The organism is Winogradskyella litorisediminis (assembly GCF_042675765.1).
In the GTDB taxonomy this organism is placed as follows: Bacteria; Bacteroidota; Bacteroidia; order Flavobacteriales; family Flavobacteriaceae; genus Winogradskyella; species Winogradskyella litorisediminis.
Map to the genome: position 1 here is coordinate 2,907 of NZ_JBHTJL010000003.1, position 57,671 is coordinate 60,577.

Sequence of the window (57,671 nt, forward strand, 5' to 3'; positions counted from 1 at the left end):
TGTAGCAGTAGCTGTAGTTTGTACCGGAGATGTATTCCAAGAATAAGTATATCCAGCAGTACCACCAGTAGCTGATACGGTAGCCGAACCAGTAGCCTCACCAAAACAATTTACATCTTGCGAAGCAGAAATAGAAGCTGCGAGAGCCGCTGTTGGTTGGTTAATTGTAAAAGATTCATTAAGTATACACCCATTTGCATCTGTCACAGTAAGTAAATAAGTTCCAGCAGATAATCCAGAGATATCTTCTGTATTTTCGCCATTGGACCAAGAGAATGAATATGGAGCTGTACCGCCTTCAACTTCAATATCAATAGCACCTGTAGATTCCCCAAAACATTTAATATTTGTAAAACTAGAAACGGTTTTTGAGAGTTCAGCTGTCGGTGAATTAATTATTATTTCCATTCCATTTGCAAACGTAAATGAGCAACCAGCAGAATCTTGAATTGTAACATTATAGATACCTGATGAAATATTATTTAAATCTTGAGTAGTTTCCGGTATTGGATTTCCGTCCTTTGTCCAAGAATATGTATATGGAGGAAATCCACCTATTACATTGAGGTCTATAGCACCGTTTGTATTACCAAAACAATCTATGTCTGTGGTAGAATTAACCTCCGCCTCTAAAGTTGCAAGTGTAATCTGTGTTATACTTGGAGTATTTTCACATCCAGTTGCAATATTTCTAATGCCAAATACGTAAGTGCCTGGACCTAAATTATTAAATATAGGAGAAGACTGATAAGCTCCGCCATTTACAATATCAACATTATACTCGAAAAAGTCTCCAATAGGTCCAACTATTTCTAAATTATATGTACCATCGGCATTACAAGACACATCTAGAACTGGATTTTCAGGATTGTCATTAAATGTTAGTGTCACCGTATTTGTGTCACAAACGTTACCAAATGATGGAGGAAGACAAACTTCATAATCAAAAGTAACTGTTCCAACAAATCCTGGAGGAGGCATATACGTATAAGAACCATCAGGTTCACTAAAATTTAGTGTACCTGTGCCAAGGTTTGAAGGTGTTGTTTGTAAAGTATTAGCTACTAAAGAATAGGTAGAACCATCAGGGACAGAAGTACTATTATCAATTTGTCCATTATAAATTCCATCAATACAAGCTAGTCCAACTTGTGGTTGTGCATACCTTTGTAATATAAAAAGTTTTCCGTCTCCATCGTCTCTAGAAGCTGCAACAAATTGAATTCTGGAAATTTTTGAGCCTTTCGGCGCTAAATTATCTAATTCAAACAGAGCAATTGCTATCGATTGTGTGTTATTTACTTCTCTATCAGACTCCCAATAATCCGAACCATCAGCAGGTGGCGTTGGACCGTCACCATCTCTTAAGTCACCAGATGTTCTTACAAAAGTATCACCAAGAACAGTTTCAGTTGTTTCTCCTAGTCGAGTACCAAAAACTCTAATGTAATAACAGTTGTTACCACCACGCTCAGTAACTGCTAAAATACCACCTTCATTAGATGGAATAGAAGGATTGTAAAACAAGGTTTGTATTTGGGCATGTGTTTCTGTCTGACCGTTAGTTCCGTTTGCCTTATCAAAATTTCCACATATGTCATCTCCATTTCCATTAGATGTAAAATAAAAATTAAGATTTTTAGATTTAAACGCAGTTAGAGCTGCGTTATCCCAATCGCTTGTAGTATCTGTAGGGTCAAATGTTGCAGTTTCACTAGTACCAATAATTTCACCAGTAAAAGGACCTGTAGTGTATGGCGGTAAAGGATTTTGATCGTTTAAAACAATACCATTACGGTTATGCCGTGCAGTAACAGAACCATTACCGCCACCTAACCTTGTTAGTTGGTAACCTGTTGGTACAGCAAAAGCATCAAAAACAACACCATTTATGGTTATAGATTGTATAGTTGCCGCCCGATTATTTTCATTGGGATCTATGTCTCCATCATTATTTATATCTTGTTCATCTGACCATTGAAACGTTACGCCAGTTCTAATTGAAGGTGACTGAGTTCCAACTTGGGCGTATAGGTTATTAGAAACGTAAAATAATAAAACCAAAAGTGTGATTTTAATTACTCTAAAAGTTGAAATACAATTGTAGTTGTTTTTCATAATGCGTTGGTATATTTGTTTGATTGATATGTGTGGTCTATCAACTTTATTTTTTGTTATTAATTTTGGTACAAGTATCAATTTTTAAATCTTATTTAGATTTATTTGAAAAAATTTAATGTTTTGACAAACATGTGGTAATATTTTTTCATTTCATTTTCTATAAGATTTATCATATCAAATATGCGTATAAGAACTCTCTGCTCTTACGCATTTCTCTAATTTTATGTTTTATGAGGGATATTTAACGTTTAAACGTCAGTGAATCAATAGGATTTGGGTTTAAATTTAATAGCTACACAAAAGAAACAACAAACGTTAACTTAAGCAAACAAATAGATTTAACTACTTAAATAATCGTTAATAAGCATTGATATGCAGATTGTCGGATATTTTTACATTTTATCTAGTTCTGTTTAAGCCTGTTAGCAACCTTATTCTACATAAATCTTCATGTTTATTTATAATTTTATTTGTTTTTTATTACTAATTTGTGGGCAATTTATGACAATAATCTGATAAAACAAACCTTTTATCGAAAAAAAATGCATTTTAACGATGAAAAATTTTAAGCTTATTCTTGTGCGGCATGCAAAATCTTCATGGGAGCATAATGTGTCAGATGTTAAACGACCTTTAAAAAAAAGAGGAGTCAATGACGCTTTATTAGTATCTAATCAGTTAAAGACCAAATTGTATGTAATTGATAAGGTATTTACTAGTCATGCCAATAGGGCACATTCAACATGTAAAATTTTTCAAGAAACACTTAATTGGCCAAACGAATTGATTTCAGTAAAAGAAGAGCTGTATGATTTTTCTGGTGAATCTGTAATTGATTTTATTTCCAATATAAATGATAATTTAAAAACTGTTGTAATATTTGGTCATAACCATGCATTTACGTCGATAGCAAATATATATGGAGACCGTATTATAGATAATTTACCAACTGCAGGTGCTGTAGTTCTAAGTTTTAATGCAGATTCTTGGAAGTATGTTAAATACGGAACAACAGAATTAATGATGTTTCCTAGAGATTTCAAATAATTTTTCTGTCAATATTTAGTACTTAATTTTGCTAAGGATTATATTTGATAAAACTTTAAGTACATGACTAAATCTAAGAATAGTTACATAAATAGAGAGTTAAGTTGGTTGCAATTTAATGCTCGTGTTCTCCAAGAGGCTGCTGATAAGGATGTTCCGCTTATAGAACGTCTTCGTTTTATTGGTATATTTTCTAACAACTTAGATGAATTTTTTAAGGTGCGTTATGCTACTATAAAACGTATTGATCAAGCTGGTAAAGGCGGAAAAAGTCAATTAGGAGGTATCAAAGCTAGCGAACTATTAACACAGATTACAGAAACGGTTATTGAGCATCAAACTACAAGTCTTGGTATTTTAAAAGATATTCATAAGCAACTGTCCAAGCAGAAAATTCATATCATTAATGAAACTCAAATTTTAGAAGATCACCATGAGTTTATTAAAAACTATTTTTTTCAGGAAGTCAGTCCAGGATTAGTAACTATTATACTCAATGATAATGTAGAATTGCCACTTCTTAAAGATTCTGCAGCATACTTGGCCATAAATATGGTTTTAAACTCCGGAAAAAAACAATACGCTTTATTAGAAATTTCTAAATCAATGGACCGTTTTGTCGTTTTACCCGAAATAAATGGCGAAAAATACATTATTATGGTCGATGATTTGCTGCGTTATTGCTTACACGATATATTTAATATTTTTGATTATAAATCTATTAGAGCGCACATGATTAAAATCACCAGAGATGGTGAATTAGATTTTGATAGTGACCTTTCTAAAAGTTTTATGGCTAAAATATCCGATAGTGTTAAAGACCGACAGATTGGTGAACCTGTTCGGTTTGTGTATGATAAAACTTTAGATGAAAAAACGTTAGAGTACTTGATGGAAAAAATGGGTATCGACTCTAAAGATAGTGTCATACCTGGCGGAAGATACCATAATAGAAGAGATTACATGGGTTTTCCAAGTTTAGGAAGAAATGATTTGCTTTACGCTAAAATAGAGCCTTTACCTGTAAAAGGACTAACGTTTAATGATAGCATTTTTAAAAATATTTCTGAGCAAGATTTTTTACTGCATGCACCGTATAATACATTTTCATATGTAGTAAAATTTCTCAGAGAATCAGCTCTAGACCCCAACGTAAAAACGATAAAGATTACAATATACCGTTTAGCACAAATTTCACACGTCGCTAGTTCATTAATAAATGCTGCAAAAAACGGAAAAAGAGTTACGGTTTCCATAGAGTTACGAGCGCGTTTTGATGAAGAAGCAAATATTGAATATGCAGAGCAAATGCAAAGTGCCGGTGTAAAGATGTTGTTTGGCGTAACTGGACTTAAAGTACACAGTAAAATGTGTGTTATTGAGCGCCGTGAAAATAATAAAACAAAACGCTACGGATTTGTGAGTACAGGTAATTTCAATGAATCTACTGCACGATTTTATACCGATTTTACATTACTTACGGCAGACCAAAAACTGTTAAAAGATATCAATAAAGTGTTTGACTTTTTAGAAGTCAATTACAAAATCAATAGGTACAAACACATTATAACTTCACCACACTATACAAAATCTAAAATTTTTGCATTAATTGATCAAGAAATTGAAAATGCTAAGCAAAATAAGCCTGCTTTTATGAAAATTAAGATGAACAGTATAAGCAGTTACAAAATGATAGATAAGCTATATGAGGCAAGTAATGCAGGTGTAAAAATCAAGATGATAGTTCGTGGTATTTGCTGTTTAATCCCAGGAGTAAAAGGAATGAGTGAAAATATCGAAGTTATAAGTGTTGTCGATAAGTTTTTAGAGCATACGAGACTTTATATTTTTGGAAATAACAACGACCCTAAAATTTACATTTCATCAGCAGATTGGATGACCAGAAATATTGAAAATAGAGTAGAAGTCAGTTGTCCAATATACCAGCAAAATATCAAGGAAGAATTACAAGATATTTTTGAAATATATTGGAGCGACAATGTAAAGGCACGTGTCATTAGCTCTGAGCAGGATAATGCATACCGAAAAGCAAAAAATAAAAACAAAGTTCGAGCTCAATTTGCTGTTTACGATTATTATCAAAACCGATTAAAAAAATAGTATGCTTAAAATTTCAAAATATGGCGCTATAGATATCGGTTCAAATGCCGTAAGGTTGTTAATTACTAGCGTTATTGAACAGGATGGAAAGCTTGTAAAATTTAAAAAAAATGCTTTGGTACGTGTGCCAATTCGTTTGGGTGCAGATGTGTTTGTAAATGGGGAAATTTCAGAATATAACATTGGAAGAATGAAGGATACTATGAAAGCCTTTTCATTGTTAATGAAATCTCATGAAATTGTAAAATATAAAGCCTGTGCTACTTCTGCCATGCGAGAAGCATCAAACGGGCCAAAAGTTTGTAATTTAATAAAGACAACAAGCGACATTGATATTGACATGATTGATGGTGAAGAAGAAGCAACAATCATAGCAGCTACAGACTTACACACATTTATTAATCCTGAAAAAACGTATTTGTATGTTGATGTTGGTGGCGGAAGTACCGAATTTTCTGTAATTCATCGCGGTAATAAAGTAGAATCTAAATCATTTAGAATAGGTACTGTAAGATTACTTAACGATAGTGTTAAAAACGAAACTTGGAAAGCGCTAGAAGATTGGATTAAACAAAACACATCATCATACGATAAAGTAGAGCTTATTGGGTCTGGAGGAAATATCAATAAAATTTTTAAAATTTCAGGAAAGGATATTGGTAAGCCTTTATCATACTTCTATTTAACGAGCTATTATAATAATCTACAAAATTACACCTACGAGGAGCGTATTACAGAACTTGATTTAAATCAAGATAGAGCAGACGTAATATTACCTGCGCTTCGTATCTATCTTTCTGCAATGAAATGGAGTAAAGCAAAGGATATTTTAGTACCAAAAATTGGTCTTTCTGACGGAATAATTAAGAGTATGTACTATGGGACAATTAGCAGTACGACATTATAATTTTGCATTTTGTCTTATTTTTCCTTTCAGAAGCCTAATAATTAACTTATATAAAAATATATATAATATATTTGTTTATAAATTAATCGACTTCTAATGAAAAAAGTTTTACTTACATCTCTATTATTCTTATTCATAACTTTAAGTTTCTCACAAGGTTATCAATCAACTAAATACGGTGTTAGAGCTGGTGTTAATATATCTAATTTAGATTTTGACCCTGCTCCAATAGACAGAAATTTACACAGAAATGGTTTCTATTTTGGAGGATTTGCAGAGTTTTCCATATCAGAGTCTTTATGGTTAAATACAGAATTACAATGGTCTGCTGAAGGTGCAAAAGATGAACAATGGAAAGCTAATTACCTTAAGCTTCCAGTACAATTGAAATTTGTTGTTGGTCAAAATCTGTCGATTGGTATTGGTCCAGAGATTGGATTAAAAACTTGGCAAAGTTCAGATAACTTTGACAATTTTATTTATTCTGGTGTTGGCGGTATTCAATACACATTATTCGAAGATTATTTTATAGAAGCTAGAGCTGTATATGGTTTTAACGATATGTTAGATTCTAACATCGTCGGTCCGGGATTAGAAGCTCAACAATTTACAATACAAGTTGGAGTTGGAATTAAGATTTAATTTCTATTATATTAATAATAAAAGCCTATTCGAATTTGAATAGGCTTTTTTTTATCCATGTATGGTTTCCTTTGTACCGAGATTTTTCATGATTTCAGCTTCATAAACAAGAAGTGATTCCCATTTTTCATCAACTTCTTTTTTATCTCCGTATTTACGTGCATATTTTAAAAACATGGTGTAATGGCCAGCTTCACTAATCATTAGCTTCCTGTAAAATTTCGCGAGCTTTTTGTCTTCAAGTTGTTCGGACAATAATCTAAAACGTTCGCAACTTCGAGCTTCAATTAAAGCGGCGTAAAGTAATCGGTGTACCAATTGTGTTGTTCGACTTCCGCCTTTTGGAAAAAACTTTATAAGTTGTAAAACATAGTCATCTTTTCGGTCTCGGCCTAAAACCCAACCTTTTTCTAAAATAAGGTCATGTACCATTTTAAAGTGACTCATCTCTTCATTGACAAGTTCTATCATTTCTTGTACAAGCTCTGTGTATTCTGGGAAACTTACAATTAATGACACTGCAGTGCTTGCTGCTTTTTGCTCACAATAAGCATGGTCAATTAAAATGTCTTTAATGTTTTTTTCTACTATGTTTACCCATCTTGGGTCTGTTGGTAACTTTAATCCTAGCATGTTTTATAGAATGGTTTCTCCTCTTTTTATTAATTCAAATTTTCCGTTTTGGTTGACTTTTAAAACAAAAGATTTGTAGTTATCCGTTTCCGGAATGCGGTAATCTAAATTTAGAATAACTTTATTTTCAAAAGTGGTTAGATATTCATCTATCCAAATACTATCTAAATTTGCCATTATCAAGTATTCAGACTCATTTTTGAGAATATTCTCTATAAATGTATTATCGACCGTTTCTTTGAAGATAGTGTTATTATTAAATTTAATATCAATTTCACTTTTTATGCGTCTATAATTGTTTGTATGTGTTTGACTGTTATTTTTTAAAGTTTTAGAGATGACCGACGCCATATCTGTAAATAAATTTACTTTTATTTTAAATCCATTAGAAAACGTGGTGTCAATATCAATTTTTCTATAGTTTTCAGGTAAAAATGTTACAGTTTTAAAAGAATTATTTTTTTTAAAATCTTCAACGCTTTCTGTCAATGCTTTATTGACTGTCTTTCTACCTTCGCAACTCGAAACAGCGACTAAAATTATTAAAAGAATAAATAGCGAATATTTCATAACAAATTAAATATCTAACCCAAATGTTTTTTTTAGCAATTCTAAATTAGGATTCTTTTCTTTTAGTTTTTCAAATTTTTCTTGAGGCGTAAAGGCATATTTTTTAGCTATTTCCTCGTTTACAGTAATTTCTAAATCTAAATCAAAATTATTACAAGCTTTTCTTAAATGCGCAAGCAGAGGAAATTTGGCGCGCTCCATTTCAATTTTATTTGTGGTGTTAGAATACGTTAGGCAAATAGATGTGCCTTTCAGTTTTGGCACCTCCATTTCCATTATAGAAGCCATAATCTTTTCGCCTTTTCGGTGCAATGCATTGATATAACTATTCCAGGCTTCAAAAAAAGTCTCTTCTGTAAATGGTTCTCGTGGTAAATTATCCTCATCAATAACTACATCCATTTGTTTAATTTGATGCATCTTCTTTTCCCTAATACTTTTTAGAGAAAGTCCTGAGGTTTGCTTACCTGGTTTATCTATTGAAATTTTAGGTATTTCGGTATGTGGCTTAGGTTCTGCAACTATAGATGGCGTCTCAACAGTTTTAGAAATTGATTGTGCCTTTTCAATCGGTTTTTCTTTGTTAATTGGTTTAGTAACAGGAACTGGTTGTATACCTTTTGCCTTAAAATAGGAAGGCGGAATTATGTAATGTCTGCTATTTTTTTTTTCTCCATCAAAAGTGATAGAGGCTAATTGCATAAGTGCTAATTCAACGAGCAGTCGCTGATTTTTACTGTTCTTGTATTTAAGGTCACAGTCATTTGCAATGTCTATACCTTTTATTAAAAAGGACTGAGGAGACTTTTTGCATTGGTCAATGTATTTAATTTTGGTATCATCACCAACCTCTAAAAGCTCGATAGTTTCAGGATTTTGGCAGACCAACAAATCTCTAAAATGTGAGGCTAAACCTGCTATATAATGATGACCATCAAATCCTTTTGATAAAACATCATTAAAATGAATGAGAAGTTCTGGAATTTTATTTTCAAGAATTAAATCTGTACTTGTAAAATAAGTTTCATAATCGAGAACATTTAAATTTTCTGTAACGGCCTGTCGTGTTAAATTTTTACCAGAAAAACTAACAACACGATCAAATATAGATAAGGCGTCTCGCATAGCGCCATCAGCTTTTTGAGCTATAATATGAAGGGCATCATCTTCGGCTTCAATGCCTTGTTCTTTGGCAATATACTTTAGATACTCTTTAGCATCTTTTACCGTAATTCTTTTAAAATCGAATATCTGGCAACGCGATAAAATTGTAGGAATAATTTTATGCTTTTCTGTAGTTGCCAAAATAAAAATACAATGTTTAGGTGGCTCTTCTAAAGTTTTTAAAAACGCATTAAAAGCAGCTTGAGATAGCATGTGTACCTCATCAATAATATATACTTTGTATTTGCCAACTTGAGGTGGTATACGAACTTGGTCTGTTAAGCTTCTGATATCATCAACCGAATTGTTGGATGCTGCATCAAGCTCAAATATGTTAAATGCAAAATCTTCATCTTTAGTTGTGTTGGCATCACTGTTTATCATTTTAGCTAAAATACGTGCACATGAAGTTTTACCGACACCACGTGGACCTGTAAATAATAAGGCCTGTGCTAAATGATTGTTTTCTATAGCATTTAGTAAAGTATTTGTAATAGCTTGCTGCCCAACAACATCTTTAAATGTTTGTGGTCTGTACTTACGAGCTGATACTACAAAATGTTCCAACGATTACTTTATTTAATTGGCGTTACGACAATGCTAAATTCAAGATATTTTTCTTGAATAACAAAGTTACAAATAACCAGTAAATAGTCTTTTTCTGGGGTCTAAATTTAATAGGAGTTATTAACAATTTGCTTACTTTTGCCATGAGTATTTCACCTTATCGCACAGACAATTATGTCTGTGAGGAAAGTCCGAACACCATAGTGCAATCATAGTGGTTAACAGCCACCAACCGTGAGGTTAGGAAAAGTGCAACAGAAAGTATGTACAGGTAATGCTGTAGTGAAACCAGGTAAACTCTATGTGGTGCAATGTCATGTATATTAACGTTTGAGCGTACACGCGCGATGTTAAAGGGTAGACAGCTAAAGTTTGCTAGTAATAGTAAATGTAGATAAATGATAAGGTTACAGGCTTTGTTTATTAATGTCTGTAAACAGAATTCGGCTTATAGAAATACTCAATTATACAAGCCTTTTGCTTTTGCAAAAGGCTTTGTTATTCTTCCTCATCACTGAGTTTGCTGAAAAAAACTAAACATATTTCCGCCATAACTTTTGGAATGCGAATAATTTTCGAGTTCACTTAAATCTGTATGTTTCGAATGTTCAACGATTAACAAGCCTTCATTTTCTAATAAGTTATTCTGAAAAACAAGTGTAGGGATTTTTGCAAATTGGTCGATTTCAAAATCATATGGTGGATCAGCAAAAATAATATCGTGTTTTTGTTTTGATTTTTCTAAGAACGAAAACACATCACTTTTTACTGTTCTTATTGGCATTTCAAAACTTTCTGAAGTTTGATTGATAAATTTTACACAACCAAAATCCGAATCCACAGCTAAAATATTTTGTGTACCTCGAGAAGCAAACTCATAACTGATGTTTCCTGTGCCTGAAAACAAATCTAAAACTGAAATCTCATCAAAATAATACTTATTATTTAAAATATTAAACAGCGCTTCTTTTGCCATATCTGTCGTAGGACGGACAGGTAATTGTTTTGGTGCTGTGATTCGTCTGCCTTTAAATTCTCCAGAAATGATTCGCATTAAAATGTATTTTTTATTAAAAAATGCTGACTGTTTTCAAGAATTTCAACATGTCTAATGTATTTGTAAGCGATGTTATAAATATCATCGTCTTTCTCCACAGAACCAGTTAAAGTCAATTTTAATTCATCAGGATTTAGCTGTTTTTGTTCGCAAGTAAAAAGTAGATAATAGATGAAATCTTCAGGCGAAGAAAACTCAAAATGATTATAAAATTCAATTTTATTATTCTGAAAAAAGGCGACTTGCATCGCATTCTTTTCAACATTAACAAATATGGATTTCTCTTCGGTTTTAAAACTGTCAATCGCATCTAAAAAAACAGTTGACGCGTGTTTGTATTTGAATGAACCAAAAGTATCAAACAAGTAATTATTTATGTTTACATACGGTACGTAAACCGAAATCGCTTCTTGATGTTTCAATTCGTCTGAGGCTATAAAATCGGTTTTTAAAATTTTGGAATTAAATTTTAGATACTCTGCATTATGTGCTTCATCGTATAAAGCTTTTGGGACTAGTGTTGCAAGTTCATTAAAGTGAATAACACTTACGTTTTTAAAATTTTCTGAAAAAGCGGTGTTTGATGCTAATTCTTCCTTTAATCTATTAAGTGTTTCAAATGGTGTTAGCTTTTCTTTAAAATCTAAATGATGAATAAAATTATCTTCTTTAGAAACAGTATTATTTATAGAAAAAGAAAGTCCATTCAAATTAACTTGAATGGACAATTCCTTTATATTTTTTTGTGTCAAACCTATTGGTTTTTAGCAAAGTTTTTTGGCCAGTTTCCTGCACTTGAAACTTCATTCATAGAACCTACAGCAATTTTAGGTCCGTTAACGCCATCAACAGAAAACGTTTCTTTTTCGTTTGCTACTAGATTAGGGTCTTGATCGTGTAAAACAACAGCTTTATCAACACTAGCTTCAAAAACTGGAATATCATCTAAAGTACCAGCTTTAAGTTCAAAAGTAGCACCTTCTTTGCCAACACCAACATTCATCATTTTGGTGTGGTCTACATTTCTAAATAATGAATCTTTAACTGAATAATAGTCTAAAGTATCTACTACTATAAGTGTTTTAAAATATTCAATTCCGTTAAACTGCTTTGTTTTTTCTACATCTAAAACTGTAGAATCGCGACGCTCAGTAATTGGCACCTTCGCAGTTTCAATAAATTTTATAAGTGAATCGTATTTATCGGTGTATTTTCCTTTAACATCTTTGTAAGCAATTTGAGCTTTTTGTATATCTATTAATCGGTCAACAACAACTTGATAACGCTCGTCTTTAATTTTTTCAAATCGTAACTCTCCAGCTATTGATTCGTAAGTAATGTATCCAAGAAAAATAATAATTCCCCAAAGAACTAGAGTTATAATAGGCTTAGCTTTTCTAGGTACAAATTTATCAATCAACCAAACAATGGCTACGGTTAAAAGGATAATAGCAACAATAGCAAAGATTACTTTCATAGTATGTTTATTTTATTAACGTCTTTCGCAAATCTACAATTTTTTTTTGTTCACAAAAACATTATAAATAAAAATATAAAAAAATGAATTTGTCTGTGACCCATTCAACCCATTATCTCAACTTATAATGGTATCTTGCTACTTATTTTAGGACTTGCAAATGATTGAAAAACCTTCTGATTTTCATAGATTAATTGTATCAAAATTTCCATTTAGACCCACTTTAAAACAAGATATTGTTTTAATGCAACTGTCTGAATTTGTTTACAGTAATCAACCAAATTCTCTTTATTTACTTAAAGGATTTGCTGGTACTGGTAAAACAAGCATTATTGGCACTTTGGTTTCAAATTTATGGCAAGCTAAGGTCAGTGCAGTTTTATTAGCACCAACAGGACGTGCGGCAAAGGTGATTTCAAATTATTCAAAAAAAGAAGCATTTACAATTCATAAGAAAATTTATTTTCCTAAAAAGGAAAAAGGTGGTGGCGTTAAATTTGTACTTCAACCTAATAAACATCGCAACACTATTTTCATTGTTGATGAAGCATCCATGATACCAGATACACCAGCAGAATCTAAGTTTATGGATAATGGCTCTTTGTTAGATGACTTAATTCAATACGTATATTCTGGTCATAAATGCAAATTATTATTAATTGGTGACACAGCACAGTTACCACCAGTAAAATCGGATTTAAGTCCGGCTTTAGACGCAGATAAACTCGATTTAAACTATAATAAAAACGTACAAACCGTAGAGCTTGATGAAGTTGTTAGGCAAGAACAAGATTCTGGTATTTTAGAAAATGCTACCGAATTGCGCTCGGTTTTAGAAACCACTATTTACGACAGTTTTAAATTTAATGTTAAGCCATTTGCAGACATCGTCCGTCTTATTGATGGTTACGAAATCATGGATGCTATTAATGATGCTTACAGTACTTTAGGCTATGAAGAAACCGCTATAATTGTGCGTAGTAATAAGCGTGCTAACATGTATAATCAACAAATTAGGAGTCGTATTCTTTTTAATGAGAGCGAATTGTCGGCAGGCGATTACCTCATGGTAGTCAAGAACAATTATTTTTGGATTAAACCTACAACAGAAGCTGGTTTTATTGCTAATGGTGATATTATTGAAGTTTTGGAAATATTCAGCATAAAAGAATTGTACGGTTTTAAGTTTGCAGAAGTCAAAGTGCAAATGGTCGATTATCCTAAAATGAAACCGTTTGAAACGGTATTACTTTTAGACACCATTACTGCAGAAAGTGCCTCTTTAACTTATGAAGAGTCCAACAGATTATACCAAGAAGTAATGAAGGATTATGCACATGAAACTTCTAATTATAAAAAATTTATGGGCGTAAAAAAAAATAATTTTTTTAATGCCTTACAGGTTAAATTTTCATACGCCATTACTTGCCATAAATCTCAAGGTGGACAATGGAATACCATCTTTGTAGAGCAACCCTATTTACCGGACGGACCAAATAGAGACTACATACGTTGGCTATACACTGCGGTGACAAGAGCTCAAGAAAAATTATACCTTATTGGTTTTAAAGACGATATGTTTGTAGAATAGTAATTGTCATTTCAAACTCCTATTTTTGAATTATAAATTCAATCTTACATGAAGATTATAGCCATGATTCCCGCACGTTACGCGGCTTCTCGTTTTCCTGCCAAACTTATGCAAGATTTAGGTGGCAAAACAGTCATTACAAGAACTTACGAAGCTACTGTTGCCACGCAATTATTTTCTGAAGTATATGTAGTGACTGACAGCAATATCATTTTTGATGAAATTACTTCTATTGGTGGAAAAGTTATTATGAGCCAAAAGGAACACGAATCTGGTAGTGATAGAATTGCTGAAGCTGTTGCCAATGTAGATTGCGATATCGTAGTTAATGTACAAGGTGATGAGCCTTTTACAGAGCGTGAAAGTTTAGAAAAAGTGCTTAGTGTTTTTAAAGATGACATTGATAAAGAAATTGACTTAGCATCTTTAATGGTGCAGATTGAAGATTGGGACGAGATAAATAATCCAAACACTGTAAAGGTCATTGTTGACCAAAAGAGTTTTGCATTGTATTTTTCTCGAAGCCCAATTCCTTTTCCTAGAGATAAAGCTGTAGCTTCAAAATATTATAAACACAAAGGAATTTACGCTTTTAGAAAACAAGCATTGTTGGATTTTACAACATTACCAATGCAGTTTTTGGAAGCTACAGAGAAGATTGAATGTATTCGTTATTTAGAATACGGCAAAAAAATAAAAATGGTCGAAACCAACGTGCAAGGAGTAGAAATTGACACACCAGAAGACTTAGAACGTGCAAAAAAGCTATGGAAATAAATGGCGGTTGATTTCAAAAACATAAAAGTCATAGGTTTTGATGCCGATGATACACTTTGGGTTAACGAAACCTATTTTAGAGATGCCGAGCAAGAATTTGCAAAGCTGGTTTCTCAGTTTGAAACACCCAATAAAATTGACCAAGAATTGTATAAAATGGAAATTAATAATTTGCCATTATACGGTTACGGCGTAAAAGGTTTCATGTTATCTATGGTAGAAATGGCTTTAAAAATTTCAAATTATAGCATTTCTAACCGTACCATAGAAAAGGTTTTAAACATAGGAAAAGAAATGCTTAACAAACCTGTTGAGTTGTTAGAATGTGTTGAAGAAACTTTAAAGGTTTTATCAAATGATTACAGATTAATAGTTGCTACTAAAGGCGATTTGTTAGATCAAGAGCGTAAACTCGAAAAATCGGGTTTGTTAAACTATTTTCATCATATTGAAGTTTTAAGCGAAAAAGAAGCATCGAATTATTCAAGATTGTTGAAACATTTAGACATCAATCCTGCCGAATTTTTAATGGTTGGTAACTCTTTAAAGTCCGATATTTTACCGTTGTTAGAGATTGGTGCAAAGGCCGTTCATATTCCGTTTCATACCACGTGGCAGCATGAAACGGTTAAAAATAACGAGCTAAATGATGTTGATTATTTGACTTTAGAGCATATTAACGAGTTAATAACATATTTGAAATAGTAAAGTTTTAAGAAATTTTCAATATTATTAAAAACAGTAGGACAAAACGTTCAACTATTTATATTTTTGTTTTAGAATTATAGTAAATGAGTTTTAAGAATTTTCCAATGGTTTCTCGCGTTATATTCGGACGTGGTAGTTTTAATCAGTTAGATGAAATTATCGCTCCAAAACGTAATGGAAGAGAAGCACCATTTATTTTTTATGTAGATGATGTTTTCAAGGGAAAATCTTGGCTAACTTCTAGAATTCCATTAGCTTATAAAGATAAAATTGTCTATGTTTCTACTGAGGAAGAACCAAAAACATCTCAAATCGATGAGCTTGTAGAATCTCTTATTTTAGAATTCAGTGAACGTCCTTCTGGAATCATTGGTATTGGTGGCGGTATTGTTATGGATATTGCCAAGGCGGTTTCCATAATGCTAACAAACGAAGGAGAAACTAAAGACTATCAAGGTTGGGATTTGGTGAAAAATCCTGCTATATATCATGTTGGCATACCAACCATTTCAGGAACAGGAGCCGAGGTTTCTAGGACTACAATACTTACTGGTCCAGAACGTAAACTTGGTATTAATAGCGATTTTACGCCTTTTGACCAAGTTATTTTAGACCCAGAACTAACCAAAGACGTTCCAAAAAGCCAATGGTTTTATACTGGTATGGATTGTTTTGTGCATTGTATAGAATCTTTAAATGGTAGTTTTTTAAATGCGTTTAGCCAATCTTATGGCGAGAAAGCATTCGAAATTTGTAAAGAAGTTTTTTTAGACGATAAATTATCTGAAAAAGAATCTCAAGAAAAATTAATGATGGCATCTTGGCACGGCGGTATGAGTATAGCATATTCGCAAGTTGGTGTAGCACATGCCATGAGTTACGGTTTAGGTTTTTTATTGGGTGTTAAGCACGGTATAGGAAACTGCATTGTTTTTGACCATTTGGAAGAATTTTATCCTGATGGTGTTGCGCTTTTTAAACAAATGAAGACCAAACATAATATTGAATTACCACAAGGGATTTGCAAGGATTTAGATGATGAAGAGTTAGATATTATGATTAATGTAGCTTTAAGTTTAGAGCCACTTTGGGAAAATGCTATAGGTAAAAACTGGAAAGATAAAATTACACCTAAAAAGCTCAAGCAACTCTACTTAAAAATGTAGTATGAAGGCTTTAGCTAAACTCATATACTTTAAAATTTTAGGTTGGAAAATCGTTGGGAATAAAAACTTTTCTCAAGACACGGTAAAAAAAGCAGTTATAATTGCTGCGCCACACACCAGTTATCACGATTTTTTCATTGGCTTATACCTAAGAAAAATCACAGGTACAAAAACAAATTTCATAGGAAAAAAAGAATTATTTACATGGCCATTTGGTTATTATTTTAGAGCTGTTGGTGGTCGACCAGTTGATAGAACGCCAGGACAAAATAAGGTAGAAGCTATTGCAAAATTATTTGAAGGCGAAGAAGAATTCCGACTAACACTTGCTCCTGAGGGCACACGGAAAAAAGTCGATGAGTGGAAAACCGGGTTCTACTACATTGCTAAAACTGCAAACGTGCCAATAATCATGTTTACGCTAGATTTTAAAAATAAACAGAACAAAATCTCTGAACCTTATTACTTAACGGATGATAAAGATGCCGATTTTAAGATTTTAAAGTCTTTTTTTGAAGGTGTTGAGGGCAAAATACCTCCGAATTCTTAAGTTTTTCGTGTTTTAAGCACTTCTATTTTTGGCTTATCTTCAATTTCTTTTTTACTTCTTGGAAAATCAATGAGGTACTTGCGTAAATGGTTGCAAAATTGATATTTCCATAATATACTTGACTTGTCGCATCTCTAACGTGCGCTTCATACAATTCTTTTAAAGGATGAATAAAAGTTAACCGATGCAAACCTTCAAAAATTAAATATTGAATATGAAATAATTGAAAAAAGCAAAGCTTATAATATTCTTCAAAGTAAACACTGAATTATATCATAGTTGTCGAATAATATATTAAGAGTTAATAAAAACTTGGCACAAGCTTTGTAATTAAAAAATAGAGTAATGAAACATAAAATAAACCTAAGCGTCACTAGAAAGAAACACGACTCATTTAAAAAGACTATCATACAAAGCGATAGTCTTTTTTAATTCTAATTAATTTTTTTTGAGTTAATCAATTAACTTTTTTAGCAATTTTAATACCAAACGCCATATTAAGTTTGGCATAGCTAATTACGGATATAAAAACGAAAAGTGGTTTTGTTAAAACAACGTTAATTATAAAATAATAATAAAACCATCCTACTTGTAAATTCGTAAATACTATATAAACCTATTTATAAACCATGAAAATTATGAAAACAAAAGAATTTTTTAAAATTGCCTTATTATCAATTATGTCATTTGGACTTGTAACTTCTTGTGAAGATGATGATAATAACTCAGATAGTAATAATCAAAGTATTAAGTTGTTTGCATCAAACAATGCTAATGGTAATATTACTGTTTACGACTTAGCCCAAGCACCGATTACAACCTCAACATTATTGACAACATCAACCGCTGCAGATGGTGTATTTTTTGATAGTGCAACTAATACAATTGTACAAGCATCTCGCTCAAGCAATGGATTAGAAGGATTTAACGTCTCAACAGATTTTATAAATAATACGGTATTAAGTTTAGATATCGACGGTTCTGACGATATGGATAGCCCACGAGAGTTGGCAGTAAACGGTAATTTTTATGTAGTTGCTGACAATGCTGATGTAGATGGAAATACAGCAACGCCAGATGGAAGGTTATTTGTTTATCAAAGAAATGCTTCAACTTTTACACTAAGAAACGTTATTACTACAGATTTTAAACTATGGGGAATTACATTTATTGGTAATGATTTGTATGCAGTTGTTGATGCAGATAATGAATTAGCTGTTTTTACTAACTTTTTATCTAATACAACAAATGCAACTTTATCTGCTTCTAAAAGAATTGTAGTTGAAGGTATTGTAAGAACGCACGGATTAACTTATGACGCTGCAACTGATGTCATGGTAATGACAGATATTGGATTGGCTTCAAACGGTCAAGACGATGGAGGATTTCATGTAATTACTAATTTTATTCCAAAATTTACGGCTGTAGCAGATGGTGGAACACTGGCAGTGACACAACAAACCAGAGTTTCTGGAGCAGCAACGTTATTAGGAAACCCTGTTGATGTTGCTTATGATGGAGTAACAGGAACTGTTTTTATCGCTGAGGCTGGAAACGGAGGTGGAAGAATATTAGCTTTTAGCAATATTGGTAACGGTGGAAATTTAACGCCAGTTGTAAATAACAGTTTAGCATCTGCTTCATCTGTTTATCTTTCTAGACAATAATTTGTAAACTAACAGTTTACAGTCCTTTTTAAAGCTATGAAAAAGGAGAATAGGTCATCAAGAAATTGATGACCTTTTTATTTTAAATATTTTTTGATTCAAAAATGTCAAGTATTTTGTTGGTTTGCTTTTGAAGTTTATTTTCAAAAAAAGACGTATTACCAATCAACCAGCCTTTAAATCCAAAAGCTTGTTTTGCCCAATTATGTAAATCAAAGCTATCAGTATGCTTAATAATAAGGCCATCTTTAAACTGAAACTCAGACGAAATAGAATTTATAACTCTTCTACCAGTTTTGCTAAATAGGTATTCGGCTTGCCAATTTGCATAGCCTTTTTCATTATTTGTTTTTATGTTAGAATATGATACTTTAAAATCTTTTCCTTTTTGAGTGTTGCATAGCATACGCCACATGTTTTTGGCACGTTCAGCTTTTAAAACTCCAAATGCTGGATCTTTAAAAAGTATGTCATCATGATAACATTCAATCATAGTATCGGCGTCTAAGTTTTTAAAAGCCAAATAAAATTTGTGTAATAGTGCATCCATAATTGAAAGCTACAAAAAAAGACCTTCAAAATATGAAGGTCTTAAATATTATTAAATGTATTTGAATTTTACTCATCCGCAGATTCTTCCATAGTATGATAAACGTTTTGTACATCATCATCCTCTTCAAGCTTTTCTAATAATTTTTCAACGTCTGCCGCTTGTTCTTCAGTAAGTTTTTTTGTGACTTGCGGAATACGTTCAAAACCAGATGAAATTATTTCGATATTATTCTCTTCTAGATAGGCTTGAATTTTACCGAAGCTTTCAAATGGTGCATAAATCATAACACTTTCAATAGTGTTTCCATCTTCATCTTCGTCGGTATCTTCAAAAATTTCTTCAACACCAAAATCAATAAGTTCTAATTCTAATTCTTCCAAATCCAAATCATCACCTTTAATTTTAAAATTGCACGTATGGTCAAACATAAAAACCACTGAGCCAGATGTGCCTAGACTACCGTCAGTTTTATTAAAATAACTACGTACGTTGGCAACGGTACGTGTATTGTTATCTGTTGCGGTTTCTACAAGTACGGCAATACCATGTTGCGCATAACCTTCAAAAATCACCTCTTTAAAATCACCTTGACTTTTATCAGATGCACGTTTTATAGCGCGCTCAATATTGTCTTTTGGCATATTTATAGACTTGGCGTTTTGTATAACAGCCCTAAGTCTACTATTACTATCTGGGTCTGGTCCGCCTTCTTTTACTGCCATTACAATATCTTTTCCGATACGTGTAAAGGCTTTACTCATTGCTGACCAACGCTTCATTTTACGTGCTTTTCTAAATTCGAAAGCTCTTCCCATAATCTTTTGTTATAAATTAAAAAGTGTGTTTTTCTTCAATAGTTTGATGTCGAACAAATTTAAAAAAATTAGTGTGGTATTAAAATAGATGTTTTTGATAATGTTTGAAATTTTGAAAGTCAACATTTTAAATTTAGAATACAAATAGGTTTCGACTGCGCTCAACCAGACAAAATTTTTAGTTTTTAAATTTTAATCTTCTGGCTCAACGATATGCTCAATAGCCCGTGCCAAATCAAAATCTTTTTCAGTAACACCATTAGCATCGTGAGTTGATAACGATATTTTAAGCACATTGTAAACGTTAGACCAATCTGGATGATGGTCTAAAGCTTCGCACTCAAAAGCAATACGGCTCATGGCACTAAAGCAATCTTTAAAATTTTCAAATTCAAATTCGGCATGGATGGCATTGTCAAAATAATCCCATTCTGGCAGTTGTAATAACTTTTTTTCTATTGTGGTTTCGTCTAGTTTTTTCATATTCTAAAGTTAAATATTAAAGCGAAGAACCACAACTATTTCTTTAGTTCTTCTAATACTTTATCGCTCGTAATCTGAAGGTGTTTAGGTAACACATTATACTTAGGTAAAACAGCTAAATAACGGTCGTCATTTGTAGTATAGACATTTTTGAAGGCTGCTTTTGTGGGTAAAACATTAGCTGCCAATTCTTGTATAAACTCATCGTGATGTACTAAATCTGTACTTCCTAAATGGAAAACACCCGATTTTTTACGGTTGATGATATAATGAATTTGCTGTGTTACTTTTTTATCGAGCGTCACATTCATTATCAAATTAGGGAATAACTCCAATGCTTCTTTTTCTGATGTTAATTGCTTCATTTCAAGAATACGTGGGCAATTGTTTCCAAACACCATTGGCAATCGCAAAATTACATATTGACGCTTTGGCATTCGCATGAGCATATTCTCAATTTTTATTTTGAAATGCCCGTATATGCTATGACTTAAGGTTTTATCGGTTTCGTAGCTAGGGTATTTACTATAGGCATCAAATGCGTTGGCTGATGAGAGGAATATAATTTTACTACCATATTCTAATGCATATTCTGTAATGTGTGCATGTGCTATGGTTTGCGCATGAAAATCACCACGTAAGGCCGAAATTATAATATCTGGTTTTGTAGCTTCAAGAATTTCATAAATATCATCTTCTTCAACATGGTAATGAAAAAAATGCTTGTTATTTTCAAACTCTTTCCTTGGTGAAAAATATGTGCCATAGGTATTGTAATACGTACACAATTCTTTATAAATGGAATTGCCCAAATAACCACTAGCGCCAAGGACAAGAATTCTATATTTCTTTTCAATCTTCTTCATTAATCTAACAACGCTACGAAACGAAATTTAGCCTTTATAGAATGGTAATTTTACCACAGTCGCTGGAATTTGGTTTTTTCGTACTCGAATAAAAATTTTGCTTTCAACAGCAGAAAACACGCGTGGTACATAACCTAATCCAATACCAACACCTAAACTAGGACTCATTGTTCCTGAAGTAACTCGCCCAATTTTATTTTCAAATTCATCTTCGATATCGTAACCTTGACGCGGAATACCACGCTCATCCATTTTAAATGCAACTAATTTGTTGACTGGTTTGTTTTCTTTTTCGGCTTGTAATGCGGCACTATTTGTAAACTCTTTATTGAATTTACAAACCCAACCTAAACCTGCTTCAATTGGCGATGTTGTATCATCAATATCATTACCATAAAGGCAATAACCCATTTCTAAACGTAAAGTGTCTCTCGCCGCCAAACCGATGGGCTTGATGCCGAATTCTGCACCAGCTTCGAGAACTTTATCCCAAATTTGTTTTACCTCTTCATTTTTGCAATAAATCTCAAATCCGCCACTACCAGTATAACCAGTTGCCGAGATTATTACATGCTCGATACCTGCAAAATCGCCAACTACAAAGTTGTAAAAGGGAATAGAAGACAAATCGTGACTACTCAAGGATTGCATCGCCTCAACCGCTTTTGGTCCTTGAATAGCGAGTAGAGAATAGGTTGCGCTTAAATCTCGCATATCTGCACCAACATCGTTTTTTGACTGAATCCAAGCCCAATCTTTTTCAATATTGCTGGCATTTACGACTAATAAATAGGTTTCTTCTTTAATTTTGTAGATGATTAAATCGTCTACAATTCCGCCAGTATCGTTTGGCAAACAGCTGTATTGTGCTTTTCCTATTTCTAATTTTGAAGCATCGTTACTCGATACTTTTTGTATTAAATCTAAAGCATTTGGTCCTTCGATTAAAAACTCGCCCATATGCGATACATCAAACACACCAACGGCTTTTCTAACCGTTTCGTGTTCTATGTTTACGCCTTCGTATTGTACTGGCATATTATAGCCAGCAAAGGGCACCATTTTAGCACCAAGTGCTTCGTGAGTTAAGGATAATGCTGTATTTTTCATGATTTACGTTTCAGAATTTGAAACGCTAAATTAAGGATTTTTTGGACGAATGTATGGCCTGTCAAATAGATTTATTTTTTGTAAATCCTGCTAATTTTTAATCTAAAAAGAATAACGTCTAAGATTCAAATTTTATATTTATTGTTTTATTTTTTCCCAATAATTATAAAGACTTATTTTATGAATCTTATATGCCTCTGGCATAGTTTTGGTCGGTGAAAGTGTAAATGAAATATCACTATCAAAATACCAGAAATTTTCTTTTAAATTTCCTTTTTCCGTGCTAATATTCCAAGAGTCAATATTAATAAGTGCGTACTCATAGCTATCGGATACATAATCAATAGCATAGTCTTCGAGTTGTTTTTGATGATTATACTTTAATTGAATTTTAGCATTAAGTTGATTATTATTTTTATTGCTTATTAATTCAATAGTTTTAAATTCATAATCTTTAAACTCATCACGCCAAGATGGCACTTCATCTTTTGGACGACCAATTTCAAGTAATTGATTATAAATATTAATACTGTCTTCAGCACTTCGACTTAAGGCGAATAAGTTCTCCTGTGTAATTGAAATTATGCGTTGCTTTGTGTCAATATTTACGGTTGTAGTTTCTGAAAAAATAGTGCTATTTTCTATTCCAAAAAATGTACCTATTGCAAAAAATATAATTTTTATTTCTCTCATTTTTTTAACCCTAGTTAATTCGTAATTGATTTAATGATATTTGATAATCATACTGCAAATCTTCATGAAATGTCGAAATCTTTTTCTCAACAGCGCTGATTTGCCGTTGGTACAAATTATCAAGGGTTCGGTTACGATGAATGTTAGGTTTTAACCGATTAAGACGTTCGCAAAAGTAGAGTAGAAGTTCAACTTCCGTCGTTTTGGTAAGGCTGTAACGACTAAAGGTTTTTATCTCGCGCAGAATTTTTCGGATGGTTTTTTTCATGTAGAAATAACTGTTCGTATTCATACTTTCAAATTGCGCGTCTAGGGTTTCTTTAATACTCTCTATATAACGGTCTTCATCGTGAGCCTGAAAGAGTAAATAGGTAAGCAGTTCCTTGTTTTCTTTCTTAAATCGTCCTAGTCGTAAGCATAATTGTAATAATTCTTCTTTAGGAAGATGTTGTAATTCTTTTTTTATGGTAACAATAGACTCAGCCTTCATATTACAAATCTAAGGCTTTTAAAACTTTTGATTTGTAGGTTTGTCCTATAGGAATTTTATGTCCAGAAATCTGAATTTGATTTCCCGATAGTTGCTCCATTTTATTCAAATTAATACTAAACGATTTGTGAACTCTTATAAAATGAGTTGGTAATTGCTCAATAAAACCAGAAAATGTACTGTGCGTTACTATCGTTTTGTCTGCCAAATGCACTTTTACATAATCGCCAAAGGCTTCAATAACAGCAATGTCTGAAAAGAAGACTTTGTGCAGTGCTTTATTTTCTTTAAGAATCAAGAAATCTTGTTTAGGCTGAAGTGCTTTTTCATTCAGAACTTTATTAATCGCCGTTAAAAATCGTTCGTAAGCAATTGGTTTTAAAAGATAGTCGGTAGCATTGACCTCAAAACCCTCTACAGCATATTGCGGATAAGCGGTTGTGAAAATTACAGCTGGCGGATGTTGCAGACTTTTATAAAAATCCAATCCGGTTTGTTTTGGCATATTAATATCTAAAAATAACAAGTCCACTGCCGAATTGAGTTGTAGATATTTAAAGGCTTCCGCAGTATTACTACAGGTTTGTTTAAGCTCTAAAACTTCGGTTTCCGAAACAAAATGCTGCAACACTTTTTGAGACGATAATTCGTCATCAACAATAATACAGGTTATGCGATTTTGGTTATTCATTCTTTAGGTTCAGAGTGACTATAAAGGTTTGCGCTGTGTTTTCAATATTGAGTTTATGCCTATTTGGATAGACCAAATTTAGATTATTCTTCAAATTTTCTAAGCCTACGCCAGAATAGTTGTGGTCTATGCTTTGTTGATTAGTTCCATTTGAATTTTCGATTCTAAACATAAAATCATTACTTTTTTGAATAAACTCTATCTTAATTTTGTCTAAGGTATTATCTTCAGAAAATCCGTATTTATACGCGTTTTCTAAAAGTGGTAACAAAAGCATAGGATATATTTTGAAGTTCTCGTCTTCGATATCTACAATGACATCAACCGTATTTTCTGAGTGTCCACGATATTTTTGAAACGAAATATAGTTGTGCAGTAATTCTAATTCGTCTTTAAGAGAAACACGCTCTGTGTCCGAATCGTAAATAATGTAACGTAGAATGTCCGAAAGTTCTACAATGGCAGTTTTTATATTCTCCTTTTTTTCTAATGCCATGGCGTAAATCACATTTAGCGAATTGAATAAAAAATGCGGATTTATCTGAGCTCGTAAGGCAGATAATTGTGTTTGTATTTGCTGATTTTGAAGTTTTAATAGCTTGTTTTCATTGGTATTGTAATACAACCAGTCTTCAGCCAATTTAAGTAGCGTTGTTGCAATTAAAATAATGCCATAGGTTAAGTAAATATTGGTTTTAGACAAATAGGAGATAAAGAAATATTTCGAAAATAAAATATCTAGAATTGAATTAAAAAACTGTGCGTTTAGAAATGAAAACACACCAAAATTCAGAATAAAAAGCAGGATATATATAGCATAGCGTTCTTGTTTTAAAAACTTGGGTATTAGTATGTAAAAGTTGATGGAAACAGGAACTATTACCACGACTAAAAAGCCTAATGTGTATATATAATCTGCAGTAATTGGTATTTTACCTTTTGAAAAAATAAAGAGTAAAATAAGAAATGCCAAAAACCACAGAATGCCATTAAATAATAGCGGTCTGTGGTAATTGCTGCGTTGTAATATGGTTTTAATATTAAGGCTTTGCATTGTTTGGCTTTAATCTTCTAATATCATCATTATCCCATTTATCTTCAAAATCTGAGACCATAAATTTCTTAAGAAAATTATGCAGTTCCTCACTTGTGGCAGTTAAGACCAAATCTTCGTCGATACCAGTTCTTTCGTGCTTAATGCGTAATCGTTTTTCAGTTATCAGTTTATTGACTGCCTTTTCTGATAGCCATTTAAAAGTAAAGCCTTCGTTGGTGATATCTACAAAAGCGGTAGAATGGGTTTTTAACAGATGCTGCGCAACTAATTTATTTAAATCATCACTATCGTATTCAAAAGGCGTAAGGTCTATAAAAAGGTGTTCATCTACCATAAAGGGCATGGCGATAAACGAGGCTTCTGTATCTTTCTTTTTATACTTAATGTAATACCCATCTTTAAAGCGCTCAAAAGCCTCTTTCGATTCCTTAGATAACGTTGTATTTGGGTCAGTTTCTTTTTCCCATTCGTCTTTAAACGAGCGAATATCCCATTGTCCGTTTTTATTATCTGTCCAATTGCCTACAAGCTTTCCAGAATAATTTATGCTTGATTTTGTATAAAACGGCTGAATAGATTTTACAATACAAGAGCTAAATAGCAAAACACATAAACTCACTAATACTAATCTCGTTTTCATAATTTTTGATTTTAAAAGTTTCAGCTAAACTCTTATAAAAGACAATGAGTTGCAACGTTTTTCGACAAACACGTTGCAACTCATGTCAAACACTTTGAAATTATAAGTTCTAGCGTCCCTTTCTTCCGTCTACAGAGAATTTTCCTGGACCAGCCAAAAAGATAACCACAAAAGCAATTAAATATAATAATGCCATTTCTTTACGTGCTAATGGGTCGCTACCGTGAACAATAAATGCTGCGACAGCCATTGTAATAGCCGCTGGAATTGCAGCAAACTTAGTTTTTATACCAAAAATAATTAGTACTGGTGCTAATACTTCGCCAACAAGACAAAGGATTAACGATGCCGTTGCACCAATACCTAGTGGGTCTGCAAATTCAATGGGTCCGTTTAGTTTATCAAGTTTTGGGATACCATGGTTTATTAGCATTAGTGCTGAGAATCCAACTCTATGGATTAATAACGCTAGGTCGTTGTAGTTTGTTTTCAAAATAGTGGGTTTTATTAATTAGTTATCGTCTAAATATAGACAGAAATATTAAACCTTCAAATTTTGAAGTTTTGAAAATATGTGTCCTACAATTAATTTCTATTGGAATAGATTTACGACTTTACCTTCGTCTTCTGGCGTAATAATCACTAATAGTTTTTTAAAGCCCAATGCGTTTTGTTTGTAAATTTTTGTGCCTACCGACCATTTTTCTTTGCGTTTGGAGTTGGGCATCATTGGAAAACCATAACCAAAATAGCTACCGTCTGCTTTTGGTCCTTTAACTATAAATTGATTTCTGTTAGACGAATTGTTTTTTATTTTAAAAGATATCCACTTTATATCTTCTTTTTTCATCTTGTAATTTGAAGACGATTCTACCATGCCGCCAGACTTCGTTTTTATTTTATTGTCTTTTGGAAGTTGTGTATAAAGTAATTTTCCATCGTTTGAAACATCTGCCCATAAATATTTGGTTGGGTTAACTTTTATAGTCCCAGAATCCCAAAGATTTACAAAAACCTTTTCAGCTTCTATATTTGATGCGTCTATGTGACCTATTTCTGTGCCCAAGCGCAGCTCTTTAGTTTTCCCTTCTATGATTACCTTGCCAATATTGGCATTAACTCTTAAAATAGCATTGTTAACATTAGTAATTATAGTTTTGTCATGCGTATCGTGCACAACACGTTTTAGATTAGGCGCACCAATTTTTATACTAATTTTTTGAGTAGGTGCAATCCATTTTAGCTGACTAAAGTGAATGGTGCCATCTACAATTTCTGTATCAATGTATTTAAACAGGTTAGAGTCTGCCGTGATTTCCAAGCTTGCGATCGCAGAATTATCAATTGTAATATTGGCGTATAAATCTATTTTTATGGTTTCAACATTTTCAAATGGAAATGTTCGAGTTTCTACATTATTGTTTCCTTTTATTTGTGCTAGACCTGCAAATCCTACAAGCATTAGCAATAAGCTTAACTTTTTCATATTACGAATTATTTTTTTGTGGTTTTTGCTTCAGGAGTATTGAAAGTTGCTTCATAAGTGAAGTTTTCAGGCTCATATTCAAATTTTATTGAACGGTTTGGCTGATTTTGCAATTCGTATTCGTCATTATTTACAAATTTGAATTTGATATCGTATTGCGCCGCTTGAAATTCAACTTTTGCTTCATAAATACTGTCATTGTTTTCATCTGTAAGCGGAACTAACGCTTTCCAAGCTGGACTTGTAAACTGGCCTCTTACACCTGGATTAGTAATATTATCTAAACCTCTCATATCTACTTTAAATGTGATGGTTTTGAGATGTGTTTCTTGCACGCAACTTGTTATAATTAAGATTGCGATTAGAACTAAAAGTGATTTATAATTTTTCATGAGTTCTTTATTTTAAAGTTTAGTGTAACTGTATGTATTTCTTACAAATTTTTCATCACTATCTAAATATGAAACTTCTTTCGTCACAGTATATGTTGAATTCGTTAAAGTATGCGTGATAAACATATTGGCCTTTTTACCATTATCTCTACTTTGGTAAGTGGTCACCAGAGTTTTTGTTCCGTTTTCTTCAGTAAAACTTAGCACCTTCTCATTGCCAAAATAGGTGCCCTTTTTTTTGATTTTCACTGAACCTTTATGGTTTTTGCTCGGCTCGTAAGTGTATTGTACGTTGGAGATTAACTTGTCACCTTCAATCTTAAACTGCATAGTAGCATCTATGGTTTCTTGTTTGCCAGATTGGTAGTCTTTGTAAGTCAAAGTGCCTTCCCAACTGGTATTGTTCATACTTTCAAAATCTGAAAGTGAAATGGTGTTTTGTGCATTAATAGTTATTACTGTGAACAGTAAAGCGAATGTTGTAAATAGAGTTTTCATAATATGTTGTTTTGAATGATTATTTTAATTTTTTACTGATTAGAAAGTCAAGCCCGAAGCGTCCTGAACCCAATGTTAAGTTGTAAATAGCAACCCATAAAAAGCCCATTGCAGGTAGCATATTCCAAGCAGGTCCATTCCATTTTTGTAGAAAAATTGCAACGAGCATGGTACACATAATTAAGAAGGATGAGATACGTGTGCCAATACCTAGAGCCAATAGTATTCCGCCTACAGCTTCGCTAAAAGCGCCCATCCAAGCAAAGAAGATTGGGAACATAGCAAAGATGCCGCCGTAAGCTTTAACATCTTCTGGGAACCAGGCAGCGACTTCGAACAAGTTGAGATTTTGGCTATCTGGCGTCCATGGCACACCAAATTTGTCGGCACCAAAACCAATAGAGAGTCCAATTCCGCATCCAAATCTGATGATAAAGAAGATGAAATCTGAAAACCAGTTTTTCTGAACGGTAGGTGTAATTAAAAATTTGAGGAAAGTTTTTAAGCGTGTCATCGTATTTGTGTTTTAAGGGCTGACATACATCAGCGAGATTGATGACACAAATTTGCGACACAAACGCTCCTTGAACGACTTAAAGCGTACTAGGACGTCCTAAATACGATTTGAGACGTCTTATTTTAGTTGTGTTTTTAAATATTCGGTAGGAGAGAAGCTCGTTAGCTTTTTAAATACTCTATTGAAAGTAGCCTTGCTATTAAAACCACATTCTTGAGCAATACCAAGTAAGGATAATTGTTGTTGCTTATTTTCTTTCAGCATAGTTTTAAACGCTTCAACACGATAGCCATTTACAAAATCGTTGAAGTTTTTGTTGTAGCCCGAATTTATAGTTTCGGAAAGTTGTCCTCTAGTCATGTTCGCCATTTTGGCTAAGTCTGATAAATTAAGCTCAGGATTTAAATAGGCTTTTTGTTCTACCATTAAATGATTCACCGTAGCAATATCGTCTTCAGAAACAGATTTATGCTCTATGTTATCACTTTCTTCTGGAATTCCAATAGTCTTTGGAGAGAAGCTAAAGTCTAATTTATTCAGCTTTGTGGTGTCTGTAAAGTAACCTTTAATACCAACAAACAAGGTCACCAAAGCAGCCAATAAGTTGAGCCACCATCGTTCTTGATATCCTAATTCCATAAAACGCGAACCAATAATATCTTGAACAGTACCGTAAAGAAACAGCGTGCTAAAGAGTATTAAGAAGGTTAAAATCCAATTGAGTTCTAACTTATACGTATTTGAAAAATATTGCATAATCTTTTTACGATAGCTATAAAATAGTTGAAACGTAAATGCCAAATACAGCAGCATAAACGGAGGTTCTATGTAAGACATGATGCTTAAAATGTACTCCTCATCTAAGGAGATTTTTAGCACACCATTCTGCGTATCACTAAATCCAGGTTGCAGCGCATCATAAGTGTAAATTGAAAATCGGTAGACTACGAAAGCTATTGCCAAAGCAAAATGCCACCAATAGCTTTTTTTGAATTTAAAATTTGAAGTCGTAACAGACTTGACATACAAGTAAATTAATGGCGCTAATGCAATGCCAATATTTATAAGAAAGTAATTGATTTTTGTAGTTCTAAAAGCATCATACCAGCCCATAAACCCTAGAGTATAGCAGGTCTGAGAGTATGAGGTAAGTAATAGAATGCATCCTAAAAATAAATCTGAAAGGTTACGCTTTTTAACATACCTACCGAATAGAAGACATACAAAAACAAGGCCTTGCTAAGCCAAAATTAAAAGCGGTAAACTCCAACGGTTAAAATCTGGAAACATTCTGTGTTTAAATTAAAACCTAAATGTATCTATTTTATGAGAGAATTGAAAAATGAATACGGCTCAAATTGTTTCAAAGGCAAACTACAGGAATAATTCCATCAATTTTCACAATAACTTTCATAATCATCAGCTATTTTTCTAAAAGCTTTTCCGCTTCTTGGAAAGTAATCCCCATTTTGAGCATTTTCAATAATTTTTGGACAGGTTTTAAAGAAGCGTTTTACAGATTTTTTAAAAGCTTTGTGATTATTATAATTTAGAAAATAGGTATCGCTTTCATAAACTGGTTTTTCTGTCTTTTGAAAGTAAACTATCTGTGAAGTTGCGTAATAATTTGAACTTATATCTTTAAAAATTCGAGCTTTGCTATTTTCATAGTACAACGTACGCAGACTATTGGCTATAGCACCTTTTATATTTCTTAAGAAGAACACCTCTATAGTATCGTCTATAGTATAATTCGTAGTTAATATTCTTTTTTTCTGAATAGAATCTAGGTTAGGGTCTAAGTCAAGCATTTTAAACGATAAGTCTTTAAGCTTTGAAGTATATATTGTTGCAGATTTTGCTTTTATATCTTTCCAACCTTTAACAACATTTTCTTTAGGCTTTTCCTTTACAAATACTATTGTTTTAGCATCTATAGGATTAACAAAACCAAAACCTGATACTTTTTCGTTATTAATAGATGTGTAGGTCAATGAATCAAAAGCAATTCTAGGTTGTTCTTTTTTTAGACTTCTACTGGTAATATAGAATTGTGCATGTAGTTGGTCTGTACAACAAAGAAGTGTTAATGTGATAAGTAATAGGTTATAGATATTGATAGGTTTTCTTAGCATAAATTATTCTTTTCTAATGACTACCAATATTAATAAATGATTTTTATTATTCAAATGTGCTTTTAGTATTTCAATCGTTTGTTTTCAGGTGGGTTTTTATTTAAATAATAAAAAACGCCTCTAATTTAAAATCAAAGGCGCTTGTTTTATATATAAATGTTTTACTATCTCAGTCTCGGAAAATCTACAGGATTTGCCTCGTGCATCACATTATAGATGGCTTCAAAAACATCTTCTACTGAAGGCTTAGAAAAATAATCGCCATCAGTACCATAAGCTGGTCTGTGTGATTTTGCCGTTAACGTTTTTGGTTGGCTGTCTAAATGTTTGTAGGCGTTTTGTTTGTTAAGAATTTCGTCTAAAATATAAGCCGAAGCTCCACCAGAAACATCCTCGTCAATCACCATTAAGCGATTGGTTTTAGCAACACTTTTTACAATATCATGATTAATGTCTAAAGGAAGAAGTGATTGTACGTCAATAATTTCAGCGTTAATACCAACTTCTTGTAATTCTTTAGCAGCTTGTTCTACAATTCTTAAGGTAGAACCGTAAGACACTAAGGTAATATCTTCGCCTTCTTTTATAGTTTCTACGACACCAATTGGGGTTTTAAATTTTCCAATATTGTTTGGCATTTTTTCTTTAAGACGATAACCGTTTAAACATTCAACCACTAAAGCAGGTTCATCGCTATCTAAAAGCGTATTGTAAAATCCTGCGGCTTTAGTCATGTTTCTTGGTACCAAAACATGAATGCCACGTACTAAATTAAGAATACCTCCCATTTGTGAACCTGAATGCCAGATACCTTCTAGTCTGTGACCACGTGTTCTTACGATTAGTGGCGCTTTCTGGCGACCTTTTGTTCTATAATGCACTGTAGCCAAGTCGTCGCTCATTAATTGCAATGCGTATAGAATATAATCTAAATACTGAATTTCTGCTATGGGTCTTAAACCACGCATAGCCATTCCGATACCTGAGCCTAGAATGGTTGCTTCTCTGATACCTGTATCTGCTACACGAAGTTCGCCATATTTGGCTTGTAAGCCTTCTAAACCTTGGTTAACGTCACCAATATGTCCAGCATCTTCTCCGAATATTAAGGCTTCTGGATAGTTGCTAAAAATAGCATCAAAATTATCTCGTAATACGACACGTCCATCAACATCTTCTGCATTGTCTTCATAAGTTGGTAAAACTTCAGTTTGGTTTAATGCTTTTTTGTCTGAATGACTTAATAAATGCGAGCTATATTTTGGTTGAATTTTTTCAAAATATGAATTTATCCAATTTTGCAGCTGCGTTTTTTCCGAAAAACTCTCAGAAACCACATAGCGTAGTGCTTTACGCGAATTAGATAAAATATCTTTACGAAGTGGCTCGTCAATTGAAGCCAAATCATTTTTAAGTTTTGTTATAAAAACGCCGTTACTACTACTTTTTGCTAAATGGTCTAAAAGTGAAACAGCTTCGTCGCGTTCTGCTTTAATTGGATTTATAAATGCTGACCAAGCCGCTTTTTTTCCATCTCTAACCGCTTTTTTAATTTCTTTTTCTAAAGCTGTTAACTCTTCATCAGAAGCAATATTATTAGTAACTATCCATTGACGCATTTGTGCATTACAATCGTACTCTGCTTCCCATTCTAAGCGATTTTTATCTTTATAACGTTCGTGAGAGCCAGATGTTGAATGCCCTTGTGGTTGCGTCAGTTCTTGAACATGAATCATAACTGGAACATGTTCTTTTCGGGCTACTTGCGCTGCACGTTGGTATGTATCAATGAGTTCTGCATAATTCCAACCATTTACACGAAAAATTTCATAACCTTTTTCATCTTCTGTTCGTTGGAATCCTTTTAAAATTTCCGAAATATTTTCTTTTGTCGTTTGGTGACGTGCGTGTACCGAAATACCGTATTCATCATCCCAAATACTTATAACCATTGGTACTTGTAATACACCAGCGGCATTTATAGTTTCAAAAAATAGACCTTCACTTGTACTGGCGTTACCGATTGTTCCCCAAGCCACTTCGTTTCCTTCTTTTGAAAATTTAGTAGCATCAATACCTTTTACATTACGGTATATTTTAGAAGCTTGGGCTAGTCCTAAAAGTCTCGGCATTTGCCCTGCAGTAGGAGAAATGTCTGCACTTGAGTTTTTCTGCTCTGTGAGGTTTTTCCATTCGCCATTTTCATCTAAACTGTGCGTTGCAAAGTGTCCGCCCATTTGTCTGCCAGCAGACATTGGCTCATCTTTTAAATCAGTATTGGCATACAAGCCAGCAAAAAACTGCTGAATAGTTAACTCACCAATAGCCATCATAAAGGTTTGGTCACGGTAGTATCCTGAACGAAAATCACCATTCTGAAATGCTTTTGCCCAAGCAATCTGAGGAACTTCTTTTCCGTCTCCAAAAATCCCAAACTTTGCCTTACCTGTTAATACCTCGCGACGGCCGAGAAGACTGCATTCGCGACTGGTGACAACTGTTTTGTAATCATTTAAAACTTCAGCTTTAAAATCTTCAAACGTAATCTCAGTTTTAGTATTGGCATTTGGCTTCATATATCAGAAATTTTGTCCTACAAAAATACACTATATCGTAGTGTTTTACAAAGCCAAAATCTGTTATAATTTTGAAATATTCTTAGTAAATCGATGTTTTTTAAATAAAAATTAAAAAAAATAACAATTTTTAACAATTCAGTGAGAATTTGTCAACAATGGTAGTTGATGTTTTTTTTGACTTTAAGGTTTTCTTTCTAGAAAATTTAAAGATGAATTACTGATAAGTTTATTAAAAAGGAAGCTCTTTTAATAGAACAGGTAATATAAGATTTCTTGACTGCCGCTTAAAATTGAATTTTATATTTTTTAGCTCTCAGCTAATTAATACCATTTTCGTCTAAATAATCCTAAGAGGACTTGCGGGTCAACACTAATGACAAATCTAATTTTTTCGGCATAATTAGGTTGAGCGATTTCCCAACCGTTATTAGAATATACTGGGAAAAATAATTCTAAATAGTCTGGAACTAAATTAAGACGTACTCCAGAATCGTAAACAAATTTAGGGTCAAAACCTCTGTTTTTAACCAATCCTAAATCTCCATAAGCTTCGATATAACGCCATATCGAAGCACCGAAGTTTGTAGTTGTAATCCACTGATTAGCAAAACTTGTATCTAATTGAGATTTAAAACCACCTTCAGCGACAATAAGCTGCTGGCTAAAAATACCCGTAGCTTCAGAGCGTCCTAAATAATTGAAATCGAATAAATAATCTGTTGGTCTATCTAAAGCAAAACTGAAATAGTTTGAATTTAGATCAGTGTTGTTTTTTAAAAACGTACCAGCAAAAAATCTAAAGTTATAGTTTCGATTGTTTTTTGCAAGCTTTCTGTATTCGTAATTCACGGCTAACTTGCTAAAATTACTAGCGACTTGTACGTCTGCAAAAAAGCGAGAGTAGTTTATTATTCCAGGGCTAGAGTAAACATACCTTAAATTAACTACACTATAATCTGGCTCTGTTTCTGTTTGAGTTATAAGTGCATCTTCGCCTAAAGTTCTATCAATATCTACGTAGCGCAATCTCAAAAAATGACGTTTATCAGAGCGTAAATCATCCTTGTCTCTAAAGGCAAATGAGACATTTGGTCTTAAACGTCTGAAAAAAGCATCTTGAGCAAAAGATTGATAACTAGCGTCTATACCATATGAAATGTCATATAAATTTGTGTCTTCTAAAATATGCGTGTAAAATATGTTTGCAGAACCAGTTAAAGTTTGGGAGTTAAATGAATATTTTGGCGCAAACTTGTAGTTTAATCTACGTTTTAAAATGGTCTTGTTATATATTTTTCCACCAAGAGTAAATCCGTCATAAATATTATTGTATTCTATAAGGGGCATAAAAAACACTTGATTGTAATAAGGGTCTTCTACATCTTTAAAAAGCCTAAATTGTAATGGTTTACTAAATAAATTAGACCCTTTTGTGGATTTGTAGTTGTTTCGCTGGTTAAATTCTGGTATTGCGTTATCATAGTCCAATACCAATCGTTCAGTATCGTAATTTTTAATTTTGAATGTTTTTTCTTTTCCTATGCTATCAACCCAAATTTTATTGACTATAGTATCGTTTTTTAAACTAAATAAAGAGATTGGTAGATTGATATTCGCCTTATTTTTTATGGTTAATGTTATTGAGTCTTCTTCTGTTTCTATATCAACCAATTTGTAATCTATTTTTTTGCGAGTATTAATGTAATCTCCAAAAAACCAATCGAGATTTTTATTTGTTTTTGATTTGATAAAGTTTTCAAAGTCTTTCGAAGACGAAGGTTGAAGTTTCTGTTGCTTTAAATAATCTTTTGCTAAGGATTTAAAATCAATATCTTCAGCATAATCGTCCATGTAGTTTAAACCTAATCCTGCTTTATATCTACCAGCTATATTGGCATTAAATTTAGTTAATGAGTCTTTTGAGATAGTCAATGGCTGATCATTATTTTTACGAGCTATTTCCATAAAATAGAGGAAATAACGGTAATTAAAATCAAGTTCTGCCATATGAAATGAACGTATGCCCCAAACGTTGGCTAACGTGCCAAGAAACTTTTTGTCTGGATAATTATCCTCAACATATTTCATTAAAAAATAAACGCCTAAACCGTCATTAAACCAATGGTCTTGCCTTGGGTTAGTTAAATGAATATTATTTATATACTTATTCAGTGATGTTTTTAAAAGCTTCATCTCGTATTGAAATTCACTTTTAAAAGGTCTTAGAAAACTAGGCAATTGGTTAAGTCCGTAAAGTGGATTTTTATTATAATCTATTTGGCTTACCACTAAACGGTCGTGCGGATAAGGACCTAATTTATCATTAAGATATTTACTCACTTTATCAATAATTAAGGCTTTTGAAGTCTCATCTAGACCTTTTTCTTCAATGTCTGAAACAAGTGTAAAATAATCGGTTGTAATTTGCTTGTAGTTCTGGGTTTTACGAAGTGACAAATAAGTTTCAACGCGGTCAATTCCCTTAAGTGTAACCGTTTTAATTCCATTAGAATTTGATACTGAAGTTGTATTTAACTCTGAAGTTAAATTGTAATGCTCAGGAAATGTAATGTTGATAGTAATGTCTGTTTTCGGAACATATAAATCATCCAGATTTTTGTTACTATAATATTGCCACTTGCCATTGTAAACACTAGGTGTTAAATACCAATGTTTTAATTCAAAATTTTGATTTTCAGTAAATCCGTAATCAGTAAACTCAGCATCAGGTAAGATAACAGAATATTGAAGCTTAATTTTGTAAGCTGAGTTTGGCAAAAGCGGTGTTTTTAAACTTATTTTTAAAACATCTACCTGATTTTCTAAATGATTATAGGCTAACGATTGGTCTTCAACATTTGTAATTGATATAATGTTTGTAAATCCTCGTTGTCTGTCTTTTGCAAGATGAAATTTTGTAGAGAATTCCTCTTCAAAACGTTTGGCTAAAGCTGTAGATTTGTTGCTATAGCTATTATTCCAATCGTTTAGATAAATAGTGCTTAACGTATCATTTGTGGTATTATAATATTCAATAGTTTGAATGATGTTCACTGATTTTACATCAGGATTTACATTGGCATCAATCACCACAGAATTTTGCCCATAACCAAATATGGTACATAACAAATAGGTTAAGATTATGAGGGAATTTTTTATCAAATTAGTATTAGAAATTAGGGCTTAAATCTGAGTTTTGGTAGAAATCGTTAAGTATTTCTACAACTTCGTCACTTGTATCAACAACGTGAATTAAATCAATATCTTTTGGACTTATATTACCTTCGGTAAGTAGGGTATTTTTTATCCATTCAACTAATCCGCCCCAAAATTTCTTTCCGACTAAAATAATAGGAAAAGTATCTATTTTATGGGTTTGAATTAATGTAATTGCCTCAAACAATTCGTCTAAGGTTCCGAAACCACCAGGCATAACAACAAAACCTTGTGAGTATTTTACAAACATGACTTTACGAACAAAAAAATAGTCAAAGTCTAAACTTTTATCTGAATCGATATAAGGGTTGTCGTGTTGTTCAAACGGTAAATCAATATTAAGCCCAACAGAAGTTCCGCCTGCAATATGAGCACCTTTGTTACCAGCTTCCATAATACCTGGACCACCGCCAGTAATAACACCATAACCACTATCAACTATTTTTTGAGCAACCTCTTCAGCTAGTTTGTAATACTCGTGGTCTGGTTTTGTACGTGCAGACCCAAAAATAGATACGCAAGGTCCAATTTTACTCAGTTTTTCATAGCCACTAACAAATTCGCCCATGATTTTAAAAATGGCCCATGAGTCGTTTGTTTTAATTTCGTTCCAGCCTTTATAGTGTCTTTCTTTTCTCATTTATGATATGCTATAGTTGATTATTTAATTTAAAAAGCGTGCTAATTTAATTCTTTCTTTAAAAATTTAGCGGTGTAGCTTTTCTTATTTTTAATGATTTCTTCTGGTGTACCTTTAGCTACTATTTGTCCGCCGCCTTTTCCGCCTTCGTAACCAACATCTATGATATAGTCAACGGTTTTAATGACGTCTAAATTGTGTTCAATAATTAAAACGGTGTTTCCTTTGTCTGTTAGCTTATTCAATACTTTCATGAGCACATTAATATCTTCAAAATGAAGTCCTGTCGTAGGCTCATCCAAAATATAAAATGTATTACCTGTATCTCTTTTGCTTAATTCAGTTGCCAATTTAATACGTTGTGCCTCGCCACCAGACAATGTTGTGCTTTGTTGACCAAGAGTAATATAACCTAAACCAACATCTTTAATTGTTTTAAGTTTTCTGAAAATTTTAGGAATATGCTCAAAAAATTCCACAGCTTCATTAATGGTCATGTTTAGTACATCACTAATTGATTTTCCTTTATATCGAATTTCTAAAGTTTCGCGATTAAAACGTTTCCCTTGGCAGGTTTCACATTCTACGTAAACATCTGGTAGAAAGTTCATTTCTATGACGCGTAATCCGCCACCTTGACACGTTTCGCATCGTCCACCAGCAACATTAAAACTAAATCTACCTGGTTTGTAACCGCGAATCATTGCCTCAGGAATTTGTGCGAAAAGCTTACGAATTTCATCGAAAGTTTTTGTATATGTTGCAGGATTACTTCTAGGAGTCCGGCCTATAGGTGATTGATTTATGTCAATAACCTTATCAATATGTTCTAATCCCTTTATACTTTTATAAGGCATTGGTTTTTTTACGCCATTAAAGTAATGTGCGTTTAAAATAGGGTAGAGCGTTTCGTTAATTAAGGTGGATTTTCCGCTACCAGAAACGCCTGTGACTCCAATCATTTGACCTAATGGAAATTCTACAGAAACATTTTTTAGATTATTACCAGTGCAACCTTTAAGTACAATCTTTTTACCGTTACCTTTTCGGCGTTTTTTAGGGATAGCAATTTCTTTATTGCCATTTAAGTAAGCAGCAGTAAGTGTGTTTTCTTTTAAAAGTTCTTTTGGTGTGCCTTCACTAATAATTTCGCCACCATGTTTACCTGCAAATGGGCCAATATCTATAACGTGGTCAGCACGTTCAATCATATCTTTATCGTGCTCAACTACAATAACAGAATTACCAACATCTCGAAGTGAAACCAGTGAATTGATAAGTTTTTCATTATCGCGCTGATGTAAACCAATACTCGGTTCATCTAAAATGTAAAGTACGCCTACTAATTGAGAACCAATTTGGGTAGCTAGTCTAATACGTTGCGCTTCACCACCAGAAAGTGATTTCGAACTTCGGTTTAGAGACAAATAAGTAAGACCGACATCGACCAAAAACTGAACCCGACTTTTGATTTCTTTTATAATTTCGGCAGCAATTTTTTGTTGTTTTTTGGTAAGTCTTTCTAGTAAGTTTTCGGACCATTCGCCTAATTCAATAATATCCATCATTACCAAATCAGCTATGCTTTTTCCGTCAATTTTAAAATAGAGTGATTCTTTACGAAGACGAGAACCATTACAAGTTGGACATTCAACTTTATCCATATATTCTTTTGCCCAACGAACTAAAGATGTTGAATTAGATTTGTATTGGCTTTCAATAAAATTGGCAACACCTTCAAAATCGATATCGTAATTTCTGGCAACACCAAGTATTTTGCTTTCTACTGTAAATTTATCTTTTCCGCCGTATAAAATAACTTGCTTAGCTTCATTTGGTATATCCTTCCAAGCATCGTTTAATGAAAAATCGTAACGCTGCGCAATAGTTTCAAACTGTTTAAAAATCCAACTCTTTTTTTGTACACCGTGTGGTGCTAAAGCTCCATTTTTGATGGATAAATTTTCGTCTGGTACCAATTTTTTCTCGTTAACTACATATAATTCGCCAATACCATTGCATTTTGGGCAGGCACCTTTTGGGGAGTTGAAGGAGAAGTTATTTGGCTCAGGATTTGGATATGAAATCCCAGACGATGGACACATTAAATTTCGACTAAAATACCGCGGTTCGTTTGTGTCTTGCTCGATAACCATAAGTACATCATCACCATGGTACATTGCTGTGTTAATAGACTCCATAATGCGTTTTTCATTGTCTTTGGAATCCTCAATCTTTAAACGGTCAATAACAATTTCTATATCGTGGGTTTTGTAGCGGTCTAGTTTCATCCCTTTTTCAAGGTCTACGATATTGCCGTCTGTACGTACTTTTACAAACCCTTGTTTGGCAATTTGCTCAAACAATTCACGATAATGTCCTTTACGAGAACGAATAACAGGTGCCAAAATATTGATGCGTTTCCCAGTATAAGATTCTAAAATTAAATCTTTGATTTGCTCATCAGAATAGCTCACCATTTTATCGCCAGTTTCATAGCTGTAAGCATCAGAAGCTCTTGCAAAAAGTAATCTTAAAAAATCGTAAATTTCTGTAATTGTGCCAACAGTAGAACGAGGCGACTTACTTGTTGTTTTTTGCTCAATTGCAATAACAGGCGAAAGGCCATCAATTTTATCAACATCCGGACGTTCTAAACTTCCTAAAAACTGACGCGCATAAGCTGAAAACGTTTCAATATATCTTCGTTGACCTTCTGCATAAATGGTATCAAAAGCCAGTGATGATTTTCCACTGCCTGATAAACCAGTAATAACCACTAGCTTTTCTCTGGGTATGGTAACATCAATATTTTTTAGGTTATGAACGCGCGCACCTTGTACTTCGATTGCATCATCAAATGTGGACATAAATCTTTCTTCTTTTTCCTTTTTTAGCAAGTCGTAAAGGTACAATTTTAAGTTGTCTTTTGCGCATCGATATTTGCTACAAAATTGTTATAATTGTACGTAAACAAATTAAGTTTAAATATGAAATTATTAGGAATAGGTTCAAGAATAAACCACACAGAATACGGCAAAGGCGTTGTTACAAACGTAACAGCACAGCATTATTGGGTTACTTTTATAGAAAATGGATTAGAAACTCTTGAATTAGACGAAGAATTTGAAGTTATTGAAGCTGCAGAAGATGAAGTGGATACAATAAGCTTTTATGAGGTCGAAAAAAGTTTACGAAGCATTTTAAAGCGATGGTCTGATGTTACTGAAGTTGTAAGTATTGCGGATAAATGGAAAGGTGGAAAGTTAATTTTTGAAGCTGGCGACCCTAATTTGCAAGGCAAGGAAATGTCAATTGATACTTTTTTTCATAAAATTACAATGGTTCGTGACAGACTTAGAGTTATGGAGCAAAAAATTAATTCTAGCAAAAATCTTGACGAGCAAGAAAAGATAGATTTACAACAATACATTACAAGAAGCTATGGAAGTTTAACAAGTTTTAATGTGTTGTTTAAACTAAAGAGTCAACAGTTTAAAGGGCAGTCTTCAAAATAAGAAATATTAATTCCTGTAAAAACAAAAACGCCGAGGTATTTGCTTCGGCGTTTTTGTTTGAATTATTTTATGGCGTTTATTCTATAATAAGTTTTCGTGTAACGCTTTTATCACCGTCATTTACTTTCATGATGTAAATACCAGTACTAACGTTGTTAAGATTAATTTGCTTATCAAATCTTGATGTTGCATCGTAATTTTTGTTAAATACTAACTTACCTGAAATATCGTATACATCTACATTAACCCCTATACCTGAATTAGAATTAAATTGTAGCGTAAAATCACCATTATTTGGATTCGGGAATAACGCGAAATCATTAAGCTCAAAATTATCTGTATCTAAGGTGATGTTAGTTGTCGTCGTACATAATTCTACAGACCATTCGTTAACGGTACCTGTAGTACCATTTACAAAATCAACAAAAACGAGATTCCAGACACCTGAAGGATTATCTCCATTGAATATATCTAATGAACTTGTAGGGGCAAAAGTCCCAGTATTTGGATTACCACAAACTATCGCAGGTTCACCATCTTTAAAAGTAATATCAATGTCGTTATTGTTACCACAATTTAAAGCCCATATATTTCTAAAACCACCTTCAGCAGGTTGTAATTGTAACAACAAGTGACCTGCAGAATTATGACTCACATCAGCATATATCCGCAAATCTGTGATTGGAGTAGATTCTGTTACTGTTACAGGTATAAATACGGGTGTCCCTTGGACAGGATTCATAGTTGTACCATTGCCATCAGGTATTGCAGTAGATATTGCCCCTGTTGTGTAAGTATTGCAATCTTCAGTAACAGTTACAGTTGCACCAACCGAGAACGACTTAGAAATTGCAAAATAAATATTATCTACAGGCTCTATTTTAATTCTACAATAAGGCTCTTGGACTGATGGAAAAGTTATAGTTTCTGAACCATCATTTTCAGTATTACTAGCTAAAGTGGTACTAAATGTTAAACCACCATCAGTAGATAATAATATATTAACATTACTTGTGTTTATTCCGTTTGCAGTAGTTCCTGCAACATCCCAAGTTATAGTTGTACTAGAGCCTGAAGGAAAACTTTCATTAGTCACATCTGGTGCAGTAACTCTAAATGGACCTACATTGGCAGTAGTAACTATCATATCATCTCTATTGGTCTGTCCACCATTAGGTGATTGATTATCTCTTACTGTTAATGCAAAATTCATTGTACGAGCTACATTAGGAATGACTTCCCATTGCGGTGTTAAGTTATCATCTAAAATATCACTTAATTGCGGAAAAGTTCTCTCACCGGTAGATAATGAAGGTCTTGATCTAAATTGCGGGTTAGTTGTACTAGTAGTATTAGGTTGGTCAGTAGTTGTACCTGTGTCTACCTGCTCCCAATTGTAAGAAAGTGAAGCGCCAGAATCTATATCCGTACCTGTGCCGGTGAGCGTAAATGCTGTTCCAAACGGAATTGTATAATCATCACCTGCATCAGCAGTTGGTGCAGTATTGCCATTTGGTGTATTAACAGAACACGTTGGCGAAGAAGTTATTCTTGCATACATTTCATCTATACTTACTGCATGAAAATGGTCATCACTATTGGGCTGTACATTATCTGATGCACAGATACCTGCGTAACCCATTATAGTATTGCCACTTCCAACCTCCACAGCTGTACCTGGATTTCGTTGAGCACCGCAATTACCATCTCCACCATTATAACTATGGTTAGCACCAAAATGATGTCCTATTTCATGTGCTACAAAATCAACATCGAAAACATCACCAACAGGGCTACCTAATCCCGTTACAGCTCGTGCTTTTGCATTAATAAAACATATACCACCAAGAGCTGCAACACCTCCACCACCTGTTGAGAAAACGTGCCCAACATCATAGTTTGTAGTGCCTATATTCGCGTCAATAATATTTTGATTTTGAGTTAGCATTGCACCACCATCATTATTAGAGTATCCATCATTTTCCGCTAAAAAAATAATACTTGTGCCAGACGCTGTATTTATATTATCTACTAATTGCAGTGTAACAGACAAGTCTCTTTCGTAAATTCCATTAACACGAGTCATACTCACATTCATTGCGGCTAATACCGTAGAACGTTTAACTGCATCAGTAGCAGCTTGTTGACCCGCAGCATTGATATGAAAATTAGAATATTCTTGGGTTGATGCTAGTGCAAAACGAAAAGTCCTAAATAAACCATCGTTGGCATTTCTAAGACCCGAATCGCGGTTAGTTTCTGGCTGGTAAGGACTTTCTAAAGCCATTTCATCCGTTAATTGACAGCTTAATCTATCGATATCAGAATAAAGATTTTCTTTCGCATACAATATGTAAGTGTTTAAATCTTCTGTGTAAGGATCTATATAATATGTTTTACCAATTGTGTAAATCGCCGCATGAAAACCAAAAACAGTGGTGCTAAGGCGCATCGTAACACTAGGATTATCAATGTTAATACCAACGTAAGATTGAATTTCTGGATGTTTTGAAGCAAATTCTGGCTCCATAATAGAAGCTTCATAAATTTGATAACGTTCAGATGCGCCATTAATATTAGGAAATTTTACGATTGTGTTAGACTCTAAATTTCTTTTTCGACTTACTGCGGTACTAAGTTTAGATTTTAAGTTCTCTAATTGAAGACTATAAATTTCAAATTGAGAAGGAGTGGATGCTCTATCTAACAATTGTTCTTTGTTAATTTTAGAAGCATCAATTTTTGACCAATAATTTTGTTGAGAAAAACAAAAAAGAGGCAAAATGATAAGGATGAGGTAGATTTTCTTCATAAGATAAAATGTTTATAATGTAAATTTAAGATTTTTAGAGAATTAAAAGGAACTTATAAAGCTGAGATTTAGTTTTTTCGATAAAACGTAGAAATATTTGTAATTTCTAATCCAAAAAAGGGCAGCTGATGAAGTGTAGGAAGTTTTGCGCCAGATTTTGTTGTTTTCCAATCAGACCATGATGCCTCAAGTCCACCAATAGGAATTATATCTACCCACATTTGAAAGCTTTTTGGCATTCCGTTTTCATTTACATGCCATAAGTAAGAATCTCCTGGCGTTGTACCTCCTAGTTTGTAAGTTATAAGCAAAGACTCAGTTTTGTCTTTATTTTTCACCAATTGACGTTTTGTACCTTTATCAAAAACTTTGTAAGGCGCAACTAACCAAAACGAATCATTATTAAAATAAGATTCAGCTTTTTGAATTAGTTTTTGCTTGTCAACGCCATTATAAGGCATATTGCCTACAAAAACTGAAGAGTTATTTGTGTTTTTTAATTGAAGCATGACTCGGAAATTTTTCCATTTTACTTCGCAACTATCAGCAGACTTAAACCATTTATAACTATTTCTATTTTTAAAAGTCCACTCGATGTAATCGGTTTTTTTGTAAGCTTCGTAATTGAGCGCTTCAAGCATTTTATTTGCTAAAACATCGGCTTTTGGACTTTCAATTCCTGTTGGAAAAGGTTCGTTATATTTTAAATAAATGAAACCAAAAAATAGAAGTGATGGCAAGGTGATAAAAACAATTGCTCCTAAAATGAATTTTGAAATTCGCTTTAATTTTTCTTTTATTGAAAGTTTACTGAATGGTTGACGTTTTCTTTTTAGTGCCAAAGTTGGAGGATTTAGTTAAGCTTCAAAATTACAATTAAGAATTTAAAATCCAACCGCAGCGTCATCGCCACGCTTGTCTGCGCCACCTTCTAATTTGCCATCATCTGTGACTAAAATGCCATCTACAATACCGATGATTGGTGAACGCGATTCGTTAATTTTATAGCCTTTTGCTATTAATTGTTTTATGATATTTTTATCAAAAGCATTTGGCTCTATTCTAATTTCATCAGGTAACCATTGGTTATGAAAACGAGGCGCATTGACGGCTTCTTGCATACCCATTTCAAACTCATGAACATTTAAAATGGTTTGTAAAACAGAAGTAATAATTGTTGAACCGCCAGGTGTACCGACAGTCATGAGCAGTTCGCCTTCTTTTTCTACAATAGTTGGTGTCATTGAGCTTAACATTCTTTTTTCTGGTGCAATGCTATTGGCTTCTGCACCGATAAGTCCGTAATAATTGGGTTCGCCTGGCTTGCTACTGAAATCGTCCATTTCGTTATTTAAAAAAAATCCTAAATCGTCAGCATAAACTTTTGAACCATAACCACCGTTTAAAGTTGTAGTAACGGCTATAGCATTTCCAAATTGGTCTACAATAGAGTAGTGCGTCGTTTCGTCACTTTCATAGCCAATAATATTTCCGTGAGAGATAGAATCGACCGGAGTCGGTGCTTTAAAAGTAAAATCTGTCATTCTCTCATTTAAATATACAGAACTTGTTAAGGTTTCTAAAGGAATATCTACAAAATCGGGGTCACCCAAGTAGTAGCTTCGGTCAGCATAAGCGCGCTTTTCGGCTTCAACTAAAACTTGAATGGCTTTTAAACTATTATGACCGTAGCTTTTTAAATCAAAATCTTCAACCATTGTCATAATTTGATTGAGACAAACGCCACCAGATGATGGTGGTGACATTGAGGTAATTGTTAAATCATCATACTGAAATTGAATTGGCTTTCGCCATTTGGCTTCATATTTTTCTAAATCTTCTAATGTTATAATGCTTCCTTTTTCTTGAAGAAATTGAACTAATTTTTTTGCAGTTTCGCCTTTATAAAATTCATCTCGTCCATTATTAGCAATGCGTGTTAAGGTTTCAGCTAAAGCGAAATTTAGGATTCTATCATTTTGCTTTAAATCTTGATTAAATAATATTTTTTTTCCGTTAACGGCAGTGAAAAGACTATCATAATTTTTAAATCTATTTTCCTGATTTTTAGTAACAATGAATCCGTTGTTCGCCAAATCAATCACAGGTTGTAGAATGGTTTTTACATCTAGTTTCCCGAAGCGTTTCTGAGCTTCAAAAATACCGGCTACTGTTCCAGGAACACCTATGGCCAAAGGTCCTACTGTACTTTTGTTGGGTATAACATTTCCATCTTCGTCCAAATACATGTCTTTTGATGCTGCTAGTGGTGCTTTTTCGCGGTAATCGAGTGCACCGACTTGACCGTCGGCTAGGCGATATACCAAAAATCCGCCACCACCAAGATTTCCAGCATATGGATAGCTTACTGCTAATGCCATTTCAGTAGCCATCATCGCATCAAAAGCATTGCCTCCTTTTGCCATTATATCTGCGCCAATTTTAGAAGCTTCTTGTCGTGCACTTACTACCATCGCTTTATCAGTTATGTAACCGCGTTGTATTTCTTTGGTTTTTACAACATTTTTCTCTTCTTTACAGCTTAGAAAAACAATGATTATACTTAACATGAAAAGAATTTTTCTCATAGGTTGTATTCTTTGGTTAATTCAATTCGTTTTATTTCGGCGTAAGCCCTTAAATCTTCAAAAAAAAGTTTGAAATCATTTTCAAAGGCTTCATAATTTTCAATCAATTCCTTTGTGGCATTATTCATTTTACTTAAACCTTTTGTTCTATTGTTCATACCATTAAGCACTTTTTGAATTCCTTCAACTGTAGCATAACTCAACAACCAATTATCTTCAATCATAAAAGGTGTTAGTTTTTTGAAACGAGGCGGTAAAACTTCAAAATTTTCATTCAAACTAACATAAAAACCTTGGATGTATTCATTTAAAGGTTTGTTGGAATATTCACTCCAATTTTTTGCTAAAAAATGGTCGTAAAAAATATCTACGATGACGCCACTATAATGGCCATACGGCTTATGCAATCTTTTGGTGCTTTGTCTAAAAATTGGGTGAGCATCTGTATATGTATCTATGTAACGATGCAGAACAATGCCTGCTTGCATGGCTTTTGGGTATTTTGTGAAAATTTTACCACGAATACCGTCAGCTGCAAAATTGCCGATAGTTAGCAGTTTGTTATTTCCAGAAAGGTAAATATGGGCCAAAAAGTTCATTGCCCGAATTTACGAATTCATAATCATATAATTATATTTGCGTAAAACGAAATATACATGACATTAATAAAATCTATATCAGGAATCAGAGGAACCATTGGCGGAAAGGTTGAAGATAATTTAACACCAATTGATGCGGTAAAATTCGCCGCAGCTTATGGTACTTGGCTAAAGGAGCAACGTAACAAAGAAAATTATCGCGTAGTTGTTGGTCGTGATGCGCGAATTTCAGGTGAGATGATTCAGAATTTAGTGATGAACACTTTAGTTGGTTTAGGTATTAATGTTATTGATTTAGGTTTATCTACAACGCCAACGGTTGAAATTGCTGTGCCATTAGAGCATGCTGATGGTGGAATTATTTTAACCGCAAGTCATAATCCAAAACAGTGGAACGCCTTAAAATTATTGAATAATAAAGGTGAATTTTTGAATGGAGTTGAAGGCAAGAAAATTTTAGAAATTGCTGAATCTTCTGATATGACCTTTGCTGAGGTTGACGATTTGGGAAAAATTACTAAGAATGAAGCTTATATAGATATTCACATCGATGAGATTTTAGATTTGCCATTAGTGAACAAAAGTGCCATTGAAGATGCCAATTTTAAAGTGGTTGTTGATGGCGTAAATTCTACTGGTGGAATTGCAATTCCATTATTGTTAGAACGTCTCGGTGTCGAAGCTGTAAAATTATATTGCGACCCAACTGGTCATTTTCCGCATAATCCAGAACCTTTAAAAGAACATTTAGGCGATTTAGCTAATGCTGTAGTAAAAAACCATGCAGACTTTGGTATTGTCGTTGACCCAGATGTTGACCGATTAGCGTTTATGGATGAAAAAGGCGAAATGTTTGGTGAAGAATACACACTTGTAGCTTGTGCTGATTATGTGTTGAGTAAAACACCAGGAAATACAGTAAGTAATATGAGTTCTACAAGAGCGTTGAGCGACGTTACTAAAAAACATGGCGGAAGCTATGAAGCTTCTGCCGTTGGTGAAGTCAATGTTGTGGAATTAATGAAGAAAAACAATGCAATTATTGGAGGCGAAGGAAATGGCGGAATAATTTATCCAGCGTCGCATTATGGTCGTGATGCCTTGGTTGGTGTGGCTCTATTTTTAAGCCTTTTAGCTGAAAAGAAAATGGCTGTAAGTGAATTACGTGCTAGCTACCCAAACTATTTTATGAGCAAAAAGAAGATTCAATTGACGCCAGGTTTAGATGTTGATGGTATTCTTAAAACTATGGAATTTAATTATAGTCACGAAAAATTAACCACAATTGATGGTGTAAAAATAGATTTTGCTAACAGTTGGGTACACTTAAGAAAGAGCAATACTGAGCCAATTATTAGAATTTATACTGAAGCGCCTTCTCAAAATGAAGCCGATACTTTAGCGGATAGATTTATTGCTGAAATCAAGGCAATTGCGAATATTTAATATTTTTGTAACTGTTTAAAAATCAATTATGTCAGTCGTTTCAACTCCAGTCGAAAAACAAGTTTCAGAATTAGAAAACTACTTCGATAAATTCAGAAAACAAATTGTTGGTATTGACCAAACTTTTGTTTCGCCTTATGGTGAAAAGAAGATTATCTATACAGATTGGACAGCTTCAGGACGTTTATACCGACCAATAGAGAAGAAACTATTGAACGATTTTGGGCCTTTTGTAGCAAACACACATACCGAAACTACCGTTTCTGGTACAGCGATGACTCAGGCGTATCATAAAGCAAAACGCATTATAAAAGACCATGTTAACGCGAATAAAGACGATGTTTTAATCGTTTCAGGAAATGGAATGACGGGCGTTATCAATAAATTTCAACGTATTTTAGGTCTAAAAGTTCCTGAAAACTTAAGAGAATATACCAATATTCCTAAGGAGATGAAACCTGTGGTTTTTGTCTCTCACATGGAGCATCACTCTAACCAAACCACTTGGTTAGAAACTATGGCTACGGTTGAGGTTATTCCGCCTGACGAAAATGGATTATTCAGCTTAAAAAATCTTGAAATATTATTAGAAAAGCATAAAGAATGTACCATTAAAATTGCTTCGGTTATTGCGGGTTCTAATGTTACGGGAATTCAAACCCCATATCATGAAATTGCAAAATTGATGCACAGCAATGGTGGCGTGTGTTTTGTAGATTTTGCTTGCTCTGGACCTTATGTAAATATAGATATGCATCCAAAACATGAAGATGAAAGTTTGGATGCAATTTTTTTGTCGCCTCATAAATTTTTGGGCGGACCAGGAAGCTCAGGAGTTTTGGTTTTCAATAAAAAATTATATAAAAATATGGTGCCAGATTGTCCTGGTGGCGGCACAGTGAGTTGGACAAATCCTTGGGGTGAACACAAATACATTGATAATATCGAAGAACGCGAAGATGGCGGCACGCCAGGATTTCTTCAAACTATAAAAACGGCGCTTTCTATAAAGTTGAAAGAACAAATGGGTGTTGATAATATTCTGAAACGTGAGCATGAAATTGTCGAAACTGTTTTTAAGCGGTTAAAAAGTCAAGAAAATATTCATATTCTCGCTGGTCAGCATAAAGATAGATTGGGTGTTTTTTCGTTTTATATTGATGATTTACATTATAATTTGGGTGTGAAATTGCTGAATGATAAATTCGGGATACAAACTCGCGGTGGCTGTAGTTGTGCAGGTACTTATGGGCATTTCTTATTGCACGTAGATCAACAAACATCCAAAGAATTAACCGATGAAATTACTATTGGAGATTTGGTGCGTAAACCAGGTTGGATTAGGATGTCAATTCATCCAACAACAACTAATGATGAAATTGAATTTGTATGTCAAAGCATCATTGAATTAGCAAAAAGTCACAAAGAATGGGCTTTAGATTATGAGTATTCTCGATGTAATAATGAGTTTATTCATAAAAGTCTAGTAGGTAAACCTTGTGAGGTAGCTTCAATTAACGAGTGGTTTACTTTAGATTAATTTTTAATAAATTCTTCAGGAACTTTATCTCTATGTTTCCAACGTTTATGTGTCCATAGGTAATATTGTGGCGCTTCGTGGATTTGATTTTCAATTAATTTGAAGAATATATCAGTTATTTTGTAATCTTCAAATTCGTTTGGAGATTCCGTAATAGTTTCAAAAGTAGCTTTGTAATACCCACGTTTTAAACGCTTCACACTAAAAAATACAACAGCCATATCGAACTTTTTAGCAATGGTTTCAGCACCTGTGTGCATTGGCACGGTTATGCCCATGAATTTGTTCCAATGTAATGCGCTGTAATGTTTTGGCGATTGGTCGGCAGCGAAACCATTCATAGTTAATTCGCCTTTTTTCTGAGAAGCTGTTAAAATTTGAAATGTCTCTTTCGTTGTAATTAAATGCGAATTATATTTTGCGCGAATGCGTTTAACAAGTCTATCAAAATATTTGTTTCCAAGTCTTTTGTATACTGCGTAACCTTTATAATTTATATGTCTTTGAAGAATAAAAATCCACTCCCAACTACCGTAATGAGCAGTCATCAACATTATACTTTTCTGCTTAATTTCTAAATCCCTAATAAGCTCAAGATTAGTGAATGTAAAACGTTTCATCATAGAAGCTTCAGAAATAGTCATAGATTTTATAGCTTCTAAAATCATATCACACAAATGATGATAAAATTTTGAACTAATTTCTTCAATTTCAGACTTGCTTTTATCAGGAAATACCAATCTAAGATTAGCTTTTACAACTTTTTTCCGATACTTAAAAATTCTGTAAATAAAGAAATACAAAACGTCTGAAAGCGCGTATAATAACCTAAAAGGTAGTATAGAAATTATCCATAATAATGGATAGATAAGTATGTAGGCAATCAGTTGCATTAAACAAAAATTAGAACGCAAATATATTTATATTTGAAGTAAAATAAAGAGGATATGCTTAATTTAAGTTTAGTTGCTATAATTGTTATCGCTGCAAATGTGATAGTTTCTTTTAAAGGCTTTAGCGACCGTTTGTTTTTTGAACAATTTAAATTTAATGTTGGGAGCATTAAACGTGGAGAGCAAATTAGAATGTTTAGCTCTGGATTTTTGCATGCAGATACAACACATCTATTATTCAATATGTTTACACTTTATTTTTTTGCAAATTCAGTTATTCTGCCTTTAGGCAATTTTAATTTTATTGTCATTTACGTTGCTAGTTTATTGTTTGGCAACCTATTGTCTTTGTATTTTCATAAAGATGAAAATTGGTATTCTGCTATAGGAGCAAGTGGAGCAGTAACTGGAGTTTTGTATTCTGCTATTTTGCTAGACCCAAATATGAGCTTATATATGTTCTTTGTACCAATACCAATTCCTGGTTATGTATTTGGTATTGGTTATTTACTATATTCTATATATGGAATGAAAAAACGCATTGGAAACATTGGTCACGATGCACATTTTGGTGGAGCTATCGGTGGTTATATTATTACACTACTTATGCAGCCCTCTTTGTTACAAACAGATTTGCTCTATGTAGGTTTATTGGCAATACCTATTTTGTTATTATTTGTACTTTACAAAACAGGAAAGCTGAATTAATATTTAAGAATCAGAAGATTAGATTTTATATAAAAAAACTCAAAAAAATTGTTGCGTTCTTTAATATGAAAAGCTACATTTGCATCCGCAATTTTAAGCAAAGTTCTTAATTTATTGTATTGGAGAGGTGCCAGAGTGGTAATGGAGCAGATTGCTAATCTGTCGACGGGTAACTGTCGCCAGGGTTCGAGTCCCTGTCTCTCCGCAACATATTTATAGATAACCATTTCGGGGTGTAGCGTAGCCCGGTTATCGCGCCGCGTTTGGGACGCGGAGGTCGCAGGTTCGAATCCTGCCACCCCGACAAAGTTTAAAATTATATTGAAATTTCTTAAATTTGTTTATCAGCATTTTAAGAATTAATTTTAAACAAATGTATAGAGTTTTTTATTCGACTCTTAAAATAATGAATAGTGTTAAGGGCTCTTAGCTCAGCTGGATAGAGCACCTCCCTTCTAAGGAGGCGGTCGAAGGTTCGAATCCTTCAGGGCTCACAAAAAGTCTTACCTTTAAGGTAGGACTTTTTTGTTTTAAGCCTTTTCAGTTAATCTTTAAATTCATTTTGTAACATTTCAAAGAATATTTTTAAATAACTTCGTAATGTTATGCTAGAAAAAAATCAACTACTTAAGTTTACTAATAAAGGTATTTATTGTCCAAAGGGTAGATTCTACCTCGACCCATGGTATCCAGTAGATTACGCAATTATTTCTCATGGACATGCAGACCACGCGCGTTGGGGAATGAAACGCTATTTATGTACAAACGACTCTAAAGCTATTCTTCAACATCGTTTAGGAGCAGACATCAATATTCAAAGTATTCCGTTTAACGAAGTTTTAAAAATTAATGACGTATCTGTAAGTTTTCATCCTGCCGGTCACGTCATTGGTTCGGCGCAAATTCGTTTAGAATACAAAGGTTACGTCGTAGTTTTTTCGGGTGATTATAAAACCCAACCCGATTTTATTAGCACACCATTTGAGCCTATTAAGTGCCATACTTTTATTACAGAAAGCACGTTTGGGCTACCGATTTATAATTGGAAAACTGAAGAAGAGCTTCAAACAGAACTGCAATCGTGGGTAACAACCAATCAAGCTAATAATAGAACCTCTGTATTTTTTGGTTATTCTTTGGGTAAAGCCCAACGATTGATGTCGCTTTTAGACGGCTGTGATGACGTTTATGTACATAGAGCCATTCATAATTTAAATAATGCTATTTCTGGTTCAGGTATAGACTTGCCTGAAACCAAACTTTGGTCTGCCGACTTAGATAAAAAAGAGCTTCAGAATAAAATTATAATTGCACCGCCAGCTTTATTAGGTTCGCGCATGTTAAAGCGCGTTCCAAATGTGGCGACAGCACTATGCTCTGGTTGGATGCAAATTAGAGGTAATAAGCGCTGGCAAGCTGTTGATGCAGGTTTTGTAGTTAGTGACCATGCCGATTGGAATGGCTTAATCTCAGCCGTAAAAGCTACAGAAGCTGAGCGCGTTTACGTTACACATGGCTCACAAGCTACATTTTCAAAATACTTAAACGAAATAGGCATTGAAGCTTACGAGCTTAAAACAGAATATGGTGATGAAGCCTTAGCACAGGCTGAAAAGGAAACTGAAAAAATCGAAACCGAATGAAGCAGTTTTCTAAACTTATTTCTGCTATAGAAATTACCAATAAAACAAATGCTAAGATTGATGCTTTGGTTGAATATTTCCGCACGGCGCCAGAAAAAGACAAATTATGGCTGATTGCTTTATTTACTGGTAAAAGGCCTTCTCGTCCTGTAAAAACTGCATTGATGAAGCAATGGTGTATGGAGATTACAGAATTGCCAGAGTGGTTATTTTTAGAAAGCTACAGTACTGTTGGAGATTTGGGCGAAACGATTGCCTTATTATTGCCAAATTCTACGCATCATATTGATATTACTTTGAGCGAATGGATGACAGAACTGAAACAGCTAAAACCAAAATCAGATGAAGAAAAAAAAGAGTTTGTTCTTCAAGCATGGTCAGGATTAAATCAACAAGAACGTTTAATTTTTAATAAATTAATAGGTGGAAGTTTTCGTATTGGTGTTTCAAAAAAGACTTTGGTAAATGCCTTAGCAAAGCTAACAGGCATTGATGCTAACCAATTAATGCATAGTATTATAGGGAATTGGGAAGTTGATAAAATTTCATTTGAAGATTTAATTCTTGGTAAGCATATTAATTACGATAACTCCAAACCGTATCCATTTTGTTTGGCTTATGCTTTGGAAAAAGATATTACAGAACTAGGAGAACCGAATGATTGGATTGTTGAGCAAAAATGGGATGGCATTCGTGGGCAAATTGTAAAGCGAAATGATGAAATTTTTATTTGGTCTCGTGGTGAAGAATTGGTCACACAGCAGTTTCCAGAGTTGGTAGAAGCGATGTCGAACTTTCAAGATGATTTTGTTATTGATGGTGAAATATTAGCCATAAAAGACAGCGCTGTTCTTTTATTCAACGATTTGCAAAAACGCTTAAATCGAAAAAATGTTACAAAAAAATTACTAGAAGAAGTACCTATCGGGTTTTATGCTTACGACTTGTTAGAATATAATGGTGAGGATATTCGTGAAAAGCCATTTGCTGAAAGACGACAAGTATTAGAACTACTTTTTGGTTTGGTTGCATTGCCAAGTCATATGAAGCTGTCACACATAGTTCAATTTAAAAAATGGGAAGAGTTGCATGCGATTAGAGAAAATTCTCGAAGCGTAAATAGTGAAGGTTTAATGCTAAAACAAAAGGCTTCTCCATATCATACAGGTCGAAAAAAAGGCGATTGGTGGAAATGGAAAGTGGACCCATTAACGATTGATGCCGTCATGATTTACGCCCAAAAAGGTAGCGGTCGCCGAAGTAGTAAATACACAGATTATACATTTGCTGTTAAAAAAGATGATGCCTTAGTTACGGTAGCTAAAGCGTATTCTGGTTTAACCGATAAAGAGATTACCGAAATCTCTAAATGGGTCAACAAAAACGCCATTGAAAAATTCGGCCCAGTACGTACTGTAAAACCTGAGTTGGTTTTTGAAATTGCTTTTGAGGGTATCGCGCTCAGCAAACGTCACAAATCTGGCGTGGCTTTGCGTTTTCCAAGAATTGCACGGTGGCGAAAAGATAAGCCTGTCGAAGAGATAGACACTATAGAATCCGTTAAAGAATTAATCACAGCGTTTTGAGCAACTTTAGAGATAGCGAGGGTTTACGCATCATCAATAATTGGATGGCAGAAAAAGGTAACGCACCTTTTACGTTTCAGATGCAAACGTGGCAGCGTTATGCCAATGGCTATTCAGGTATGGTGGTGGCGCCAACTGGTTTTGGTAAAACGTTCTCCGTTTTTCTTGCCGTTGTTATCGATTATCTTAATCAACCTGAGAAATATCCCAAAGGTCTCAAATTACTGTGGATTAGTCCATTACGTTCTTTAGCAAAAGACTTGGCAAAAGCTATGAGCGAGGCTGTTGAAGAAATTGGCCTCGATTGGTCGGTACAAGTCAGAAACGGTGATACGCCAACAAAAGTGCGTCGTCAACAGGAACGTCTTATGCCAGACGTAATGCTTACGACTCCAGAAACAATGCATTTGTTGTTTTCTCAGAAGAAAAATTCGCGTTGGTTTAAAAATGTAAAATGTGTTGCTATTGACGAGTGGCATGAATTATTAGGAAATAAGCGCGGCGTATTGACAGAATTGGCGATTTCTCAACTGCGACATTATTCACCAAAACTTCAAATTTGGGGAATTACAGCTACAATAGGTAATTTGGAGGAAGCTAAGCAGGTGCTTTTACCATATAAGAATCTCAAAGTCACGCAAATAAAAGCTTCCGAAAAGAAGAAAATTGATATCATTTCAGTCTTACCTGATGAAATTGAAGTATTGCCTTGGGCAGGACATCTGGGTGCTAAAATGGTAGACAAAATTTTGCCCATTATAGCTAATAACACAACGACTTTAATATTTACAAACACACGAGGACAATCGGAATTATGGTATCAACTATTATTAACCGCACAACCGGATTTAGCAGGATTAATCGCCATTCACCATGGTTCTATAGATAAAAAGCTTCGGAATTGGATTGAAGATAATATTGCTTCAGGATATTTAAAAGCTGTGGTTTGTACATCGTCACTTGATTTAGGCGTTGATTTTAAACCAGTAGATTGTGTGATTCAAATTGGTTCGGTAAAAGGCGTTGCACGTTTTATGCAACGTGCTGGACGAAGCGGTCATTCGCCTTACGAGCGTTCTAAAATTTATTTTGTACCAACGCATTCTTTAGAATTGGTTGAAGTTTCAGCATTAAAAGAAGCGGTAAAAGAAAAGCAAATTGAGTCTCGTGACCCAATGGTTCTCACTTACGATACTTTAGTTCAGTTTATGGTCACACTTGCCGTTGGTGAAGGTTTTGATGCTGAAGAATTATTTAAAAGAATTCAGCAAGTTCATGCTTTTCATTATATCACAGAAGATGATTGGCAATGGTGTTTACAGTTTATTACCAAAGGTGGAAAAACGCTGAATAACTATGAGGAATTTCATAAAGTTATTCAAGATGAAGACGGCTTATATAAAGTAAAAAGCCGTCGTGTAAGCATGTTACATCGCATGAATATTGGAGCTATCGTCAGTGAGGTGATGCTCATGGTAAAGTTCTTTTCTGGCGGTTATATTGGTATGATTGAAGAGTTTTTTATTTCAAAATTAAAACCTGGTGACAGTTTTATTTTAGCAGGAAGAATATTAGAACTTCAGCAAATAAAAGATATGACGGTTTTAGTTCGTAGGAGCAAAGCCAAAAAAGCTGTTACACCAAGTTGGCTTGGTGGAAGATTGCCGCTAACATCACATTTAAGTCATTATATGCGTGAGAAATTATCTGATGCGTTGGAACCTGGAAGATTAGAAAAAGAACTAAGATTTTTAAATCCGTTAATTTCTCGTCAAGACGCACATTCACACATTCCAAAAGCAGATGAATTCTTAGTAGAACTGATTGAAACACGAGATGGACATCACTTATTTATGTATCCTTTTGAAGGACGTTTGGTACACGAAGTATTTTCTGCTTTAATGGCGTATAGAATTAGTAAATTAAAGCCATTGACATTTACCATTGCCATGAATGACTATGGTTTTGAATTGTTGAGTGACCAACCAATCCCTATTTCAGAAGATAATGTAGAACAGTTGTTATCAAAAGAAAACTTAATGGATGATGTTATTGCAAGTATTAACGCTTCAGAAATGGCATCTCGAAAGTTTAGAGATATTGCCGTTATTGCAGGTTTGGTGGTGCAAAGTCAGCCAGGAGTTCGTAAAAATAATAAGAGTTTGCAATCGTCTTCGGGATTAATTTTTAGAGTCTTAGAAGATTACGAACCTGATAATTTATTATTACGTCAGGCGTATACCGAAGTTTTTAATCAGCAATTAGAAGAAGCGCGATTGCAAAAAGCTTTTGAGCGTATTTCTAAAAGTAAAATCGTTGTAAAACGTGCCAAGTCATTTACACCGTTAAGTTTTCCACTGAAGGTTGATAGTTTGCGTGGTACTATGAGTAATGAGAGTTTGGATAAACGTATTCAGCGTATAAAAGAGCAAGCGTTAAAGATTGATTAGATTTTAACTTGGGTTATTATGATTTAGCTCCAAAAGGTTTATAAATTTGCATTCAGAAGACTACGATTGCAATTGAAAATTATCACCGAAAATATCACCATTAATAACGAGGTTTTAACTTTAACAAATCACCGTGCCATCTATTGGCAACGCGAAAATGCGTTGATACTTTCTGACATTCATATTGGAAAAACAGCTCATTTTAGACGAAATGGTATTCCCGTGCCAGATGATATTCTTCAAAAAGATTTAGAACGTTTAC

General features: G+C 33.6%; 50 protein-coding genes, 3 tRNA genes, 1 other RNA gene and 1 pseudogene (1 of these 55 only partly in view). 22 read left to right on the plus strand and 33 right to left on the minus strand.

Annotated features, from left to right (window positions below; all coding sequences use genetic code 11):
- A pseudogene (locus ACFQ1Q_RS00095) lies at positions 1-2,118 on the minus strand (hypothetical protein); the annotation flags it as partial.
- Positions 2,119-2,676: 558 nt separating this feature from the next.
- Between ACFQ1Q_RS00095 and ACFQ1Q_RS00100 the strand changes: the two are divergent.
- From ACFQ1Q_RS00100 to ACFQ1Q_RS00115, 4 genes are all read left to right on the plus strand, one after another.
- On the plus strand, positions 2,677-3,168 hold the full coding sequence (locus ACFQ1Q_RS00100; protein WP_386126715.1) for a SixA phosphatase family protein: 492 nt from the start codon (positions 2,677-2,679) through the stop codon (positions 3,166-3,168).
- A 63-nt stretch (positions 3,169-3,231) separates the two neighbouring features.
- Positions 3,232-5,289, plus strand: a complete 2,058-nt coding sequence (ppk1, locus tag ACFQ1Q_RS00105; protein WP_386126717.1) for a polyphosphate kinase 1 — start codon at positions 3,232-3,234, stop codon at positions 5,287-5,289.
- Between the two features lies 1 nt (position 5,290).
- A complete protein-coding gene (locus ACFQ1Q_RS00110; protein ID WP_386126719.1) occupies positions 5,291-6,196 on the plus strand; it encodes a Ppx/GppA phosphatase family protein in 906 nt (301 codons plus the stop codon).
- A 96-nt stretch (positions 6,197-6,292) separates the two neighbouring features.
- Positions 6,293-6,838, plus strand: a complete 546-nt coding sequence (locus ACFQ1Q_RS00115; protein ID WP_386126721.1) for a porin family protein — start codon at positions 6,293-6,295, stop codon at positions 6,836-6,838.
- A 51-nt stretch (positions 6,839-6,889) separates the two neighbouring features.
- Here the strand turns inward: ACFQ1Q_RS00115 and miaE are convergent, their stop codons facing one another.
- From miaE to dnaX, 3 genes are read right to left on the minus strand one after another with little or no spacing between them, the layout of a single operon-like run.
- Positions 6,890-7,471 (minus strand): tRNA-(ms[2]io[6]A)-hydroxylase, encoded by a 582-nt coding sequence (miaE, locus tag ACFQ1Q_RS00120; protein ID WP_386126723.1) that lies wholly within the window; start codon positions 7,469-7,471, stop codon positions 6,890-6,892.
- Between the two features lie 3 nt (positions 7,472-7,474).
- Complete coding sequence (locus ACFQ1Q_RS00125; RefSeq protein ID WP_386126725.1) at positions 7,475-8,041, minus strand: hypothetical protein; 567 nt, start codon at positions 8,039-8,041, stop codon at positions 7,475-7,477.
- Between the two features lie 6 nt (positions 8,042-8,047).
- Complete coding sequence (gene dnaX, locus ACFQ1Q_RS00130; protein ID WP_386126727.1) at positions 8,048-9,772, minus strand: DNA polymerase III subunit gamma/tau; 1,725 nt, start codon at positions 9,770-9,772, stop codon at positions 8,048-8,050.
- 144 nt (positions 9,773-9,916) lie between these two features.
- On the opposite strand from dnaX, the gene rnpB reads away from it, so the two are divergent.
- Positions 9,917-10,239: RNase P RNA component class A (gene rnpB, locus ACFQ1Q_RS00135), an RNA gene on the plus strand.
- A gap of 44 nt (positions 10,240-10,283) precedes the next feature.
- Here rnpB and rsmD read toward each other — a convergent pair.
- From rsmD to ACFQ1Q_RS00150, 3 genes are read right to left on the minus strand one after another with little or no spacing between them, the layout of a single operon-like run.
- Entirely contained in the window at positions 10,284-10,826 is a 543-nt protein-coding gene (rsmD, locus tag ACFQ1Q_RS00140; protein ID WP_386126729.1) for a 16S rRNA (guanine(966)-N(2))-methyltransferase RsmD, read from the minus strand.
- Positions 10,826-11,581 (minus strand): DUF3822 family protein, encoded by a 756-nt coding sequence (locus tag ACFQ1Q_RS00145; protein WP_386126731.1) that lies wholly within the window; start codon positions 11,579-11,581, stop codon positions 10,826-10,828. Before ACFQ1Q_RS00145 ends, rsmD begins: the two co-directional genes overlap by 1 nt.
- Positions 11,582-11,583: 2 nt before the next feature.
- Positions 11,584-12,306 carry a hypothetical protein gene (locus tag ACFQ1Q_RS00150; RefSeq protein WP_386126733.1) on the minus strand — a complete coding sequence of 241 codons (723 nt, stop codon included), beginning with the start codon at positions 12,304-12,306 and terminating at the stop codon, positions 11,584-11,586.
- Between the two features lie 160 nt (positions 12,307-12,466).
- Between ACFQ1Q_RS00150 and ACFQ1Q_RS00155 the strand changes: the two genes are divergently transcribed.
- From ACFQ1Q_RS00155 to ACFQ1Q_RS00180, 6 genes are all read left to right on the plus strand, one after another.
- Positions 12,467-13,897, plus strand: coding sequence for an ATP-dependent DNA helicase (locus ACFQ1Q_RS00155; protein WP_386126735.1), 1,431 nt, complete (start codon positions 12,467-12,469; stop codon positions 13,895-13,897).
- A 48-nt stretch (positions 13,898-13,945) separates the two neighbouring features.
- Positions 13,946-14,674 carry a 3-deoxy-manno-octulosonate cytidylyltransferase gene (gene kdsB, locus ACFQ1Q_RS00160; RefSeq protein ID WP_386126737.1) on the plus strand — a complete coding sequence of 243 codons (729 nt, stop codon included), beginning with the start codon at positions 13,946-13,948 and terminating at the stop codon, positions 14,672-14,674.
- The gene (locus ACFQ1Q_RS00165) at positions 14,675-15,379 is read left to right on the plus strand and encodes an HAD family hydrolase (protein WP_386126739.1); all 705 of its coding nucleotides are present in this window, start codon (positions 14,675-14,677) and stop codon (positions 15,377-15,379) included. It begins immediately after the preceding gene.
- An 86-nt stretch (positions 15,380-15,465) separates the two neighbouring features.
- Positions 15,466-16,548, plus strand: coding sequence for an iron-containing alcohol dehydrogenase family protein (locus ACFQ1Q_RS00170; protein WP_386126741.1), 1,083 nt, complete (start codon positions 15,466-15,468; stop codon positions 16,546-16,548).
- Position 16,549: 1 nt separating this feature from the next.
- On the plus strand, positions 16,550-17,098 hold the full coding sequence (locus ACFQ1Q_RS00175; protein ID WP_386126742.1) for a 1-acyl-sn-glycerol-3-phosphate acyltransferase: 549 nt from the start codon (positions 16,550-16,552) through the stop codon (positions 17,096-17,098).
- Positions 17,099-17,736: 638 nt separating this feature from the next.
- A complete protein-coding gene (locus tag ACFQ1Q_RS00180) occupies positions 17,737-18,765 on the plus strand; it encodes a hypothetical protein (protein WP_386126744.1) in 1,029 nt (342 codons plus the stop codon).
- A gap of 82 nt (positions 18,766-18,847) precedes the next feature.
- Here the strand turns inward: ACFQ1Q_RS00180 and ACFQ1Q_RS00185 are convergent, their stop codons facing one another.
- The 21 genes from ACFQ1Q_RS00185 to uvrA all read right to left on the minus strand — a co-directional run bounded on the left by ACFQ1Q_RS00185 (position 18,848) and on the right by uvrA (position 40,496).
- On the minus strand, positions 18,848-19,315 hold the full coding sequence (locus ACFQ1Q_RS00185; RefSeq protein WP_386126746.1) for a nuclear transport factor 2 family protein: 468 nt from the start codon (positions 19,313-19,315) through the stop codon (positions 18,848-18,850).
- A gap of 68 nt (positions 19,316-19,383) precedes the next feature.
- The gene (locus ACFQ1Q_RS00190) at positions 19,384-20,133 is read right to left on the minus strand and encodes a YebC/PmpR family DNA-binding transcriptional regulator (protein ID WP_386126748.1); all 750 of its coding nucleotides are present in this window, start codon (positions 20,131-20,133) and stop codon (positions 19,384-19,386) included.
- Between the two features lie 192 nt (positions 20,134-20,325).
- Positions 20,326-20,616: a 4a-hydroxytetrahydrobiopterin dehydratase gene (locus tag ACFQ1Q_RS00195; RefSeq protein ID WP_386126750.1), complete on the minus strand. Its 291-nt coding sequence runs from the start codon at positions 20,614-20,616 to the stop codon at positions 20,326-20,328.
- A 35-nt stretch (positions 20,617-20,651) separates the two neighbouring features.
- Positions 20,652-21,482, minus strand: coding sequence for a sugar nucleotide-binding protein (locus ACFQ1Q_RS00200; RefSeq protein WP_386126752.1), 831 nt, complete (start codon positions 21,480-21,482; stop codon positions 20,652-20,654).
- Between the two features lie 27 nt (positions 21,483-21,509).
- A complete protein-coding gene (gene gcvT, locus ACFQ1Q_RS00205) occupies positions 21,510-22,592 on the minus strand; it encodes a glycine cleavage system aminomethyltransferase GcvT (RefSeq protein ID WP_386126754.1) in 1,083 nt (360 codons plus the stop codon).
- Between the two features lie 138 nt (positions 22,593-22,730).
- The gene (locus ACFQ1Q_RS00210; RefSeq protein ID WP_386126756.1) at positions 22,731-23,285 is read right to left on the minus strand and encodes a hypothetical protein; all 555 of its coding nucleotides are present in this window, start codon (positions 23,283-23,285) and stop codon (positions 22,731-22,733) included.
- Between the two features lie 10 nt (positions 23,286-23,295).
- Entirely contained in the window at positions 23,296-23,775 is a 480-nt protein-coding gene (locus ACFQ1Q_RS00215) for a hypothetical protein (RefSeq protein ID WP_386126758.1), read from the minus strand.
- 1 nt (position 23,776) lies between these two features.
- Entirely contained in the window at positions 23,777-24,466 is a 690-nt protein-coding gene (locus ACFQ1Q_RS00220; RefSeq protein WP_386126760.1) for a LytR/AlgR family response regulator transcription factor, read from the minus strand.
- On the minus strand, positions 24,459-25,520 hold the full coding sequence (locus ACFQ1Q_RS00225) for a sensor histidine kinase (RefSeq protein WP_386126762.1): 1,062 nt from the start codon (positions 25,518-25,520) through the stop codon (positions 24,459-24,461). Before ACFQ1Q_RS00225 ends, ACFQ1Q_RS00220 begins: the two co-directional genes overlap by 8 nt.
- Positions 25,507-26,163, minus strand: a complete 657-nt coding sequence (locus ACFQ1Q_RS00230) for a hypothetical protein (RefSeq protein WP_386126764.1) — start codon at positions 26,161-26,163, stop codon at positions 25,507-25,509. Before ACFQ1Q_RS00230 ends, ACFQ1Q_RS00225 begins: the two co-directional genes overlap by 14 nt.
- Positions 26,164-26,272: 109 nt before the next feature.
- Complete coding sequence (locus tag ACFQ1Q_RS00235; protein WP_317048461.1) at positions 26,273-26,656, minus strand: DoxX family protein; 384 nt, start codon at positions 26,654-26,656, stop codon at positions 26,273-26,275.
- A 99-nt stretch (positions 26,657-26,755) separates the two neighbouring features.
- Positions 26,756-27,649, minus strand: a complete 894-nt coding sequence (locus ACFQ1Q_RS00240; protein WP_386126766.1) for a GIN domain-containing protein — start codon at positions 27,647-27,649, stop codon at positions 26,756-26,758.
- Between the two features lie 8 nt (positions 27,650-27,657).
- Complete coding sequence (locus ACFQ1Q_RS00245) at positions 27,658-28,041, minus strand: hypothetical protein (protein ID WP_386126768.1); 384 nt, start codon at positions 28,039-28,041, stop codon at positions 27,658-27,660.
- A gap of 12 nt (positions 28,042-28,053) precedes the next feature.
- Complete coding sequence (locus ACFQ1Q_RS00250) at positions 28,054-28,539, minus strand: hypothetical protein (protein ID WP_386126770.1); 486 nt, start codon at positions 28,537-28,539, stop codon at positions 28,054-28,056.
- Positions 28,540-28,558: 19 nt separating this feature from the next.
- Complete coding sequence (locus tag ACFQ1Q_RS00255; protein WP_386126772.1) at positions 28,559-29,053, minus strand: DoxX family protein; 495 nt, start codon at positions 29,051-29,053, stop codon at positions 28,559-28,561.
- Between the two features lie 120 nt (positions 29,054-29,173).
- Entirely contained in the window at positions 29,174-30,169 is a 996-nt protein-coding gene (locus tag ACFQ1Q_RS00260) for a helix-turn-helix domain-containing protein (protein WP_386126774.1), read from the minus strand.
- Positions 30,170-30,447: 278 nt separating this feature from the next.
- Positions 30,448-31,191, minus strand: coding sequence for a hypothetical protein (locus tag ACFQ1Q_RS00265; RefSeq protein ID WP_386126776.1), 744 nt, complete (start codon positions 31,189-31,191; stop codon positions 30,448-30,450).
- A 164-nt stretch (positions 31,192-31,355) separates the two neighbouring features.
- Positions 31,356-33,767: an alpha-ketoacid dehydrogenase subunit alpha/beta gene (locus ACFQ1Q_RS00270; protein ID WP_386126778.1), complete on the minus strand. Its 2,412-nt coding sequence runs from the start codon at positions 33,765-33,767 to the stop codon at positions 31,356-31,358.
- A 324-nt stretch (positions 33,768-34,091) separates the two neighbouring features.
- Entirely contained in the window at positions 34,092-36,932 is a 2,841-nt protein-coding gene (locus tag ACFQ1Q_RS00275; RefSeq protein WP_386126780.1) for a metalloprotease, read from the minus strand.
- 7 nt (positions 36,933-36,939) lie between these two features.
- Complete coding sequence (locus ACFQ1Q_RS00280) at positions 36,940-37,626, minus strand: LOG family protein (RefSeq protein WP_386126782.1); 687 nt, start codon at positions 37,624-37,626, stop codon at positions 36,940-36,942.
- A gap of 41 nt (positions 37,627-37,667) precedes the next feature.
- The gene (gene uvrA, locus ACFQ1Q_RS00285) at positions 37,668-40,496 is read right to left on the minus strand and encodes an excinuclease ABC subunit UvrA (protein WP_386126784.1); all 2,829 of its coding nucleotides are present in this window, start codon (positions 40,494-40,496) and stop codon (positions 37,668-37,670) included.
- Positions 40,497-40,616: 120 nt separating this feature from the next.
- Between uvrA and ACFQ1Q_RS00290 the strand changes: the two genes are divergently transcribed.
- Positions 40,617-41,144 (plus strand): hypothetical protein, encoded by a 528-nt coding sequence (locus tag ACFQ1Q_RS00290; protein WP_386126786.1) that lies wholly within the window; start codon positions 40,617-40,619, stop codon positions 41,142-41,144.
- Positions 41,145-41,220: 76 nt separating this feature from the next.
- Here ACFQ1Q_RS00290 and ACFQ1Q_RS00295 read toward each other — a convergent pair whose 3' ends face one another.
- The 4 genes from ACFQ1Q_RS00295 to ACFQ1Q_RS00310 all read right to left on the minus strand — a co-directional run bounded on the left by ACFQ1Q_RS00295 (position 41,221) and on the right by ACFQ1Q_RS00310 (position 47,143).
- Positions 41,221-43,956, minus strand: a complete 2,736-nt coding sequence (locus tag ACFQ1Q_RS00295) for a reprolysin-like metallopeptidase (RefSeq protein ID WP_386126788.1) — start codon at positions 43,954-43,956, stop codon at positions 41,221-41,223.
- A 68-nt stretch (positions 43,957-44,024) separates the two neighbouring features.
- Positions 44,025-44,798, minus strand: coding sequence for a hypothetical protein (locus tag ACFQ1Q_RS00300; protein WP_386126790.1), 774 nt, complete (start codon positions 44,796-44,798; stop codon positions 44,025-44,027).
- Positions 44,799-44,840: 42 nt separating this feature from the next.
- Positions 44,841-46,544, minus strand: a complete 1,704-nt coding sequence (gene ggt / locus ACFQ1Q_RS00305) for a gamma-glutamyltransferase (protein WP_386126792.1) — start codon at positions 46,542-46,544, stop codon at positions 44,841-44,843.
- A complete protein-coding gene (locus tag ACFQ1Q_RS00310) occupies positions 46,541-47,143 on the minus strand; it encodes an acyl carrier protein phosphodiesterase (RefSeq protein WP_386126794.1) in 603 nt (200 codons plus the stop codon). Before ACFQ1Q_RS00310 ends, ggt begins: the two co-directional genes overlap by 4 nt.
- A gap of 57 nt (positions 47,144-47,200) precedes the next feature.
- Between ACFQ1Q_RS00310 and glmM the strand changes: the two genes are divergently transcribed.
- A complete protein-coding gene (glmM, locus tag ACFQ1Q_RS00315) occupies positions 47,201-48,589 on the plus strand; it encodes a phosphoglucosamine mutase (protein ID WP_386126796.1) in 1,389 nt (462 codons plus the stop codon).
- Between the two features lie 28 nt (positions 48,590-48,617).
- Positions 48,618-50,129, plus strand: coding sequence for an aminotransferase class V-fold PLP-dependent enzyme (locus ACFQ1Q_RS00320; RefSeq protein ID WP_386126798.1), 1,512 nt, complete (start codon positions 48,618-48,620; stop codon positions 50,127-50,129).
- Here ACFQ1Q_RS00320 and ACFQ1Q_RS00325 read toward each other — a convergent pair.
- The gene (locus ACFQ1Q_RS00325) at positions 50,126-51,022 is read right to left on the minus strand and encodes a lysophospholipid acyltransferase family protein (RefSeq protein WP_386126800.1); all 897 of its coding nucleotides are present in this window, start codon (positions 51,020-51,022) and stop codon (positions 50,126-50,128) included. The two genes, ACFQ1Q_RS00320 and ACFQ1Q_RS00325, sit on opposite strands and share 4 nt — an antisense overlap.
- 54 nt (positions 51,023-51,076) lie before the next feature.
- Between ACFQ1Q_RS00325 and ACFQ1Q_RS00330 the strand changes: the two genes are divergently transcribed.
- The 8 genes from ACFQ1Q_RS00330 to pdeM form a co-directional block, all read left to right on the plus strand.
- A complete protein-coding gene (locus tag ACFQ1Q_RS00330; protein ID WP_386126802.1) occupies positions 51,077-51,730 on the plus strand; it encodes a rhomboid family intramembrane serine protease in 654 nt (217 codons plus the stop codon).
- 121 nt (positions 51,731-51,851) lie between these two features.
- Positions 51,852-51,935, plus strand: a tRNA-Ser gene (locus tag ACFQ1Q_RS00335).
- A 24-nt stretch (positions 51,936-51,959) separates the two neighbouring features.
- Positions 51,960-52,034, plus strand: a tRNA-Pro gene (locus ACFQ1Q_RS00340).
- Between the two features lie 116 nt (positions 52,035-52,150).
- Positions 52,151-52,224: transfer RNA gene (locus ACFQ1Q_RS00345), tRNA-Arg, on the plus strand.
- A gap of 111 nt (positions 52,225-52,335) precedes the next feature.
- The gene (locus ACFQ1Q_RS00350; RefSeq protein WP_386126804.1) at positions 52,336-53,373 is read left to right on the plus strand and encodes a ligase-associated DNA damage response exonuclease; all 1,038 of its coding nucleotides are present in this window, start codon (positions 52,336-52,338) and stop codon (positions 53,371-53,373) included.
- A complete protein-coding gene (locus ACFQ1Q_RS00355; RefSeq protein ID WP_386126806.1) occupies positions 53,370-54,959 on the plus strand; it encodes an ATP-dependent DNA ligase in 1,590 nt (529 codons plus the stop codon). The genes ACFQ1Q_RS00350 and ACFQ1Q_RS00355 overlap by 4 nt, the downstream gene beginning before the upstream one ends.
- On the plus strand, positions 54,956-57,409 hold the full coding sequence (locus ACFQ1Q_RS00360) for a ligase-associated DNA damage response DEXH box helicase (protein ID WP_386126808.1): 2,454 nt from the start codon (positions 54,956-54,958) through the stop codon (positions 57,407-57,409). The genes ACFQ1Q_RS00355 and ACFQ1Q_RS00360 overlap by 4 nt, the downstream gene beginning before the upstream one ends.
- A 72-nt stretch (positions 57,410-57,481) precedes the next feature.
- A protein-coding gene (pdeM, locus tag ACFQ1Q_RS00365; protein ID WP_386126810.1) for a ligase-associated DNA damage response endonuclease PdeM crosses the window boundary here: on the plus strand, positions 57,482-57,671 show its 5' end (the start). The gene runs 458 nt beyond the window's last position; 190 of the gene's 648 nt are visible here — the first part of the coding sequence; it begins with the start codon at positions 57,482-57,484; the stop codon falls past the right edge of the window.

Bases quoted from the DNA above. Each gene is read 5' to 3' on its own strand.
- ACFQ1Q_RS00100 (WP_386126715.1), top strand. From the start codon at position 2,677: ATGAAAAATTTTAAGCTTATTCTTGTGCGGCATGCAAAATCTTCATGG.
- ppk1 (WP_386126717.1), top strand. From the start codon at position 3,232: ATGACTAAATCTAAGAATAGTTACATAAATAGAGAGTTAAGTTGGTTG.
- ACFQ1Q_RS00110 (WP_386126719.1), top strand. From the start codon at position 5,291: ATGCTTAAAATTTCAAAATATGGCGCTATAGATATCGGTTCAAATGCC.
- ACFQ1Q_RS00115 (WP_386126721.1), top strand. From the start codon at position 6,293: ATGAAAAAAGTTTTACTTACATCTCTATTATTCTTATTCATAACTTTA.
- miaE (WP_386126723.1), bottom strand. From the start codon at position 7,471: ATGCTAGGATTAAAGTTACCAACAGACCCAAGATGGGTAAACATAGTA.
- ACFQ1Q_RS00125 (WP_386126725.1), bottom strand. From the start codon at position 8,041: ATGAAATATTCGCTATTTATTCTTTTAATAATTTTAGTCGCTGTTTCG.
- rsmD (WP_386126729.1), bottom strand. From the start codon at position 10,826: ATGCGAATCATTTCTGGAGAATTTAAAGGCAGACGAATCACAGCACCA.
- ACFQ1Q_RS00150 (WP_386126733.1), bottom strand. From the start codon at position 12,306: ATGAAAGTAATCTTTGCTATTGTTGCTATTATCCTTTTAACCGTAGCC.
- ACFQ1Q_RS00155 (WP_386126735.1), top strand. From the start codon at position 12,467: ATGATTGAAAAACCTTCTGATTTTCATAGATTAATTGTATCAAAATTT.
- kdsB (WP_386126737.1), top strand. From the start codon at position 13,946: ATGAAGATTATAGCCATGATTCCCGCACGTTACGCGGCTTCTCGTTTT.
- ACFQ1Q_RS00165 (WP_386126739.1), top strand. From the start codon at position 14,675: ATGGCGGTTGATTTCAAAAACATAAAAGTCATAGGTTTTGATGCCGAT.
- ACFQ1Q_RS00170 (WP_386126741.1), top strand. From the start codon at position 15,466: ATGAGTTTTAAGAATTTTCCAATGGTTTCTCGCGTTATATTCGGACGT.
- ACFQ1Q_RS00175 (WP_386126742.1), top strand. From the start codon at position 16,550: ATGAAGGCTTTAGCTAAACTCATATACTTTAAAATTTTAGGTTGGAAA.
- ACFQ1Q_RS00180 (WP_386126744.1), top strand. From the start codon at position 17,737: ATGAAAACAAAAGAATTTTTTAAAATTGCCTTATTATCAATTATGTCA.
- ACFQ1Q_RS00185 (WP_386126746.1), bottom strand. From the start codon at position 19,315: ATGGATGCACTATTACACAAATTTTATTTGGCTTTTAAAAACTTAGAC.
- ACFQ1Q_RS00190 (WP_386126748.1), bottom strand. From the start codon at position 20,133: ATGGGAAGAGCTTTCGAATTTAGAAAAGCACGTAAAATGAAGCGTTGG.
- ACFQ1Q_RS00195 (WP_386126750.1), bottom strand. From the start codon at position 20,616: ATGAAAAAACTAGACGAAACCACAATAGAAAAAAAGTTATTACAACTG.
- ACFQ1Q_RS00200 (WP_386126752.1), bottom strand. From the start codon at position 21,482: ATGAAGAAGATTGAAAAGAAATATAGAATTCTTGTCCTTGGCGCTAGT.
- gcvT (WP_386126754.1), bottom strand. From the start codon at position 22,592: ATGAAAAATACAGCATTATCCTTAACTCACGAAGCACTTGGTGCTAAA.
- ACFQ1Q_RS00210 (WP_386126756.1), bottom strand. From the start codon at position 23,285: ATGAGAGAAATAAAAATTATATTTTTTGCAATAGGTACATTTTTTGGA.
- ACFQ1Q_RS00215 (WP_386126758.1), bottom strand. From the start codon at position 23,775: ATGAAGGCTGAGTCTATTGTTACCATAAAAAAAGAATTACAACATCTT.
- ACFQ1Q_RS00220 (WP_386126760.1), bottom strand. From the start codon at position 24,466: ATGAATAACCAAAATCGCATAACCTGTATTATTGTTGATGACGAATTA.
- ACFQ1Q_RS00225 (WP_386126762.1), bottom strand. From the start codon at position 25,520: ATGCAAAGCCTTAATATTAAAACCATATTACAACGCAGCAATTACCAC.
- ACFQ1Q_RS00230 (WP_386126764.1), bottom strand. From the start codon at position 26,163: ATGAAAACGAGATTAGTATTAGTGAGTTTATGTGTTTTGCTATTTAGC.
- ACFQ1Q_RS00240 (WP_386126766.1), bottom strand. From the start codon at position 27,649: ATGAAAAAGTTAAGCTTATTGCTAATGCTTGTAGGATTTGCAGGTCTA.
- ACFQ1Q_RS00245 (WP_386126768.1), bottom strand. From the start codon at position 28,041: ATGAAAAATTATAAATCACTTTTAGTTCTAATCGCAATCTTAATTATA.
- ACFQ1Q_RS00250 (WP_386126770.1), bottom strand. From the start codon at position 28,539: ATGAAAACTCTATTTACAACATTCGCTTTACTGTTCACAGTAATAACT.
- ACFQ1Q_RS00255 (WP_386126772.1), bottom strand. From the start codon at position 29,053: ATGACACGCTTAAAAACTTTCCTCAAATTTTTAATTACACCTACCGTT.
- ACFQ1Q_RS00260 (WP_386126774.1), bottom strand. From the start codon at position 30,169: ATGGGCTGGTATGATGCTTTTAGAACTACAAAAATCAATTACTTTCTT.
- ACFQ1Q_RS00265 (WP_386126776.1), bottom strand. From the start codon at position 31,191: ATGCTAAGAAAACCTATCAATATCTATAACCTATTACTTATCACATTA.
- ACFQ1Q_RS00270 (WP_386126778.1), bottom strand. From the start codon at position 33,767: ATGAAGCCAAATGCCAATACTAAAACTGAGATTACGTTTGAAGATTTT.
- ACFQ1Q_RS00280 (WP_386126782.1), bottom strand. From the start codon at position 37,626: ATGAGAAAAGAAAGACACTATAAAGGCTGGAACGAAATTAAAACAAAC.
- uvrA (WP_386126784.1), bottom strand. From the start codon at position 40,496: ATGTCCACATTTGATGATGCAATCGAAGTACAAGGTGCGCGCGTTCAT.
- ACFQ1Q_RS00290 (WP_386126786.1), top strand. From the start codon at position 40,617: ATGAAATTATTAGGAATAGGTTCAAGAATAAACCACACAGAATACGGC.
- ACFQ1Q_RS00295 (WP_386126788.1), bottom strand. From the start codon at position 43,956: ATGAAGAAAATCTACCTCATCCTTATCATTTTGCCTCTTTTTTGTTTT.
- ggt (WP_386126792.1), bottom strand. From the start codon at position 46,544: ATGAGAAAAATTCTTTTCATGTTAAGTATAATCATTGTTTTTCTAAGC.
- ACFQ1Q_RS00310 (WP_386126794.1), bottom strand. From the start codon at position 47,143: ATGAACTTTTTGGCCCATATTTACCTTTCTGGAAATAACAAACTGCTA.
- glmM (WP_386126796.1), top strand. From the start codon at position 47,201: ATGACATTAATAAAATCTATATCAGGAATCAGAGGAACCATTGGCGGA.
- ACFQ1Q_RS00320 (WP_386126798.1), top strand. From the start codon at position 48,618: ATGTCAGTCGTTTCAACTCCAGTCGAAAAACAAGTTTCAGAATTAGAA.
- ACFQ1Q_RS00325 (WP_386126800.1), bottom strand. From the start codon at position 51,022: ATGCAACTGATTGCCTACATACTTATCTATCCATTATTATGGATAATT.
- ACFQ1Q_RS00330 (WP_386126802.1), top strand. From the start codon at position 51,077: ATGCTTAATTTAAGTTTAGTTGCTATAATTGTTATCGCTGCAAATGTG.
- ACFQ1Q_RS00350 (WP_386126804.1), top strand. From the start codon at position 52,336: ATGCTAGAAAAAAATCAACTACTTAAGTTTACTAATAAAGGTATTTAT.
- ACFQ1Q_RS00355 (WP_386126806.1), top strand. From the start codon at position 53,370: ATGAAGCAGTTTTCTAAACTTATTTCTGCTATAGAAATTACCAATAAA.